Genomic DNA, 57,671 nt, shown 5'->3' with positions numbered 1-57,671 from the left:
AGATATTCAACAGTCTGTACCGAAGTTTGCGCCACTTCAAAATTCGCTAAAGTAGGAAACATGAATATGCCTTCAAATCCTGAGTACCGTCTCACTGACCAAGAACGTGCAGAGGCAATCGACGCTCTGGCAAAGCATGTTGCAGCTGGTCGTATTGATCTTGATGAATACGAAATTCGCGTAGACATCATTACCAGCGCTGTCACTCACGGCGATCTTGAACAAGTATTTTACGATCTGCCGCCTGCCGAAGACACCATGCAGGAAGCAGAACTTGCGGCAATGTACACGCGAGCAGAAATTTATCAGGCTTATAAAGATGGCAAACGCATTCGCCTTGGCATCCTCTTACTTTCCACTTTTGCCGTACTCAGCATTGAGCAGGCATTTCACTCACAACCATCATTGTTCTTTATAGTCGGCGTAACGCTCTACATTTTGCTCTATCTGATCAAAATTGGCCCATCATCGTGGTACACACCATCGCCTCGCGAACTTGCGCGCCAGCGTCAACGCGACTTGGAAATGGCCTACCAAGAGCATCAGCAACGCATTAGGATGCTCAGTGCCAAGCAACGTGCTGAGCTCACAGCATTTCGAGCACAAAAGCGCGCCGAAATCGCCAATCATGCACTTGAAATGACTGAAAACATGATGCGAAAACTCAATAAGCCAAAAGGTTCGTAACATGTAACAGGATCAACTCGTAAAGGGTTGGTCCTGTTGTTATTTTTCTCGCATAGCGCACACTTGTTGGTCTCCTCCCAAAAGTGGCACAATTGACGACGTGAATACAAACGAGGAAGCTCAGTCACGACCAACGGTACGTCGCCCACGACGTATTTTTGATCAGTCGGAAAAAATGAAAAATGTGCTCTACGAAATTCGTGGTCCGGTTGCTGAAGAAGCAGAACGCCTCGAACTCGATGGCCACCGCATTTTAAAGCTCAACACAGGCAATCCGGCGATCTTCGGTTTTGACGCTCCCGATGTCATCTTGCGTGACATGATCAAGGCCCTACCAACTTCCCAAGGCTACTCCACTTCCAAGGGCATTATCCCAGCTCGTCGCGCAATTGTGACTCGCTACGAAGTGATCCCAGATTTCCCTTCCTTCGACATTGAAGATATTTATCTCGGCAATGGTGTCTCTGAGCTGATCACCATGACCACCCAAGCGCTGCTCAACGACGGCGATGAAGTGCTTATTCCGGCACCGGACTATCCTCTCTGGACAGCTGCAACCTCACTAGCGGGCGGCAAACCAGTGCATTATCTCTGCGATGAAGATGACGATTGGAATCCATCAATCGAGGATATTCGCGCGAAAGTTTCCGAAAAAACCAAAGCCATTGTGGTGATTAATCCGAATAACCCAACTGGCGCGGTGTATTCTCGCGAGGTGTTGCAGCGAATCGTCGACGTTGCTCGCGAGTACGACTTGCTTGTGCTTGCCGACGAAATCTACGACCGCATTCTTTACGACGATGCAACGCATATTTCTCTCGCTACCTTGTGCCCAGATTTGTTGTGTATTACGTTCAACGGATTGTCCAAGGCTTATCGTGTAGCTGGATATCGTGCTGGGTGGATGATTGTCACTGGTCCGAAACATCGAGCACGTGGATTTATTGAAGGCCTCGACTTGCTTGCGGGCACTCGTTTGTGCCCAAATGTGCCAGCGCAGCATGGCATTCAGGTCGCCCTTGGTGGCCGGCAATCGATTTATGAGCTCACCGGTAGTGGTGGACGCCTGCTTGAGCAGCGCAATGTTGCGTGGGAAAAGCTCAATTCCATTCCAGGTGTCAGCTGTGTCAAGCCGATGGGTGCACTGTATGCCTTCCCGAAGCTTGATCTGAATCATTATGATATTCATGATGATGCCCAGCTCATGCTGGATTTATTGCGTCAAGAAAAGATCTTGCTTGTACACGGCACTGGTTTTAACTGGCCAAAGCCGGATCACTTCCGTGTGGTCACGCTTCCGTGGAAAGATGAACTCGCGGTTGCTATCGAGCGGCTTGGTAACTTCTTGTCCAGCTATAAGCAATAGCAGCACTGGTAACGTCAACGCATACTGAGCGCATACTGAGCGCGACGCATACTCAGCGTGATGAAGACTCACCGCAGCTGTACACATACCAGACACAAACTGCCACCACGAGCCTTGGAATCTCCCCGATATGAGATTCCAAGGCTCGTGGTAGTTTTCGGCAGATTCTATGGATATTGCACATAACTAGCTGGGTGTGAATCATAACTTGTAGACTATGAGGTTACGGCTAGTAGCACTTGAACAAAGGAGTTCGTCATGGGCAAACATGCACAGCTGGATCACCCGTCTCACCAGCACACATGGACGCTTTGGCGCGTCGTTTTGTTCGTCTTTTTAATCCTCTGGGGAGCTGCCAGCATCATCGGCACAGCCATGCTCTGGCCAGGTGATAAGCAACCCAATATTGCGCCAGAGTTTTATTCCGCCTTTAGCCTTGGGCACAAGCAAGTCGCTGGCACTGTGGTCAGTGAAGACCAAGGTGCATGTAATGCCCCAGAATCAGGCCAGGTGTTTGACACCTCACCACGAATCGCACCAGGCAGTACAGAAAATTGCAATTGGTTTATTGTAGAACTTACCGAAGGCGAACATGCTGGTAAACGCACATTATTGGTCAATACTGGCCAAGTTGGCGATCCTGAACTTGCCGTCGGCGCGCATATTAAGTTGCTCGAGTCCTCCTCTGATACAGGAGAGAAAAGTTACGCGTTTGGCGATATTGATCGCACAATCCCACTTGCCATCTGGGCATGTATCTTCGCAGCGTCGATCATAGCCCTTGCACTCATGCGCGGTGTCCGCGCGCTGGTTGGCTTGATTATCACCATGGCAATCGTGGGCTATTTTACGTTGCCAGCACTCTTGCTTGGCGAAAACCCAATGGCAATTGCAGTCTTTTCAGGTGCGTTAATCCTGCTCACCGTGGTAATTTTCGTGCACGGTTTCAACTGGAAATCCGCCTCGGCACTCGGTGGCACACTTACAGCACTTGCAATTTCAGCTTGGCTGGCAACAATTGCGATTGATCATAATCAGCTACGTGGACTTGGCGAAGATGGCAATCTCTACATTTTGCTCTATCTGCCGGATGTGAATGTCATTGGCCTCATGCTCTGTGGTTTTACTATCGGTTCGCTTGGCGTGCTCAACGACGTTGCCATTGCACAGTCTTCAACTGTCAATGAGCTGGCGGAATTAAATCCAGACGCAACCCCGTGGCAGCTATTCGTTTCTGCCATGCGAGTTGGCCGCGATCATATTTCTTCCATGGTGTACACCTTGGTCTTAACCTACACAGGTGCCAGCTTGCCAATGCTGCTATTACTCTCTGTCGTCGAGCGCCCGCTTGGACAATTTTTCACCAGCGATATCATGGCAACTGAACTCATGCGCTCTGGAGTTGGCGCCTTGGCATTAACCTTAGCCGTGCCAATCACCACGCTCTTTGCTGCCTATACTGTTTCAACTTCGGCACTACATGCAACTGGCGCAAAAGATATCGTCATGGGCGGCCACAGCCACTAACAAGACCAAAGGCCTGCCACTTTCCTTTGCGGCAGGCCTGCTTTGCAGCTTGTTTTTTCTTATCTGGGATTCTCCGAGCACGCGTTCGCAATTGCAAATGCGCTTCCAAACGCTCCGGGCTCATCGCCCACATCCGGCGATCTTTGGAGGCTTGTTTTCCCACATCGCTCTCCTTTCAATCAGAGCTATACAGCGAGATTCACTTTAGACACTCACATGCCCTCGCGCAATACCCCGATACTCCCAACCCGCAGCTTGCCACTGACGTAGATCAAGGCAATTACGTAAATCCAACACCTTCTTCTTAGCCACAACCTGTTGCAACCAAATAGGATCAAGCTTCACAAACTCGTCCCATTCGGTTGCAATAATCACCAGTTGCGCGTCTTCCACGCACGCAACCAGTGTCTCCTGCACAGTTACTTCTGGCACACTGGCACGAACGTGTGCACCAGCTTTCGGGTCATACACATGCACATCCACCGCGTGCTGGGACAATCCACGCGCCAATGCCAATGCCGGCGAATGCCGAATATCATCAGAGTTTGGCTTAAACGCGCACCCCAACACCGCAATTTTTGCCCCTGCCGGTGTTGGTACAAGGCGCAAAGCGTCGTCAAGCGCGTTGGTAATACGCGTTTCGTTAATAGCGGTTACAGCATTGAACAAGGCAGGCACGCTTTCGATCTGCGCGTCTCGTGCGGCAGCGATGAAACCTTGCACATCTTTTGGCAAGCAACCGCCACCATAGCCAAGCCCGGCGCGTAAATACTGCGAGCCGATGCGCGAGTCCAACCCGAGGATTTGCGCGACGTCGCCAATATCGGCATCATGCTGCCCGCACATATCAGACACCGCGTTAATAAAGGACAATTTCAGCGCCAAAAACGCATTCGCTGCCACCTTCGACAACTCCGCTGTCGCCCAATCGGTGACAATTAGCGGCACACCCTCGGCCAACATTGGAGCGTAGAGCTGCTCAAAGAATGCTTGCAGCGACGATCCCTGCTGCAAACCAACAACAATGCGTTCAGGATGTAAGGTATCGGCAATCGCGTTGCCTTCGCGTAAAAATTCCGGGTTCCAGACCAGCTCAATTTGTGCATCGGCATGCTGCAAACTCCTAATCAGCTGCTGCAATTGTGCGCACGTTCCTGCAGGTACAGTCGATTTTCCAACAATGACATGCGATCCGCGCAAAAGTGGCACCAGTTGCGTCAAGGCCTGTTGAATCGCGATTAGATCAGTGCGGCCATTTTCATCTGCCGGAGTCCCTACCGCAAGAAAATGCAGGTGAGCAGTGGTGGCCGCATCGTGATAATTATTGCTGATGCGCAATTTTCCATTGCTCATCTGCTTTTCGACGAGGTCGTGCAAGCCCGGTTCATACAACCATTGCTGGCCACTGGCAATGGCTCCAATGCGTGTGAGATCGTGATCCAGACCAATCACGGTGTGCCCAAGTGAAGCCATACAGGCAGCGTGGGTGAGTCCTAAATAGCCCAAACCGATCACTGTCATTTCCATCATGACTCCTTTCGTGCTCAGCAGGGACTTATTAAGAAAACGACCTATTACGAGCAGTTCAGAACAAAGACCTCCGGTGTGGATCTGGTATTTCCCACCGGAGGTTGATCGTTTGTGACGCGCTACACCGTGCTGCGACTTGGACGTTGATCGCAGCAGACGTAAGCGTCGATAAGCACAGGCCTTGGCAGAGCCGGCCTAAACACGCAGAGCTCAGCGGTGGCCGACGCGAGCCGAGCACCACGCGAGCTGAGACCGGTCTTAATCGCGGAAGTTGAGATACGCCTTGGAAGGAGTCGGACCGCGCTGACCTTGATATTTAGATCCAAGTAAGCTCGAACCATACGGCACTTCAGCAGCACTGGTCATCTTAAACAGTGCCAGCTGGCCAACTTTCATGCCAGGCCACAAGGTGATTGGCAGATTGGCAACGTTGGAAAGCTCAAGGGTGATGTAACCAGAAAAACCTGGATCGATAAAACCTGCGGTTGAGTGGGTCAGCAGTCCAAGGCGACCAAGCGATGATTTGCCTTCCAAACGCCCTGCCATATGCGCTGGCAAACTGAATTTTTCCAGCGTCGAACCAAGCACAAACTCACCTGGATGCAACACAAATGGCTCATCAGGGGCGACTTCCACCAAACTAGTCAGCTCATCTTGCTGCTGCTTTGGATCAATATGTGTGTACTTCGAGTTGTTAAACACTCGGAAGAACCGATCCATGCGCACATCGATACTCGATGGCTGAATCAACTCTGGTTCAAATGGTTCGATGACCAGCTCGCCGGCATCAATCGCGGCACGAATATCATGATCTGAATAAAGCACGTGTTCTAGTGTAGTGACTTGTGGTCGTTGATACTGGAGTACACACCCTGCGGCTGCTACATCTTATATTTCCCTATTAAGGAAATATCATCTCATTTTTGAAGATTCAGGACACGCGTACTGTTAATTTTAGAAAAATATTCTTTCGACAATTTTCTTCATACCACGAAGTCAGAGGCATAAAGTGGGATACTTGTCAGAGAGAATCAACGGGAACTTTACAATCATTGGTTTACACCAAGCAATAATTCGTGTACGGTTGTAACAACATCATCATAAGTAACGTGAATATCCTTCTCTTTGAACCACTTGCTCGTATTGCAAGACCGATCAGAGCAGTACTTTCGTTTCCTATGGTGCGTTTGTATTCATCCCCCCGACGAAAGGAGCATAAGAATTATGGGTTTCTTAAAGAAGCAACCTCACAAGCTCTCTCATCGATGGGGTCAGTTATTCAGCACTTTTCTCGTTGAAGAAGAAAAGCCTGCTTCGGCAGATGTAGCAGCCCCAATCGATTCCGACAGCACCGATGATTTGCTTGATTTCATGCAGCAAACCATCAAGGCGCATCACTCAGATCACGCCGCAGCAGCTGGTCCTGCTTGCCGCATCCTCTTCGTTTCAGAAGACAATGCAGCACGTACCCAGATCGCTTCTGCTTATACTCGCTACCTTGGCGGCGAACAAGCATTTGTTCGTTCCGTTGGTTTAAGCCCAGCGTATTGCGTTGATCCGGTTGTGATTGAGGTATTAAAAGAACGTGGCGTGCCAACCGAAGATCTCAAACCAAAGACCTTCAACCCGCATTCACTGCACAATATCGACGAAGTGATCAGCTTTGGTGCAAATACCAAGATTGGCAATAATGCTCAAACTTGGACCATTCCAAAAAACACCGATGATAAAGCACTCGTCCACCGCATGTGCGACGAAGTAGAAGCACACGTTCGCCAATTGCTCACCAAGCTTGGCATTGAACCGCGCCCGCATAGTGATCTCATTCCAGAGTTCATGGCTGCGTAATCTTTTTTGCACACCGGCTGATTGTTTTCACGACAACCAGCCGGTGTTTTGCATATACGCACCTATCTCTTGCGGCAGCTTTCTACAATCTTTCACTTGGCATTTTGCAGCGCCAGCACGAATGTAACACACACGGCCGCGTCGTAAAGCCTCTCAAAAAGCTTGCCGACGCGGCCGTGTGGATGTATTTCAGCTGGGCTTAACCACAGCGCACAATTGGCGAAGGATCGTAGACCGTTGTTTGCGTTTCACGGAACAGTTCCTTGCCTTGGAGATCGCGCACAATTCGGGTGTCGCTGGTGGTAAAACCTGGTGCGCCACCGGAAGGCGAGCATTCGTCTGCAGGAACAGTCACGGTATGCGGTTGGGTTGGTGCCCACCTGCCGCCATTGCGCGATTCAACATTGACAGTTTTCATACCCATCAGTTTGACGGTCACACTGCCACCACCAACTGATGAGATAATCCGAACTGGATATTTGCTGGTGTTTTTGAACTTCAGATCAATCGCACCCTCGTACACCGTAGCTTCGCGGCCCGCTGGGTAGCGCGAAATATAGTACGAATGCGGCGTGTGACTGACATCTTCCATGCCTGCAAAATATGCGGCATTGTAGAGCGTTGTCGCGAATTGCGAAATACCGCCGCCAACTGCGGTATCGGCACGACCGTTGAGAATCACACCAGATTCCACAAACCCTTGGGCGACACCGCGTGGGCCGGTATAACCATTCAGACTAAAGACCTCGCCTGGAGCAACAATCGCACCATTCACGATCTCTGCCACACGCGCAATATTGACACCAGATGCTGCCGAATATCCTTGGGTGGTAAATTCACCGGCAACTTCATCGAATGTGGCGACCTTGGCCATTTCAGTAGTAAAGGTTGCTGGATCATCAATATAGATAGCATCGAAGGTGCGCGGATCATTGCCGATCACGCGAGCATCGAAGCCTTCAAAGGTTGCATCCCAATCAATTCGCACACCATCTTGATGCGGTGTAATTGAGCGACCGTTGCTTGTCAAAGAAATATCGGCGTTTTTGCGCGGAATGATGGTTGATTGCAGCTGTTCCAATAAAATATTTTGTGCAACATCGTGATCAATCTCAATCTTAAACTCACCTTGATCTGGGACAAAGTGCACAACTTCTCCCATGCGTTGTGGCGGAATTACACCATCAACACCATCACGCCCGTGCACGGTAATAGGTGCCGAAACCGCTAACGCGGCTTCGCCATCAACCACGCGTTGCACCTTTTCAGCCGTATATTCCGGCACGAGAATCGACGCATCAACACTCACGCCTTCAGGATCAAGCCATTCAGTTGGCACGCTCGTTGCCAACCACGCACGTTCGATGCGAATACCGTTGGCCGGCTCAGGTCGAACCACAACCTTGCCGTCTTCTAGTACCACGCCACCATCGACTGGGTCTTTGGTCAGTTCCGCGGTGAGACGATCAAGTTCTGGATCTAGTTTTGCTTGGTCCACTTGGGAGACAATTGGAATCTCATAGGTGGTAAAGAAACTGCGCACGCGCACAAATGGATTCAACGGTTGCTCACCAGCACCGGCGAGCGTTTGGGCAACGTCAATGCCTAAACCTGCAACTTTGGGATCAAGCTGTGCCTGATAATCACCGGCATGCACAATCACCGGCTTTTCAAGGATCGATTGCAGTTGTTCTTCGAGCTTTGATGCCGCTTCTTCGCTGGTTAATCCGCCAATCAAAACACCACCCACAGTTGTGCCACGCGGGATCTTGCCTTGATTCAGCGCCAAATCGGCACCATACGCAATTCCACCGAGTAGCAACACACCGAGCAATGACCCAAGCACCGCCTGCTTCACGCGGCGAGCGACTGTTGATTGTTGCGTTGCTTTTTTACTCACATTGACTAATTTACATGGGTTTTCGCGAAAAGTACTGATTTATTGTTGCGTATTTGCTATACGACGCACTTTTGCATCAATTTCTTCAACTGTCATCTCATCGCGATGCACCATTGCCACAACGGTGTCGATTGCCGCATCAAGGTCAGCTGTCGATAACCATAATGCTTGATCCGCTCCTGCCTCCAAAGCTCTGGCAACTGCCTCTGGAACACTAAAGTGTTCGGTAATTGCCTTCATTCCTGATAAATCATCAGTGTAGATAACACCTTGAAAACCAGATTGGGCAGGTATGCGTCGTAAAGCAGCATAGGCGCGAGGATTAACGGTTGCAGGCACATTTACGCCTTGCGCATCTTCCCAACCTGGGACCACCAAGTGTCCGACCATGACGGCAACGTCAGGTAGCTGGAGGACCTGCATATATGGCAGCATATCGTGGCGCTGGAGTTCAGCCAGCGGCAAGGTTGTGACACCGCCGAGATGGGAATCGCCAGACGCACGGCCATGGCCAGGGAAGTGTTTGAATACGGGAGTCACGCCGGCGTCTTGCATGCCTTGTGCGAATGCTGTGGCGTAGGCAATGGTGATCGTAGGGTCGGTAGAAAACGCGCGATCGCCTACGACTTCTAGGTCACCACCGTCGAGATCAACTACTGGCGCGAAGTTCACGGTGATGCCCCGGCGCGCCAGATTTTCGCCCATCTGGCGCGCGAGATCGCGCACTTGTGCAACGGTATGCTGTGCTGCCATCAGGCGCGGCGCAGGAAACTCCCCAAAGATTTCGGGGAAGCGCAAGACACGACCACCTTCAAAATCGATGCTGACGGCAAATGGTCGTTGGATCTGTGCCCGAAGCGCGGCAATGTCGCGTCCTGGGGTGGTCAAAAGTGCAGGGTCGGTGTCAGATCCGATGAAAATACCACCGGCACCGCGCTCGAGGGCGTAGACCGCGTCATCATAATTGCGCACGCCGACCATCATGGTGGTGGCGATGCGTTGGCGCAGCTCGTGTTCAGCAGGCTGTAAAGCTTGGGCTGTTGATGGCGAGGCACTGGTGGTCGTTACCAAAGTGCTGATTGTTGTGGGTGGAATCGGTACAGACGAAGTTTCAACAGGTGCTTCGATGTGTGCACAGCCGACCAACGCGATGCTGCATGCACCTAGCGCTGCGATACGCGCCAGGTGCCGAATGTAGCGTGTACGTAACTGCTGGTAGGAATGATAGAACTGGGCAGTACAGCGTTGTGAGTGTGGTTGTTGTTGAAAATCTGTCACGATATTCAGGCTACTGGAACATGTAGCAGTGCCACGAAATTGCAGGTGCCGACGGCAGTTGAGTGGCGCGAAGTGGAGAAATTGCAGGTACGAGCGCACTGAATGCGTCACGTAATTTAAGGCGTTTAGCTGTGCAATTCCTGTAATTGCTGCTATCTTGGCAGTATGGCTTTTGAAAGCGATTCTTTGAACCGACGCACACTTGGCCCTGTGATCGCCAGTGCTGTTGTTGGCCTGAGCTTAGGCATCGCTGCTGTCATTGGCGCATCTGTCTTCACTGAGAATCCAGCCTTTGGTGAATCTACCTCATCGGCTGACCAATCTGTATTAGGCGATCCGGAATACGGGACGCGTCGATAAGCATAACTGTGGCAAAGCACCGACTTCGCGCGTTCTATAACAGCGCATACGCAGGTGTTTTGCTTTGTCTTACAATAATTTTGGCGCAGCCGTGGGGCCTGATCGCAGCCGATACCAAGCACGATCTGACTGCCAATCCGCTGCAATTTCTATGGCGCGCAAGCTTCGCGTATAACGATGTATTCACGTTTGGCCAGGTGCAAAACCAGGCCTACGGCTATATGTTTCCGCACGGCGCCTTCTTTGCGCTCGGTTCGGTGCTCGGCTCGCCAAGTTGGGTAACCCAGCGCCTCTGGTGGTCGCTCGTGACCATCGTTGGGTTCGTAGGCATGCGAATGCTACTTTCCCGCATTGGTGTGCGCAGTTCGTGGCTGCTGACACTCGCGAGTCTGCTGTACGTTTTTTCGCCGCATACGCTGAGCACGCTGACCACAATTTCCTCGGAAACTTGGCCGATGATGCTCACTCCGTGGATCCTGATTTCCTTAATAGGGGTTGTGGGGCAAACCCGCAGCTGGCAGCACATCTGGCGCTCCGTCATCCCCATCGGTCTGTTGGGGGCCATTAACGCCACTGCAACACTTGCCGCGATCATTCCAGCCGGCTTGTATTTCCTCTATAGCCTGCTTACCGCCTCATCTGTTGCCCAACTACGCCGCGGCCTGGCGGAACTGTGTGTGTGGATGGTTGCCAGCATCACGATCAGTTTGTGGTGGATTGTGCCGTTGTTGCAATTTCGCACCGTCAGCCCACCGTTTACCGACTTCATCGAAAACGGCACCACTACCACCACCTGGTTTCACCTGGCCGAAATCCTGCGCGGAACCACCCACTGGGTGCCATTTGTTGATACCGAACGGATTGCAGGGCACGAACTTCTCACCAATCCGTGGCTGATTATCGCCACGTTCGGCATCGCCACAATCAGCCTGTACGGACTCGGGACGCTGCGCACCAAAGCGCTTATCGACGCTCATTTCTGGATCTTCCTTTTCGGTTTGGGCATCTGTTGTCTTGCGGCAGCACATCAATTCCCTACCTGGCTTGATAGTGGCATTGGCGTGGCGTTTCGCAATCTGCACAAACTCGATGCCTGGATTCGCTTGCCGTTAATGATTGGGCTTGCCAGCCTTGGCGGCATGCGGGTTGATGCGGGTGCGGAGCGGGTAGGTGCCGGTACGGAGCTGGGCGCGGGCAGCGCGCAGGCAGGCGCTGCTCCCGCTGTTCCCGGCGCTGCTTCCAACCCACCTCGCACGCCTCAATACCACCAGTGGGCCTGGCATTGGGAACACGAAAGTGGACCTGCACGGCAGCGTCGACAAGCAGCGATTGGCATGCTACTTGTGCTCGGAATGGCCGCTATGGCGCCGGCGTGGTCATTCCGCTTATTGCCGCAAGGCGCATATCAAGCGGTTTCCCAGGACTGGCAACGCGTGGCCGACTATGTGAACACTCACGCCCGTGGCACGCGCACGCTCATCTTGCCAGCGGCGCGATTTGCACGACAAGACTGGGGCTGGACGCGCGATGAACCAGCGCAAGCCTTATTTGACGTGCCATGGGCGGTTCGGGATGCGATTCCGCTGGTTGATCCCGAGACCATTCGGGGGCTTGATGGTCTGAGCCAATTTCCAACCGAGGCGAATCTGCTGCGCCACGGGATCGGTGCTGTGGTGATTCGTCATGATCTGGTGCAACAAGAATTGCCTTTGCAGGACGTCGAGCTGCATCCAATTGCACACACGCGTTTTGGAGAACTGGAAGTTTTGCTGCTTGACCCCACTTATGAGCTGTCGATTGTGGATGCCTCAGCGGTGACATCCGTTGCTGGCGGCGGCGAAGTTTTAAGTTTTTTACCCTCCGGTGAATACCAATTTGTGCAGGAAAACGCCACGATTGTCACGGATACGCCACTAGCCCAAGCACGCAATTATGGATCACTGACCGGTGGATCAGGTGTTGTGCCGGCAGATGCAGTGCAAGCTCATACACAAGATGTGCATAACCGCGTGCCGGATTATCCAACCACGAGTCCAATTGTTGGGATTCGTGAATATGGTGTGCGGTTAAAGGTTTCATCTTCTGGTGCCGATGCCACGAACTTCCCACGTCCTGATCCAAACCACGGTGCCCACGGCATGATCGATGACAATCCCACCACTGCCTGGTATCCAGCGTTTGGTGCTCAAGATGGCGCAACGGCCACCTTTGAATTTCCGACACAGTTGCACACCCCTCGCCTACGACTGAAGATCGTTGCTGCAAACTACCAGCCAGATAGTGCCACCACGCTATATATTGATACAGGTCATGGACATATGAGTCAGCTGGTTCGCGCTGGAGAAGATTACGAGTTTGTGCTGCCAGGGTCCAATATTCAAACGCTTTCCCTGAGCCTTGGGGCATCCGCAACACCTATCGGTATTGATAACGTGACCATCGAGCATCACCCCATGCGCGCCACTGTGCATGTCACCAGTAGTGCTCACACGCGGGCCTTTATCTTCCAGCGGCACAGCGTTGCCACAACGTTATTACAACGCGAATTTGAACTACACCGCCCAATGCAGCTAGACATTGAGGCCAGCCGATGCACGAACGCGGTTGTGATCAACCAGGTTTCGTATCGCTGTGGTGCAACGGTGTCCTTAGAGGCTGGGGTGCATCGGTTGGAAAGTTATGCGCCGCGCGTTGAGCTGCGAGAACACGATTTTTCCTTAATAGGGAAATCGACCCCAATCCCAGCTATCCATGAACCCGCATCCTCGTTCTTTGACACGCCATCAATCACCCAAGCACAGATCACTGCCGCCGACCACCTGCGCTATCTCAACGTGCATCGCAGCGCATCGCCTGGCTTGAGTGGCACACTCAACGATATTCCACTGGAACCTGTCACACTCAACGCCGGCATGCAAGCGTTTGCAATCCCAGCCGGCACGCAGGGACAATTCCGCCTGGAGTTTCGCCACGCAGATGCCTACCGATATTCCTTAGGATTCGGCCTGTTACTTGCCGTCGCACAGCTTGCGCTTATGTGCGCTGTTGTGTTGCGTTCTCGCACGAAGCTTTTCGACGCAACCACTTCCCCATCTTCATCACAACCAACCAATGCCTTGGCAATCGGGATCAGCCTGCTGCCATTCATACTTGCCAGTGTGCTGACGGTGCAATGGTGGATCCTGCCAATTCTGCTCGTGGTTGTGCTCACACGCGCGGTGACAGTATTTTCGCGTGCATTTTTTGTCGGCGCTGCTGGATTCCTCATTGCGCTGTGGTGTGCGCGTGCGCCTTGGCCAACACCACATTATGCGGCAGCAAGCATGCTGGTAGAAGTGTGGTGTATAGCGCTATGTTGGTGGGCGTTTATGCCTGCGCGGTATGAGATGCGTCGCGCCGCACGCGAATATCTGCCGCCGCCGCAGTCGTCAGCATCAGCTCAGTTTCCTGAATAGAAAACAGCAGCATTCCTGCGCGTGGCTGTGCCTGAAATACAATCTCAACTCCTGGCCACACGCCATGTTCATGCAGGTAGTGCAGGAATTTCGGGTCGGCGTCGTTGATTTGTTCCACCACTACGGTTTCGCCGACGCAAAGATCACTTAAGGCGATTGTCGATAAGGTGGCAACATTGCCGTCAGGATCTGGGATCGGGTCGCCGTGCGGGTCGCGGATTGGGTAATCCAACATTTTTTCAATCCGCGCGAGGAAAGTATCTGAAACCGCGTGTTCGAGCAGATCAGCCTCCTCGTGAACCTCGAACCACTGGTAGCCCATCACTTCAACGAGAAATAGTTCGATGAGGCGATGCCTGCGCACCATTGCCAAAGCGATGCGCTGGCCGGCTGGGGTTAAGGTCACGCCAGTGTATTTCTGGTGATCAACCAGGCCTTGGGCGTGCAGCCGCTTCATTGCTTCTGAGGTAGTTGAGGCCTTTTGACCGAGCGCACTTGCGATTGCTCCTAAGGAGGCTGGTTGGTGGGTGCGCTCGTGAATATCCCAGATAATTTTTAGATAGTCTTGCGTTCTCTCGGGGAAATCCATGACATGCATTGCAACCATCCTAGTAGCCTTGAGCCAAGGTAGAACAAACCTGCAACAACTGCAATGGTGCCACCAGCAGATAAACTCCACTGCACAGCGATTGCAAGTCCGATTGCACCGATAACAACACCGGCAATTGCCGAGCTTATCACCATTGACCTAAATGTATGTGCATGATATTGCATTGCCGCAGCTGGAGCCACTAATAATGCAATGGACAAAATGGAGCCCACAGCCGGAATTGCCACCACCATTGCAGCGCAGAGCAAAGACAGCGTGAGCGTTTCGGCAATAAACGGTGCCCAGTTGCGTCGTAAAGCTTCTGGGGAGCTACCTTTGCCGTGGGAAACCCGGAAGGACACCGGATCGAAGTAGTAGTACGCCAGTTTGCGGCCAAAAAAGACAAAGACCATGATTGCAAGGCTTGCGACGATAACCGCGCTCAGCACGTCCATATGGTTAACCGACAGCAGCGAGCCGGTAAGGAATCCTTCAACTTTCAGCGGCAGCGGCTGGAACCAACGCAGCAAAAACACACCCATGGAATAGCCCAAGGTGAGCACAATGCCGGCTGCAGCGGTTGCTGAAATGCCTTCCACACCTGCCAGATACCGCATTAAAAGTGCAAGTGGAATACAACATAATGCGGCGCCGATGAACAGCGAGAGGCTTAAGTTGGTCCCGAATATTTGGCCGACGACGACACCAAGCACCGCGCCTGGGAACGTACCGTGCGATAAGGACTCGGAAAAGAATACGCGCTTGCCCAATACTGCCATCGAACCGATTGCGCCCATTAAGGAACCAACGATGACAACTTCTAAAATCGGGAGCATCAAAATACTAAGAAGCATCGACCAAGCTGCCTTTCTTGTGGGCGCGGTAGGTTTCATTCGGGCGAATCCGGGTCCGAATATTGTTATATACCGCAGCGATGGTAAACACCGCTACCAGCGACAATGATACTGCCGCCTGTGGGGAAACTTGGCGTGGCAAATCGAGCGTCATCACGACTACGCCGATAATTGCCGCAAGAATGCCAGAGAGCATCGCAATAACAACCATGCCGTGGGCAGTTTTCGACAGCAGGCGGGCAGCTGAGCCTGGAATCACCAAATAGCCGATGACAAGCAGCACGCCCACAGCAGAAGATGCAGCCACCACCACAGCGGCGATTGCGGCATTTAAGGTGGCATCTACAACGGCGGTGTTTTGTTTTTGGGATTCAGCGAAAATACGATCAAAGGCTACCGATAATTGGCGGCGCCACATCACGCGAACGATCACTAAGGCGATGACACCACAAATGAGCGCTTGGTAGAGGCGCTTATCGCTAATATCCAGCAGGCGGCCGAACATCAGGGCGTCGAGCTGGCCGGAATAGTCGCCAACTGACAACGAAAGCACCACACCGATACCGTAGAAGCTGGTGAGTACAACTGCTGTGCCAGCTTCAGAACCATGAGATTTCGTCACGAACGTTAATGCAAAGGCTGCGACTGCCGCCACCAGCGCGGCTCCTGGGATAATGCCGTCGATTCCAGCAAGTGCCAGGCCAACCACCATGCCAGGAAATACTGAGTGTACGAGCGCTTCCACACTAAATTCCATGGTGCGTAAGTTCACAAGTACGCCCACGCCACCACCAATGACGCCGAGGATAATCAGCACTAACAGCGCGCGGTAGAGATATGGAATGGTGAGAATATCGATAAATTGCTGATAGCTCATTTAAGAAACCTCATTCGATGCTTTAATCACCTGTGCAGTTTCAAAAATGGCGACCTTGCCGTTGCCAACCTTGGCGCTGTGCTCACAGACTTGATCTGCGAGATCATAATCGTGGGTTGAAATAATAACTGCGGTACCTTGGGCCTTTAACGTGCGAATAGTATCGACCAGCACTTGGCGGCTGGCAACGTCGAGGCCGTTAAACGGCTCATCGAGCAGTACCAGGTTCGGATCGGTGACTAAGGCCCTCGCAATTAAGATACGTTGGCGTTGTCCACCAGAAAGATCTCCGAAACGATCGCCTGCTTTATGGGAAAGTTCAACCAGTGCGATTGCGTCATTGACTTTCTTGGCGTCGACTTTCTTCCACCATGGAGTTTGTGGGTATAAGCCCATCTCGACGACCTGGCGTGCGGTAACCGGGAAGGAAAGATCTACGTCTTGGTGCTGTGGCACATAGCCGATGCCACCAGCGTGGGTAACTTCGCCGCTGGTACGGCACAGGCCGATAATGCCCTTGAGTAAGGTAGATTTACCAGAACCATTTGCACCGATGAGGCCTAAGCCAGCACCGTGTGCCACCGTGAAATTAACATCAGTCAAAATTGGTTCAGCACCATACCCGCATTCGAAGTTTTTGACGGTAATCACAGGTTGAGAACTGAAGGAGGACGTCTGAATATTCTGACCGTGGTCCGACGAGATATGCATGGTAGGGAAGCCTTCATGTGGGAGGAAAATTGCGGAAACCCTCGCACCGCACATCATGTTCAATAACAGCTGAAGTGCAGGTTATCCTAAACACGATGCATAGTGCGAGGGGTTAAGCGAGGAAACATTATTGCCAAGCTACAAGCCAGAAACTTCTAGCCTGACAAAATATTTGAAACGTTTACTTCTTCAAAGAAGCAGGAAGTGGAGCTACCGTACCGCCCCAAGCCTCAACCAAGGTGGTGACGTTGTGCACGATAGAACCGATGTAGGTTTCACCTTCGGAACCAACTGGGCCGAGGGAGTCGCCGTAGAGAGCATCTTCCTGGGTGATTGCCTTTACACCTGCAGCACGAGCAATTGCCTCGATGGACTTATCGTTGTTGGAGTTCTCAGCGAACAGTGCCTTTGCACCAGATTCCTTCACCTTTTGCGCCTCAGCGTTGATGTGCTCAGCAGTTGCATCCTGCTGGTGGTTGAAGTCAGACAGTGCAGCACCAATGAACTTAATGCCATAAGACTCAGAGAAGTAGCCGAATGCATCATGAGAGGTGAACAGCGTGCGGTGTTCTGCTGGTACAGACTCGATGGACTCGCGAACCCACTCATCAAGATCCTTCAACTGTGCAGAGTAGGTATCAACAGCCTTCTTGAAGACATCTGCAGACTCTGGAGCAGCCTTGGACAAGAAGTAACCAATGTTTTGAACCTGAACGGCAGCACGCTTTGGATCGGTCCAGACGTGTGGATCATGGCTGAATTCGGCTTCTTCGCCTTCTTCAGCAAATGGCCATGGGCGAATATCAACCTTCTTTTCGCCAAGATCAACGGTGTAACCTTCAGCTTCGGTGCTTGCAACACCAGTGGTCACGGCCATGGTGCCCTTGAAGCCGGAAGCCTTGACAGCGTCGTCAAGGAAGTGCTCCAAATCAACGCCGTTGACGAAGAACAAATCAGCCTGGCCAAGTGCCTTCATCTGCTGTGGGGTCATCTCGTGCTCATGAGCTGACGCGTTTGGTGCCAACAGGCAGGTCAGATCGAGGGTAGCTTCGCCGTCACCAATGGTGGTGTGCTGACCCTGGGAGTCGGTCTTTTCCAGTTTCAGACCAGCTGCACCAATATTGGTCAGGTAGTCACAAATCTGAGTGGTGGTTGCAACTGCACGTACAACGTTTCCTTCAGCAGCTGCTGGGGTTTCAGCTTCGGTCATTGCTGCTTGTTCGCTTGGTGCACTACAACCTGCGATTGCCAGTGCAGCAGCAGTCAAGACCATACCAAAACGTGCGAATGGGTTAATACGTTTCATGAACTCTCTTCAATCAAAACTTCACACGCTCTCAACACAAACCAGCGTGTATTTTTAGTGAAATACTGACAAGAAACTGGCTCTCAAGTTCGCACTGAATCAGTATTATGGCTGCTTCAATAGCGTTTCCCAACCTCAGCCGAACAACTATCCTCAAACGCACGATCAATGTATAACTACTGCTCGTGCACGTCGGCTAGTCGAGGAGCACCCGAACATGACAACCGTTTCCTACCCAAGTAGTTAAGCACACCTAAGTCGAAGTTTTCAACCACTTGAACTTTTGGTTCCAATCTACCCAAACTTCCAATCTGGCCATATAAAACTTATATTCCCACACATACTGCAGGTCGTCTTTCTTACGATCCTTTCTTTTGCCGATATAGAGAGCTGCACAAACGTTCCCACAGCGATCCCCACTGCGAAAGTATCACCACAGCTTGACACATACTTCAACGAGCAGAAAATGTGCCTGCAGACACGGAATCTCACAAATGGGAGATGCACCACATAGACCATGAACTGCGAAGATACATAATTTCCCTTAATAAGGAAATTGCGCTGGTTTAGTACCCCCGCAGCGCTTGTCGACACGGCTGTTCAATCCAGACAAAGCTCGCCCATGCCACGATGATTGCAGCGGCGGCGGTCAGCAACCAGATGGTAAAAAAATGACCATGAAATGGCGAAATACCGGTGACCGCAAATACCGCGCTTAAGATCGGAAGATGCCATAGGAATAAGGAATAGCTAATTTTGCCAAGGTGCTGGGCGATCGGATGCGCTAGGAGACTACGAGATGTTGGCAGTAAATATGATGTGAGGATTAGGGTGGCGAACGCAGTGCCAGCCAGGAGTCGCAGGACGAACTGGAGGGGACTTGGATGGGTTAAACCTAAGGGACCGAAAAATTCTTGGCCAGCGAGCCAGGCGATGCCGATCGCGAGTGTCCAATTGACCCAACGGCTTCGATGTAATATGGCCGTGATCTGCCTCAATGCAGATGAATGGGAATAATGTTGCACCAGCTCAGCTGCGATCATGCCGATTGCGAACCACATGCTAAATGCCACGGGATAGATTTGCCGATTCGGCAATGCTGTTCCATCACCAGCGATCACCCACGGAAGAAAAGCCCAGGCCAAGCTCAGCAAGCTCAATATGAGAATGCAGACCATTCGAAGCAGCGGTCGAAGTCTTGCGAGTACCAGCGCAAATATGGGTAGCAGGAGGTAAAAAACCACTTCGACGTTTAACGACCATAAATGCGTTAAGCCGCCAATGAGTCCTTGGGGAATGTAAAGCTGGGTGAAAGTCAAAGTGGTCAGGATCGCTGCTGGACGAGCGTGAAATGCCTCTGGTACGAGTGCTAGGCTGACGCATACGCATACTATATAAGCAGGGAGGATACGTATGGCTCTGCGCTGATAGTAGGCCAGTAGGTTGCCTGTGTGTAGTCGCGTGGGTGACCACAGTAAATAAGCGGAGAGTGCGAAAAATACTGCCACGAAGAAGTCGAAACGGCTCAAAATTGCACCGGCGATGCTGTGGGGGTCGAGGCCAGTTTGAAATGCTACATGTGTACTGAGCACGCCTAATGCTGCGATGCCGCGAAGTCCTTCCAGATGAGGGTTAAAGGAGCTGCGTGCAGCTGGCGAAGTTGAGTACGATACATACATAGCCCTTTAAGGGTAGCAAGGTTGATTCGGGCGGGGTTGGTTCGGACGAGCCTGGTTTGAAAACCGAGCCAAGTTGGCTCGGGCAGAGTTGGCTCGCAGGGCCATCTTGTTCGTCGCACCAAACGGTACTCATCGGGCAAACAACAATCAGCCGGCAGTCAACCGAGCAGCAAGCGGTCGCGAACAATGAGTCGGCATACGGCAGATAGCAGCGTCGTCAAGCATTAAGTCAGGGTTCAAGTAAGGGAGTCACAATGACAGCTTCACACATGCGGCAGTATTGGCGCGCATGGCTAAGTTTCGGCATTGCTGGACTGTGCTTGATCAGCGCAATCATAATTTCTGCGGTGGTCTTGCCAACACTGAAACCTCTGGCAACCACAACGACGCACACGCTGCGCTCAGAACCGACGCTGGCGACTGTCTATAATCCGGATACCGTTTGTGCTGCTGGTATGTCGAATGATTGTCATATTCAGCTCACGCAACTGATTTCCACGACGACGGTCACGACTACTGCTGGCGAGCATTCAGATCCAAAGAAAGCCGACTTGCAGGTTGGGCTGCATGCACACACCAAGTTTGACACCATCGCACCACAGCAAACACTGATCAATATTGACGACTCCGTGCAGCTGCTCAAGAACTCCACCTTGCCGGCTACGGATCCACAGTCACAGATCACCGTCAGCGCACCGGCGTTGCATTTACGATTCAGCACCGATAGTTTTGCGCGCGATGGGGTGCAGTATTTCTTCCCCTTCCAAGCGGAGCGTCGCAGTTATTTATATTTCGATGCGTTGGCCCAAGATAGCTACCCCATTGATTACGCTGGCACAGTGGCAATCGATGATATTCCTGCTGCACCGCCGATTCGGAGCGATGAACCTGTCACGACCACTCGTCACGGGGAAACGGCGTGGGTGTTTCAGCAGTATATCGCGCCGATTAATCTTTCCGATTCGGTATTTCGTGCCTTCACACAGCCGCAAGTTATCACCGATGACCCCACCGCGCAGCCATCTGCCACAGCGATTGATAGGTCCAAGCAGTTTTCCATCGACGCGCTTCGGCTGCAAGGCGCTGCAGATAAGTTCTACCCCGACGGCACTACCGATACCGTTCAGTTGCATCCGTATTACACAGTGCAGCGGCGAGTGTGGGTCGAGCCGACTTCTGGCGTGATCTTACACCAGGTAGAGGATATGTATCTGTTTGCAGCCCGTGATGACGCGGATGCCGCTGTCACGGCCGCACAAGCCGGTTTCCGTCACGACTTTGACCGCATGATTACCAAAGGCGATCCGTATCGCACGTTACTGCAGGCCAGGTTCGCCTGGGACGAGGCCACTCGCACCCAACAGCGCATGCATGCTGCTGAAATTACCACATCATTGTTCCGTATTCGCCTCTACCCATATTTATTAAAGCTGGTCGCCGCCATCTTTGTGATTCTTACTCTCCTGCAGATCCGCAACCAGCGCCGTCGTCGTCACGCCTCATGATTCCTGCTTTTCGACGCTGCTTCGGCCCGCATGCCCAGATGCAATCAGAATCGTCTTCGCTGTGGGTCACGATGCTGCTGTGGTTGTGGGCGAGTTTCTTAATAGGAAGTATGCTCGGGCCGCTGTTCGGACCTGGGGAATTATTCCTGCGCGATATGGTGGTGCTGGATCATCCGAGGTTGATTCCTTCTGCTGTGGGATTCGGAATGCTGCCGGCGAGAAATGTTCCACAAGATGGGGTGCTGGCGTTGGTTGGCATGCTGGTGCCTGCCAGCTGGTTCGTGCGGGTGGTGCTGCTTGCGGCAGGTGCGTTCGGCGCCTGGTGTGCAATGTGCTGTGCACGTACCACACCTGCAAAGTTCGCAGCCGTTGCCATGACGCTGGCAAATCCGTTTGTGATCGAGCGGCTGTTGCAGGGGCATTGGGGGTTGGTAATAACCGCGTGGGTATTGCCTGGTATTTATGTGTGGCGAAAGCATCCCAAGCGGGTTGTGCTGCTGCTTTGGGTATGCTCGCTGACTCCCACAGGTGCGGTGATTGCGCTGGTCTTTGCGCTATGCGTGGTGCGGTCGCGCCTTGTGATCGTGATTGCTGGGCTGCTCAGTAGTTTGCCATGGCTGGTACCATCGCTGATTACGCCAAGTAGCGCGGGCATTACAACCGTCTTTTTAGGTCGCGCCGAAGCAGGTGTTGGCACCCTTGGAACATTCTTCACCCTCGGCGGACTCTGGAATACCAGCGCAGTCCCCGACTCGCGCAATGCTGGCTTTGCGACGATTGGCCTGTTGGTATGGTTTGCGCTGGTGCCATTTATTCCACGCCGATTATGGTTGCCCAGCCTGATCGGTATCGGTGGGTTTGTTCTACTCTGGCTTGGGCCATCGACATTGATTTTTGCCACAATTCCAGGAGCTCAACTGTTTCGAGATTCTTCAAAACTCGCATTGCTGCTCATTCCAGGACTGGTCGTCGCCACAGGACGCTTCCAACTTCCTCGTCTTCGGCTAGCACCATTGTTCTTAAGTATCATGATTGTGGCACAAACCCCAGATGCGCTCGTAGCGTTGCAGATGTTGCAGCCGGTGCAGTTCGATGTCGAGGATGGGGTTGGAGCCGAGCGCGGTGGCGGGTCTGGGGTTGAAGCCGAGCGCGGTGGCGAGGCCGCGGGCGTTGGTGCGGCTGATGGCCAGGCCGATGCGGCGAGTGCGACCTCCTCCAGCGAAAGCGGAGATCAGGCGAGTGCCAACGATGCTGCAGCCCGCGCAGCTACCTACAACTTCGCACCGAGTAACCATGTTCTCCTTCAGCTCGATCATGGCGGCTTAGTGCGCATTGGTGACCGAATTGGGGTGGATCCCGCCACCAAAATGCAAGAGATCCTGCATAGTGGCAGTCTTGTCGTGCACACAGATACCGGTAGCGTGGTGGCAGATCCAATTAATCCGGTGTTCCTGCAGGCAAAAGCTGCTTGGTTCCGTCACGATACGAAGCTGCTCGATGAACTGGGCATCTGCTACGTTCAGCATCAAAACGTAGTGCATACGCGCACGTGTCCAGCACCATATACCACCAACTGGCGGTATCAGCTAGGGGTTGGGCTGCTGGGATTATGGTGCCTGGTGCCGGTTGGGGTGGCATTGTGGCGTCGTAAAGCAACGGTTAAGAGCTGAGCGATCTGCTGGCCAGTGTCTTCCCACCGGTACCGCTTGCTTTGGATATACGCGGTCTGCCCGAGGCGGGTAAGCTCGTTGGGATTGTGTAGCAGGCGCAACAGGGCCTGCTTCAAGCTGGTACGCCCGGCCACCAGCAAGCCTGTACGGTTGTGCTGAATAGAATCCTGCAGTCCGCCTGAGCTGGTATATCCGATAGTTGGAACGTGGTGTTGAGCGGCCTCGATCACCGCTAATCCCCAGCCTTCTTTGCGCGAAGGCATCAGGTGCAAGGCGGCGCGGTCAAGCAAGGCGTGCTTGACCTCCTCGGCGACATGTCCGTGGAACACCACATTTTTGGCTTGCAGATTTGCGGCATAAATTTTCAGCTTTTCGGCCCACCAGCCATCACCGATGACATCGAGCACGAGATCCGGTTGATCGTGGACGGCCCAAATGGCGTCTTCAATCTGCTTGTGCGGCACCAGACGTGCCAAGGTGACGATGTGCGTGCGCGGATCCGGCATCAGTTTGGAGTAGTGCTCAGGAACCGGATCAATACCATTGCGCACAATTGAAATGTTCTCGGGCAAGAAGCCAAGATCAATTAATTCCTGCTGGCTTGGTCGCGAAACTGTGACGACCAAGCTGTGACGATGCACCCAAGGTGAGACTTTCGACTCGAGCCACCATCCTAATTTTGCCACCAGTGCTGTTGCCACCGACCACTGTTCCTTGTGGCAATGGTGCGTGAGCAGCACCGTTGGGCGACCAGAAAAGCACTTGGCGAAAAATGGAATACCATTTTGGGTATCGACCACCACATCGGTCTTGGCAAGTGGACCAATGCCAAGTCTTCCCAGCAGCATGAACACCGCCGCGTGGATGTACACCCCATATTTGCCGCCAGATCGAAGGATACGGAACCCGTTGCGGTGGGTGCGTCGAGAAGCATGCGGAAAACGGGCGGTGAAATAGGTGACCGTATGGCCACTGGCTGCTAGATGCTCAGCGACTCGTTCAAGGTAGCGTTCACTGCCACCTCCTTGCGGATGATCCAAATCGCGCCAGCATAACAGCAAAATATTCATAACCATTGCTATCTTAGCCGTTGCAACAAGATCGGTTAAAGTAAGTATATGGTCAGTCTGCCGCAATTCATCCGTTCTCGTATGCTTGGTGCTCGGTTTCGTATGGCTGGAGGGCGGTTTCGAGGGCAGGGTTCGCGGCTGCCTCGGTGTGCCCAGCTGCTGACGGTTGGTGCGCGGCTGCGCGGGTGCGTGCGGCTGCCTCGAAGCACGCGGCTGCCTCGGTGTGCCAAGCATGCCACCTTGCAAAGATCCTGGCAATTGCTGCAGGCAGTCAGGGTGGAACAAACCACGCCGGCAATGTTTTATTCCCTCCTTGCCCGCGACACCGCCCAACTACTTGCCGACCTGCGCCACGATCTCTCCCACACCAGCTTGGCCAACGCGCGCGTGCTCGACGTCGGCGGCGGACCAGGCTATTTCGCCGATGCCTTCGCCAGCCACGACGCCCACTATATTGCGCTCGAGCCAGACGTAGGCGAGATGGCAGCAGCCGGCATCACGATTCCCAACGCGGTGCGCGGCGATGGCATGGCGCTTCCGTTCGCCGATAATTCCATGGACATCGTGTATTCCTCGAATGTCGCCGAGCACGTGCCGCATCCTTGGCGCATGGCAGATGAGATGTTGCGCGTCTGCAAGCCGGGCGGGCTGATGGTGCTCAGTTATACCGTCTGGCTTGGGCCTTTTGGAGGCCATGAAACCGGCTTTTGGGCACACTACCTCGGCGGCACCTATGCTTTACGACGCTACCAGCAACGCCACCATCGCCTTCCGAAAAACATCTTCGGCACTTCTTTGTTTGCCGTTAGCGCAAAAGCCGGGTTGAAATGGGGAAACCAACAACGTGATGAGCACGCTGTGACGTTTTTCCCAAGGTATCATCCGTGGTGGGCGTGGTGGATTATCCACATTCCCCTATTAAGGGAATTTTTCACGTCCAATCTTGTGATTGTCGTTCAGAAAAAGGATCGCTGAGCCTGGAATTGAAGGATAAAGCGCTGGGTGTGGCCAGGTTATAGGGGGCGATGTGTGCGCGGTGCCTGGGCGGTGCCTACGCTACGACGTGCGGGAGGCTGCGGACGGCGGCGCGTCGTCAAGCAACTGCCGTAAGCTGTATAAACCTGCGCAACACTACTTCTCATGCAAGCTCCAAGTAGCTGACTGCCGATCGTATCGTCGGATTCAGTGCTTGCGCATCACGGCTGTGTGCACATCTTCGGGGCAAATAAAAACCCGCACCCAAAAAGGGTGCGGGTTTTTATGCAAACTTATTATGCTTAAGCGGTTGCGTCTGCGATGCGCTTCTTCAGAGCTTCGAACTCTTCGAAGACCTCAGCTGGAACCTTATCGCCGAGGAACTTGAGGTATGCCTCATTGTCCTCGAGGTCCTTTGCCCACATCTCTGCAGGAGCGGTGAGTGCCTCAGCAACATCTTCGGTGCTGTAGCCCTCAAGACCGGAGAGGTCGAGGTCCTCAACGCGCGCGGTGTTACCAACAACGGTAGGCTGAGCTTCAACCTTGCCCTCGATGCGGTCAACGATCCACTTGAGAACACGGGAGTTGTCGCCGAAGCCTGGCCACAGGAAGCGACCGTCTTCGCCACGGCGGAACCAGTTGACGAGGAAGATCTTTGGCATCTTGTCGCCGCCCTTCTTGCCCATGTCAATCCAGTGCTGGAGGTACTCACCAGCGTTGTAGCCGATGAATGGCAGCATAGCCATTGGGTCGTGACGCAGTGCGCCAACAACGCCTTCAGCAGCAGCGGTCTGACCGGAGGAGAGCAGGGAGCCAACCATGGTGCCGTGATTCCAAGAGAAGGTCTCGGTTACCAATGGAACGGTGTCTGGACGACGGCCGCCGAACAGGATTGCGTCGATACGCACGCCCTTTGGATCGTCGTATTCTGGTGCAATGATTGGGCACTGATCCAATGGAACAGCGTAACGAGAGTTTGGATGAGAAGAATCTACGCCAGACTCTGGGGTCCAGTCGTTGCCATGCCAGTCGATGAGGTGTGCAGGTGGCTCATCGGTCATGCCTTCCCACCAGACGTCGCCGTCATCGGTGAGTGCAACGTTGGTGAACAGGGTGTTACCTGGCTCCATGGTCTGCATTGCAATTGGGTTGGACTTGTAGTTGGTACCTGGTGCAACGCCGAAGAAGCCGTTCTCTGGGTTGAATGCGTACAGGTGGCCGTCTTCACCGAAGTGGATCCAAGCGATATCGTCGCCAACAACCTGAGCCTTCCAACCTGGGATGGTTGGGGTAATCATAGCAAGGTTGGTCTTGCCGCAAGCTGATGGGAATGCAGCTGCGACGTTGTAGTTCTTGCCTTCTGGGTTGGTGAGCTTCAGGATGAGCATGTGCTCAGCCATCCAGCCTTCTTCCTTTGCCATGACAGAAGCGATACGCAGCGCGAAGCACTTCTTAGCAAGGATTGCGTTTCCGCCGTAGCCGGAACCAAAGGACCAGATTTCCTTGGTCTCTGGGAAGTGGGTGATGTACTTCTCGTCGTTGCATGGCCATGCAACATCTGCTTCACCCTCAGCAAGTGGGTGACCAACGGAGTGCAAGCAACGAACGAAGTCATTGTCACCGAGACGATCGAGAGCAGCCTGGCCCATGCGGGTCATGGTGCGCATGGAAAGTACAACGTATGCGGAGTCGGTGAGCTGAACACCGATCTTTGGCTCATCTGCGCTCAGTGGACCCATTGCGAAAGGCACAACATACATGGTGCGGCCACGCATGGAGCCGGTGAAACGGCCGGTGAGTTCTTCCTTCATCTTGGCTGGGTCATACCAGTTGTTGGTTGGGCCAGCACCATCCTCATTCTCAGAGCAGATGAAGGTACGGGATTCGACGCGAGCAACGTCAGAAGGGTTCGAACGTGCCAAGAAGGAATTTGGACGCTTCTCTGGGTTCAAACGGATCAAGGTACCAGCTTCAACCAGCTCACTGGTCATGCGGTCCCATTCTTCTTTGGAGCCGTCTGCGAAGACAACGCGATCTGGCTGGAACATTTCAACGTTCTCAGCGATCCACTGCAGCAGCTTCTCATTCTTGGTTGGAGCCTCGCCTACAAGGCCTTTAATTACCACGTTAGACATCATTTCTCCTGACGTATGCGACGTGTATCGAGTAGTGTTTCCACCAACCAAGATTACTCAGTTTCAAGCGGTTGAAAACTCAAAACCAGACAGTAACAAACATCACAACGCGCCCCTAGATGTGGCATATTCGGTCGTGTCCTGCACAAATGTCATTACCACTGCCCTGTTATACCGGCCTCCACCCCGAGTGTGACAATTCTCAACCTACGTTTTTTACCCGACAATAGGGGTAAAAATGACGCCTCGCGCATCTACTATCCGCAACTTCGGTCATAAACCAACGTCAAAACCTCCAACACACGGTCATGAACTCACATAAATCAACACGAATCGCACATCAATCAACATCAACGCTGCATAATCACCAACAAACAGCAATATTTCCCACATCCATCGCACATCCATCACACTTCCACCACCCTGCTCACCGTGCCCACCGTGTTCACCAGCATCAAAACGGAATTTCCTTAATAGGAATATTGTGCTTAATACCGCAACAAGGCAGAATAATAAGGATGTCTATTTCCGATAATTCTGATACCCAAATTGGCGAGCTCCCAACCGGACGCCCGCTTCAAACCGATTTCAACGCCGAGTTCAACAACGACCTCGATTACCCACGCCTCGGCACGGTCAGTTTCCGCCGCGGCACCCTCACCGACAACCAAACCGCCATGTGGGCTGAGCACTGGCCACGTCTTGGCAAAGTCTTAAGCAATGAGCGTATCGACGTCGCCAGCTGGTTTAATCGTGAAGGTGCTCGCACAATCCTTGAGATTGGTTCCGGCACCGGCACCTCAACTGCGGCAATGGCTCCTTTAGAAGCCGATACCAATATTATTGCGTGCGAATTATATAAGCCTGGTTTGGCCAAGCTCATGGGCGCTGTTGTGCGTGGTGAGATTGAAAATATTCGCATGATCCGTGGTGACGGTGTCGAGGTTTTGACCCGCATGTTCGCCCCTGAGTCCCTCGATGGTGTGCGTATTTTCTTCCCGGATCCATGGCCAAAAGCACGTCACCACAAGCGCCGCATTTTGCAGTCTGGTGTGTTGAACCTCATTGCTTCTCGACTCAAGCCAGGCGGCATTTTGCACGTCGCAACTGACCACGCTGACTACGCCGAGTGGATCACCGACCTTACCCACGTCGAAAAGCAATTAGAGTTCCACCCTTGGCCATGGCCAGAGTGCCCACAGCTGACGGATCGCCAGGTTATTACCAAATTTGAAGGCAAGGGCTTGAAGAAAGACCATGTCATTACTGAATTTCTCTGGAGTAAACGCTCATGACAACCACTGACTCCAGCAGCTTGCACTACGACCTCGACACCAGCTTCACCCCAGGTGGTCCCGGCATTCCCGCCGAAAACACCTTGTTGCTGGTTTGGGACGCCCCAAATATCGACATGGGACTCGGCTCCATTTTAGGCGGCCGCCCACAAGCCTCTCATCGCCCGCGTTTCGACGCCGTGGGTCGCTGGCTGCTGGCAAAAGCCGGCGAGTTGAGCCACCACACCAAAGTTCGGGTTGAGGCCGAGGCGACAGTGTTTACCAACGTCACCAACGATGGTGCCGACGCGATTCGCCCTTGGGTCGAAGCTTTGCGAAATATCGGTTTCGCCGTGTTCGCCAAGCCAAAAGTCAATGACGATACCGATGTTGATCCCGATATGCTGGACCACATTCGGCGTCGTCACGCAGAAGGCGTGCTGCAAGGTGTGGTGGTTGCATCTGCCGACGGCCAAAACTTCCGCGACACCCTCGAACAGCTTGCCGACGCAGGCGTGCGAGTCACAGTTTTGGGATTCCACGAACACGCCTCTTGGGCCGTGACCAGCGAAAACCTCAACTTTGTGGATCTCGAAGAAATCCCTGGAGTTTTCCGCGATCCACTGCCACGCATCAGCCTTGACTCACTGCCAAGCACCGGCGCCTGGCTGCAACCATTCAGGCCACTGTCCGCGTTGCTCAACAGCCGTAGCTAAACCCAAGGAAAAACATGTTCCACAAATGGGGCGCATTCGCCTACCGCCACCGCCGCATAGTGCCGCTGGTGATCATCACCACGATCATGGCGCTTTATGTCAGCTTCGGCATGCAGCTCGGAGATCGACTCAGCCAAGAAGGCTGGGACGACCCCGGCTCGTCCTCGACCGCGGCAGCAATAATTGAAGCCGAGACCTTTGGGCGGGATAGTCGGGGCGACGTGATTTTGTTGTTCCGGGATGAACAAGGCATCGAGAAGTCTGCCCAATTTTCCTCTATTAAGGAATTTTTGGAAAAACTCAAGGTCAGCCACCCTGAGCAAATCAAGTCAATCACGAGCTATTTCGAGAAGCGCACCCCTGCGTTGCGCTCCGAGGACGGGACCACGGCTTTTGCCGCTATTTCCTTAATAGGAGATGGTGAGCAAACCCTCAAAGACTTCCGCACCATCCTCCCCTCCCTCTCCCCCACCTTCCCCGGCGTAACCGTCGAGCTCGCGGGTGCCACCGCAGTCGCTGACGCCCTCGATGCCGGCATGTCTGGCGACATCCACCGCGCCGAGCTGTACGCCTTGCCTGCGGTTGGTTTGTTGCTGCTGTTCGTCTTTGGTTCGGTGATTGCGGCGTTCATGCCGTTGATTGTGGGCGGCTTGTCGATTTTAGGTTCGCTTGGCGTGTTGTCGGTGTTGGCTGGTTTTGCGCAGGTCAATGTGTTCGCCCAGTCTGTCGTGACGCTGTTGGGGCTGGGCCTGGCGATCGATTATGGATTATTCATGGTGTCGCGTTTCCGCGAGGAGCTGGACCAGGGCGCTTCGGTCGAGCAGGCCGTGCGCACGACAACCGCAACTGCCGGCAAGACCGTGGTATTTTCCGCCGCGATGGTTGCTGTTGCCCTTTCTGGCCTCCTCATTTTCCCGCAGGCCTTTCTAAAGTCGGTCGCGTATGGAGCAATGAGCGCGGTTGGCTTGGCCGCTTTGCTATCGGTCACGGTGTTACCGGCAATTTTCGGACTCGTCGGCACCCGCATCAACGCCTTTGCGTTACGACGCACTCACGTCTCCACCACCAACCTTGCCAGCTCCTTGTGGTATCGCATCCCAGCGCGCGCCATGAACAAGGCCAGCTTGTATACCGTGGCCATCGTGGTTGGCTTGATCATTTTCACCACCCCACTTGCGGGCATTAAATTCGGCGGTATTAACGAAACCTATCTGCCACCTGCCCATACGGTTCGTAGCGCCCAGACGCACTTTAATGAGACCTTCCCGAATTTCCGCACCGAGCCTATTAAGCTCGTGGTGACCAACGCGACCAATGAACAATTGGTCAGTATCGTGCAGCAGGCCAATGCGATACCGGGCTTAACCGGCCGGTTTGCACCAACTGCCCCAACAAAGGACGGCACCACGATCCTGGCGGCTGGTATTACAGACCGCAAGTACCATGAATTCGTCGTCAAGCAATTGCGCGATATTGCACCACCTGATGGCGTTCAGCTGTACATCGGAGGCACGCCAGCGCTGGAGGTCGAGTCGGTCGAGGCGCTGTTTGACAAGCTGCCGTGGATGGCGCTGTATGTGATTGTTGCGACGTTTATTTTGATGTCGCTGGTTTTTGGGTCGATGATTCTGCCGGCGAAGGCCATCATCATGACGATCCTTGGCATGGGCGCCACCCTCGGCATCCTGACCGCCATGTTTGTCGACGGCATCGGCGGGCAGCTGCTCGGCTACAGCGCCGGCCCGCTCATGAGCCCCGTGCTCGTGCTGATCATGGCCATCGTTTACGGGCTGAGCACCGACTACGAGGTATTCTTGCTCTCGCGGATGGTGGAAGCGCGCGAGCAGGGCAAATCCACCGATTCCTCTATTAAGGAAGGCACCGCCCATACTGGCGGTATTATCACCGCCGCCGCCTTAATTATGATCGTGGTTTGCGGCGCCTTTGGCTTCTCCGACATCGTGATGATGAAATACATCGCGTTCGGCATGATCTTCGCCCTGCTTTTCGACGCCACCTTCATCCGTATGCTCTTAGTGCCTGCCGTCATGCACTTGCTGCGTGAGGACAACTGGTGGGCGCCAACCTTTATTAAGAAAACATCGCGATATTTGGGCCATGCTGCACAACCGCAATCAGCCGGAATACCGCTGCAAGCCGAATCTGCGGAATCCACCACTCAGCCAGATTCCAACGAGGAAGCAACTACTGAAGTCACCGATGAATCCGAACAAGATTCCTTAATAGATGAGAAGGAATCGCCCGACTATCTCGTCGTCGCTCTCCCTCACGGCGCCGCACCTGCACCAGCTCTGCGCGGCGACCAGTTGCACGTCGAAAATGGCGCTGTTCGCATTCCACAGTCAGCATTTGTGAAGCCAAAAACGAATGACGATACCGCTGTAATTCCAAAACCTGCGGATGATATTCCGGAGCCGTTGAAGGCAAGCAAACCGGTTACTGCGGAGGCTGCTGCGCCTGCGGAATCACCTTCGGAGGCCACTGCGACTGAAAAAGAAACTCCTATTAAGAAAGCTAAGGTCATTGACCGTACAATCGCCGGTCGTAGCGGTCGTCTGGTCACGGAAGATGAAGAGCTCGTTCCTTTCAGTGAGCTGCTCAAACGACTCAAAGAAGAAGGCTAACCTGTTACTTAATAAGTGGGTTCGGTTTTTAGGACCGCTGGCGATCATCTGCGCAGCGGTCTTCTTACTGCGCAATAAACTGCCGTTCTTTGCTGACGCTTACCAACAAATGCTGCAAGCCGATCCTTTCAGCCTGCTTGGCGCGTTCGCTCTGATCCTGCTCTCTTTATGGGCAATGGCAGAAGTCATGCGCCTGCTGCTGAGCGTCGGCGGCGATCGACTCCGCGTCACACAAACTCTCGCGCTAACGTTCATCGCAAATTCATGGTCCTCGAGCTTCCCCGGCGGCGCCGCCATCTCGACGATGTACCAATTCCGCACGATCCGCAGGTGGGGAGTCAGCTCAGTCATCTCATCCTGGTTCATCATCGTCTCGGGCGCCTTATCGACGACATGGTTGATCGGCCTCGGCATCCTTGCAATTGTCTTTTTCGGCGCCACTTTTTCAATCGGACCACTGATCAGTTCATCCCTGTTAATGGCCAGCTTGGCTGCCCTTGTCTGGTGGATTGCGAAACACCCACAGCCAGCCTCCCGATTCTTTATTAAGGTAATTGAAGCCATCGGCAACGCTCTCAACCGCGATGTTCACCCGATGATCACTGTCGTCGAGGAAAGTTTCAAACAACTTTCAGCGGTGTCCTTAAGTCTTCGAAAATTCTTATGGATTTCTCTCTTAAGCCTCATGAACTGGCTGTTTGAAATCTTTGCTGTATGGATTTGCGTCTGGAGTGTCACTGGTGTGTTGCCTGGCACCGAACCGGTCCTTAATAACACAACATTCATGGGTGTTGTGTTAGCTTTCGTCACAGCAAAGATCGTCGGCACTGCCCAAGTCACGCCTGCCGGCATTGGACCAGTTGAAGCCGCCATGACCGCGAGCTTCGTTGCAGTCGGTATGACTGCTGCTGGAGCTTTTAGTGTAGTGGTCGTCTACCGAATTTTGTCGTTTGCTCTCATCACTGCGATCGGTTGGCTGGTATATTTCTTTTCAGTTGCTCATGGTGGTATGAAAGCGCAGGATTTCATTACGAGCGATTCAAAGTTACAGTAGCGCCGACCAGAAACGAGTTTTACATGAAAACCCTTGCAATTGATTTAGTCATAATCCTATTTTTTGCCCTGCTTGCTCGCCTTGCACACGGCGGCCTTGAACCACTCGCTGTCCTTCATACGTGGTGGCCATTTGCACTGGGTGTACTCGTCGGCAACGCAAAGTTTCTCTTTCAAAAAATTGAAGGCACAAAGATTACCGACGGTATTTTCGTCTGGGCTGTAACCGCACTGTTCGGCTTAATCATTTGGGGTATTCGCCACTCCGCCATCCCACACTGGTCATTCGTGATTGTCGCGAGCCTAATGTCTTGCTTACTGCTCGTTGGTTGGCGCGTCTTCGCGTACTTTTTCCTTAATAAGAAATCACAAGAGTTGCGGCCTTATTAAAGGCCACCCGCCTACTCCAACATTCTCCTGCTACTCGCCATCGCGTTGAACTCCTGCGCCGCATGCCGATTTCGCCTGGTTCTACCTTTGTAGTCGTAGAACCAGGTTAATCCGGTTTTCGGGTCCTTAATAACGCGCCCATGTTTTGGCCGCTCAGGATCATCATCATTTTCCAAATTATGCCTTCGACACAGCGGACACAAATTCTCTAACGAAGTCTCCCCACCGCGCGAAAATGCCTGTATGTGATGCATTTCGCACCGCACCGCCGGCGTATCACAGTCTGCGTGCTGACACACCAGGTGATTAATAATCGTCAAGAATCGATCGCTGTGATCCGCCAGCCGCTGTATATCAAACACCTGCTGCGCCCGCGGCACCCCGTTGCGATCATTAAAACACGTCACCGCAAATCCAAATTCATGCACTTTCGCATCCACAAGTTCCTTAATATCCAGCACAACGCCATCACTATTCACGACCTGCCCCGTCTCCAGCATGTGCGCGTCCTTAATAGGCAACAAGAAGCACGGCCGATGCCGCAAATCCAGCGGATTCCTCGGATTTTCCTGCTTCTCGACGCTCTCCAGCGCCTCCCCAGCCCCTAATACCCGGCTCATCAACGCCTTTGCATATCCTTCAGCTTCACTGACTGCCTGATGTTGCGCCGCCATCGCCCGAGCTTGCGGAGTCAGCGTGTGCCGCAGCCGATCCACATATTCCGCCGGCATCTTGGCAATCAAATACTTCATGCCATCATGATCCTCATTTGCCGAATACCGCAAATACCACGCCCGCGTCGGCACGTGCCCCTCGTTCAGCTTCTTCGCCAGTTCCCGAATATGCTTCCGCAGCTCCCGGTGCGTCAACCCCGCGCATTCCTTAATAAGCTCACTGCGCAACTTCGCAATGTCTACTTCCGGATTTTTCACCCGACGATGCACACTTGCAATCTCATGCAGCCTATCGACGCTGTATCGGTACCTTTCAGCCGCCTTCAAGTCCCGCACCTTCAACGCCTTAATAGTGCTCAGCATTGCCGATGCCCTGGTAGTTGAAATATCCATCGCGTCGGCTAGCTCAGTAACCGTGTACCCGGCCTCTTTGATCGCGCGCAGCAATCCCACTCCTTGTGGAGCCAGCGCTGCGTACTGTTCGATCAAATTCATAGCACCATCAAACCAGCCTCCGATTCGCGCTTCAACTGAACTCGACGTGAGATATATCGCGGAACCAAATGAGTCTTTTCCTCGTCTAATTGATGTCGACCCTAATTCTGCCCTTTTCAGCCAGCACCCCATCGTAGAGAACACCGCTTCAAGAAATACGCCTAGTTTCCCGACGTTCATCAGCGGCACTCAAAAACCTTCCAACGCCACCACCTGCAGTTTCCCACTTAATTCCTTAATACAGTATGTTAATGACTATGACATCCGCCAATCTCACCTTCTCCGACGCCTCGTTCCGCTCCGCTTCTTTATCCCTCGATACCTATCACCTCAACCTCGATCTCCGCGAAGTCCTTAATAGGGACGTGTTCCCGGTCGAGGTCACCTTGACCCTGACTTCCTCCTCCCCAACGCTGTTTCTCGATTACCTCGGCGCTGAGGTGACAGAGGTCCGCGTCGATAAGCAGCCTGTCGACTTTCAGTTTTCGGGTTCTCGCATCGAGTTCGCGGTGCCAACGAATCAGCCGTGTGAAATTTTTGTCGCTGGTCTGAGCAATTATTCTCGCTCTGGCCAGGGCTTGCACCGGTTTGTGGACCCTTCGGATAATCAGACCTATTTGTATTCGCATCTTGAGCCTTCGGATGCGCGCCGGATTTATCCTTGCGTGGATCAGCCGGATTTGAAGGCGCATTTTGTGGTGTCGATGCAGGTGCCGGATGGCTGGGTGGCGCTGTCGAACCAGCCGGAGGTGACCTGCGAAAATGGCCGTCATTTCTTTAATAAGACTCCGCTGCTGTCAACGTACATCACCGCCTTCGCCGCCGGCCCGTACGTCGTCAAGCGCGACCAGTGGGTGTCGCCTTCCGGCGCTGTGGTGGATTTGGGCGTGTGGTCACGCGCGTCGATGGCCGAGTTCGTCGATGATGAGATTCTAACTGTCACCAAGCAGGGCATGGACTTTTTTGATCAGGCCTACGGATTCCCGTACCCGTGGGGCAAGTACGATTCCATTTTCGTGCCGGAATACAATTTGGGCGCGATGGAAAACCCTGGCTTGGTGACATTCACCGAGCACTACATTTTCCGCTCCCCGGTCACCGACGCGATGCACGCCACCCGCGCGAACACCATTTTGCACGAGATGAGCCACATGTGGTTCGGCGACCTGGTCACCCCGAAATGGTGGGACGATCTGTGGCTCAAAGAGTCCTTCGCCGAGTTCATGGGCGCCGACGCCTCCGTGGCCGCAACGCGGTTTAGCTCTGCCTGGGCAAGTTTCGCCGGCTCACGCAAGTTGTGGGCCTTAATGCAGGACCAATTGCCAACCACGCACCCTATTAAGGCCGACATCCCTGACGTCGACGCCGCTCGCCAAAATTTCGACGGCATCACCTACGCCAAGGGCGCGTCCGTGCTCAAGCAGCTGGTCCACTACGTCGGCCGCGAGGAGTTCTACGCCGCCGCGCGCGAGTACTTCCAAACCTTCGCCTTCCGGTCGGCAAGTTTCGACGATCTGCTCACCGTCCTGCAGCGCCACACCACCAAAGACCTATCCGACTGGTCCCAGCGCTGGCTCAAAACCACCGGCCCGGACGTCCTCACCGCCGAACTCACCCACGCCGACGGCACCATCACCACCCTTGGCATCACCCAAACTTCGGCCACGAGCACTCGCCCGCACCGCCTCGACGTCGCCTTATACCGCATCGATCCTGCCACCGACGCCCTCTCCGAGTACGCGCTTTTCGACGCCACCCTCTCCGGCGAAGGCACAATCATCACCGAAGCCAGCGGCCTGCCAACCCCAGACCTGATTGTCATCAACAGTAGCGACCACACCTACGCAAAAGTCGTGCTGGATCCGGTGTCGTTGCGCACGCTCGATAGTCATTTATCCACGTTGTCTGATCCTTTGGTGCGGGCAGTCGTGTGGTCCTCGCTTTGGAATATGACCCGCGATGCCGCGCTTCCAGTCGACGATTTCCTTAATAAGGTTTTGGCGCATATCGCCAAGGAAACCCAACCCGCCCTCTGCACCCAAATGCTCGCCAACACCGCCTTCGCGATCACCCATTTCTTGCCAGAGCACAAGCGCAAAGTCACCTTCCAGCGCTTGACTGCCGGACTGTGGGAGTTGTTGCTGCAGCAGCCGGCCGGTTCGGACCACCAGTTGCTGTTTGCGCAGGCCTTCATTTCTGCAGCAAGTTCAACTGATCCTACATGGCAAACGCAGTTGCGCCAGATTCTCGCTGGTGAGTTGGATGGTTTGGTGCTTTCCCCTTCGATCCGCTGGGCAGTGCTGACCAGCTTGTCAACACTGGGTGCTACTACTGTGTCGGAGTTGGATGAGCAGCTTGCGGCGGATCATACGCTGACCGGCGCTGTTGCCCATATGCGCGCAAAGTTTGCCGCCCCTGTGCCTGCGCATAAGGACGAGATCTTTGACCTGCTCCAAACCCCTGGCGCGTATTCCAATGATGAGGTCGATGGTCTGTTGGCTGCCTACAAGGCACCGTTGCTCCACCAGCACGTGGATCATACCGATCGCTTCTTCGCCGCCTTGTCGTCCCTGTGGGCTGATCACCCGATCGAGATCGCAAACCGCCTGATCCGCGGCCTGTTCCCGCATTCTCCTGAGACGCTCGATCGCACCACCGAGTTCTTGAGCGGCGATGTCCCAGGAGCGTTACGACGCATTTTGCTCGAGGAACACGATCACCTTCGTCGCGCACTTCACGCGCAAACCTTTAACCAGTAATAAAGGCGGGTGGGTGCCGGATTTCCCGGCACCCACCTTCATTACAACTGCACGACTGGATTACGCAGTGTCCCAATCCCATCCAGCGTGATGGTCACAATATCACCATCACGCACTGGGATTGGCCCTGGTGGGCAGCCCATGGACACCACGTCGCCAGGCTCAAGCGTGATGTATTCGCTGGCATAGGCAATGGATTGCGCAACTGACCAAATCTGTTTTGCGGTGGTGGAATCTACCAACTTAAGCTCTTCGCCGTCGCGAGTAAGGGTGGCAACGATGCGGGTGTCTTCTGGATTCTGAAGCTCAGTTTCCACGACCGGCCCGATTGGGCAGAAGGTATCGAACCCTTTGCCGCGCGACCATTGCCCATCGCCTGTCATCACAACTGGCGCCGACATGTCATTGCAGATGGTGTAGCCGGCAACATAGTCCAAGGCTTCTTCAGCACTGACAGCCTTGCAACGCTTGCCGACGATCACCGCCAATTCTGATTCAAACACCGCACCTGCTGCAATTGCTGGCACTTCAATGGCATCGTCGTGGGAAATGATCGCCGATGGTGGCTTCAGGAAGAAGAATGGGTCGCGGTCGACGCCTGGTTGGAAGGTGGCATTTGGGTCTTGGAGATACGCCATTGCCATACCAATGATTTTGCTTGGGGCAACCACTGGCAGCAATTGCACCTCTGCGGCAGCGACTGTTTCACCGCTAAGTGTGGTACCTGCATGGATTTCTTCCCAGGTAGTAGCGGTGAGGAGGTGGGCAGTTCCTTCGTCATCAAGGGTTGCAAACCGTGGTGTACCAGTGGCGTCTTGAATGCGGACGACCTTCATCGAAAACACTCCTTCATAGGCAGTTTTCTTTTTGAGTTTACACTCACAGCCCAGCATTTTTGACGACTATCCCACAAAACACATGCCGCTATCACCAAGCTCACACGGGCGCAGGTCGGCGCAGCGCAAAAGGTGTGGCGCAGGTGGGCGCAGCGGCAGCGGCAAGCAGTCGGAGGCCGGCCCAGGCCGCGCAGGCGGGCGCAGCAAGCCATCAACCACGCCAACGCGACGCTCGCCTACATCGGCGCGATCGTATGCTTCTTCGGCAAATCGTATTCGCGCTTGGTTTCCAGCTGACGCAATGCTTGGCGCAGCGCCAGGCGCGACTGGCTTGGCTCAATCATGGCATCGAGGAAGCCGCGCTCAGCGGCAACATAAGGGCTGGTCATGTTCTCGTCGTAGAAGTCCATAAAGATCTTCTTCAGATACTCACGCTGCTCTGGTGGGGCGGCGTCGAGTTGCTTGCCCTGGATCATCACCACGGCAGCAGCAGCACCCATCACAGCAATCTGAGCAGTTGGCCATGCCAAGTTAATATCGCCGGTGAGGTTTTTCGAACCCATAACTGCATATGCGCCGCCATAGGCTTTACGCACTATTAAGGAAATCTTTGGCACAGTGGCTTCTACCAGTGCGAATGCTAATTTTGCGCCGCGGTGAATCAAACCTTGCTGCTCTTGCTGCACACCTGGCAAATAGCCTGGGGTATCAACAACGAAGATGATCGGAATGTTATAGGCGTCGCAAATTCGAATGAATCGGGCGGCTTTGTCTGCCGAATCGGCATCAATGCATCCAGCAAATTCCAGTGGCTGGTTGGCGACGACACCCACTGATCGGCCATCGACGCGAGCAAAGGCGGTGATCATATTGGGTGCAAAACCTGCCTGAATTTCTTGGATGTTGTCGTCGTCGAAAAGCTGCGCGAGCAGGTCGTGCATGTCGTAGGCAGCGTTGGTGTCGTCAGGCATGAAAGTGTCGAGGCTGGCGGTGTGCGCGACTTCCTCGTCACTTGGGCTGTAGAACACCGGGCCTGGATCGTTGCAGGTCAGCGGCAGGCGCTCGAGGAGGTCATGGACGTAATTAAAGGCGTCTTCCTCATCGATTGCCACGTAGGAAACGTTGCCGTTACGCTCCTGCTGACGCGCGCCGCCGAGCTCTGCGGAGGTAATTTCTTCGCCGGTAACTTCCTTAATAACGGCAGGGCCCGTGACGTACATTTCAGCTTCGCCATCCACCGCGATCACAAAGTCGGTTGTGACCGGCGCATACACCGCGCCACCTGCAGATTTGCCCATAATAATGGAAATCTGTGGGCTGCGTCCCGACAGCGGCAATTGTCGACGCGCAATCTCTGAGTACATCGCCAGCGAGGTCACGGCATCTTGAATGCGGGCACCGCCGGAATCTTGAATACCAATAACCGGGCAACCGATCTTGATCGCCATATCCATGACTTCGCAGACCTTTTTACCAAACGTCACGCCGACAGAACCGCCGTATACCGTTTTATCGTGTGCATAAATGGCCACCGGACGACCATCGATACGCCCATAGCCGGTCACCACACCATCGGAGTATGGCGCATCTGGTTCATCTGGGGTGCGTCCCAACGCACCAATTTCAACGAATGAGCCTGGGTCCAACAAGCGCGCAATGCGTTGGCGCGGGGTGGAACGACCAGCTTCATCACGCTTGGCGCGCGCACGCTCGCTGCCCGGATCTTGTGCCTTTTCAAGACGGGCACGCAAATCCGCGAGTTTTTCAGCTGTGGAACCTAGGCTCATGACGTTTCTTTTCCTTGATGCTTTTAGTTGTTGCTCTGAATTTCTGCAATTCGCTGGGTGAGCGCTTTCCCAACTTTACCAATTTCTGGTTCGTCGACAACCGCCAAGTGATCGCCTTTGAGCTGATAAATCTCAAGATCACTGACAATCGCAGCCCAGCCGCCATCATAGGCGATATTGGCATACGCTGGCTCAAGCTCAATTGCGCCATCGTGCATGCGCTCCGCACGGAACAGCATGACCGGCACGTCGACATCTGCCCACCTACGCATATCAATGGTATCCAGAATGCGATTATCCACAAACGACGCCCGCTGATGCTCCAGCACGCCTGCCGATAAGCCATGCTCAGAGGCATCGGTGGTGGACAAGAACTCTGCCATCATCGCCAATAACGCATCTTCACCAGCGGTTTCGAGCAGCTCGTATGGTACCGGGAAGTCCAAATTATAGGTCTTCTTGGCAAAGGCCGAGTAGCGCTGCCAGCGGGCCTTGGTTTCTTCCAAGGTATCTGGTGCCGGATGCTCCGGCTGCACGGTGTCGAGCAACGCGATGGTTTCCACCTTCACGCCGGAATTGCGCAGCTGATAGGCAACTTCGTAGGCCAGCACACCGCCGAAGCTCCAGCCGCCCAGGATCACTGGGAAGCCTGCCGCATAGTGCTGAATCTCATCCAGATAGTTAGCCGCGCGGTCTTCCAAGCTGCCTTCACGACGCTCAACGCCATACACCGGCACGTCTGCTGGAAGCCTGCGCATCAATGGTTGGTACACCACCGATGAGCCGCCCGCCGGGTGGAACATAAAGACTGCCGGTGCAACTGAGCCTTCCGGACGCGGACGCAAGACTCGAATATTGCCTTCAACTTCTCGTTCCAGACCTTCACGAACCAAATTACTTAATGGCTCTAAGCTCGTCGCGGCAAGCACATCTGCAGTAGTGATCGTGGCACCAGAGCGTTCCGTTAAGCGCTCGGCAATCTGAGCGGCAATCTCTTCGCTAATACTTGGCAGCTCACTGGTGACACCATTTGCGGCAGCGCCGGTAATTCCAGCCCAGGTGGCAAATACTAGACGCTCGGAGGCATCACGTGGGGCCACACCAACACCTTGCGCAGCAGGCTTGGCGACGGTGGCGTCCTCGGTGGCGTCCCCGCCGGCAAGCTCAGCGTCCTCCGTGGCAGCAGGCTCCACGGCCTCCGCGACAGCACCAGCATCCGCAACCTCCGCAGCGTCGTCAAGCAATGTGCCATCCGACGTACGCTGCTGCACCAATTCTTCGACCATCGCAACCGCATCGGCAACCGACGCGTCGCGCAATGCTTGAACCTGGAGGCTTGGCAGATCGAAGTCGTGCTCAATGCGGTTCTTAATACGCATGCCCATTAGGGAATCCAGGCCGAGATCAATCAGCGGCAGTTCGCGCGGTAAATCTTCGATATCGTATCCCATTGCCTCCGACACGATTGCGCGCATGCGGGCCTCAACGGTTTCCCCACTGGTTGGATCCCACTTCAAAGATGCGTCGGTGAATGCATCGTCAAATGGGCCTGACGCATCAGCCGAGGTCACAGCCTTTTCATTCTCCGATTTCCTTAATAGAGGTTCGGCCAACGCCGTCCCCTCCCCCAACGTCGACGCAAACGCCTCAATCACCAACGTGGTACCCGCCGCACCCACTTCATAAATGGACAGCGCAATTCCACCAAGGGTTCGCGTGGTGACCACCGTCAGTTCCCCACTTGGCGGCAAGATGCGTCGTTCTTCCATTGCGACCAGAGTCGCCTGCGGATCCAATTCCGCAATCACGCCTTCGAGCAGCTGGTATGGGGATGCCACTTGGTCGGCTTGCGCGGTAAACACCACTGCCCCGTCCGGCATCGTGACTTTGGCAGACAGCAGTTGATTGCGCGCACCGGTGGCTGGACGCGCGGTGGTCCAATAGTGTTGTTTCTTCCACGGCACACCCGGCGCGTCCACACGCGGACCAGCACCGTACAAAGCCGCAAAATCAATTGGCGCACCTGCAACATAGAGTTTCGCCAGTAGTTCTACCAGTGATTGCGTCGCTGGTACTTTTCGTTTCAGGGCGAATAGCAGCTGCGCATCTGGCTTGCCGACGCTAAAGGCGGTGTTCATCAGTGGGATCATCGATACCGGGTTCGGTGAGATTTCCACAATCATGGAGTGCCCTGCGGCAAATGCTTGTTCCGTGGCGTCTTGCAGCCATACTGGTTGACGCGTGCAACGAATCCAATAATCCTCGCTGTGGACCACCGCTCCTGGCTGGTACACCACGCCACGATCCACCGAGCTAAATAGTGGTACGCGCAATGGAAGTGGTTGGATACCTGCAATTTCGCCAGCAAGTTCCCCAAGTAACGGCTCCACGGCACTGGTATGGCCGGCACCTTTCACGTTGAGTAAACGCGCAAATTTTTCTTGTGCTTCTAGATGCTCAACCAAGGCAATAACAGCTGGGCGTGGACCACCAACGGTCGTCATACCAGGTCCGGCATACACCGCTGGCTCAATGCCGGCGAACTCGTCATGTTCTGCAATAAACGCATCATGTTCTGCCACAGAGAACTCTACAACTGCCATCGCGCCGAGCTGATCTTCTGGCAAGGAACGCTCGCCTTCACCCATCAGGCGGGAACGATGTGCGGCAATCAGCATGGCATCAGCAGCACTTAAGCCACCTGCCGCGTATGCTGCTGCGATTTCACCCATCGACATACCAATCACACCGGCAGGTTTTGCCCCCAGACTTGCCAAATAATCAGTCAACGCAATCTGGATCGCGGTAATTGCCACCTGTGCGGTTTCGGTATCATAGGTTTGTTCGTCATCAGCAACAATGTCCAAAATGGACCAGCCGGATTCAAACTTCACAATCTCGTCAAGTTCTTCCAACCGAGCCTTAAAACTTGGTGCGGCAGCCACTAAATCCTTCACCATCTTGCGATGCTGCGAACCGAATCCCGAATACAAGAAAATCGGGCCAGAACTTGCCGGGCTATCCGCCACCGCAATACCCTGGCTGACCTTCCCATCGGCCACCAACTGCAGGCGCTTGACTGCCTCGGCATGGTCAGCGGCCATGACCACCGCGCGGGAGCGGCCGTGGTTGCGGCGGGAGAGGGAGCGGGCAAGGGCGATGAGATCAACCTGAGAATCCCTATTAAGGAAATCAACCATTGATGCAGCTACTTGGCGTCGTCGTGATGGCAGCAGTCCACTCATCGGCAAGGCCAGCGCTGCATCCTTCAGCGCTGGTGTGCGCTCAGGTTGTGGCGCGTAGTCTGCAGCGTCAAATGCGCTGAGCACAATATGAGCGTTCGTGCCGCCAAAACCAAAACCAGAAACGCCAGCGAGTTTCTTGCCAGAATATTCTGGCCATTCACGTGGGTCTTCCACCACTTCAATGCGCTCAGCATCAAAATCAACGTAGCGATTCGGCGCCTGGAAATTCAATGATGGCGGCAATGCGTTATGCATCATAGCAAGCACGACTTTAATCAAACCGGCAGCACCTGCGGCCGATTCCGTGTGACCAAAGTTAGTTTTCGCAGAACCTAGCAGTGCTGGTTCGCTCACGCTGCGACCTCTACCTAAGACGGTACCGATAGCGGTGGCTTCAATCGGGTCACCAAGAATGGTGCCGGTGCCGTGCGCTTCGACGTAGTCAACCAGTTGCGGATTCACTCCCGCGTCACGATACGCCCGACGCAATACGTCCACTTGTGCGTCTGGGTTTGGCGCGGTTAAGCCATTGGAATGACCATCGGAATTAACGGCAGATCCCTTAATAACGGAATAGATGGTATCGCCATCTCGCAAAGCATCCCCAACCCGCTTCAGCACCAGCACGCCCGCTCCGTCGGAACGCACGAAGCCGTCAGCGTCGTCAGAGAATGCATGCACTTTCCCGGTTGGGCTAAATACGCCCAGTTCGCCAAAGGCCGTGGACACAAATGGTGCAGCAAGAATATTGACGCCACCGGCGATGGCCACATCGGCGGCACCTTCGCGCAGGTCGCGCACTGCTTGGTGCACAGAGACTAACGAGGAGGAGCAGGCGGTGTCTACGGCAATGGATGGCCCGCGGAAGTCAAAGGCGTAGGAAACACGGTTGGCAACGATTGAGCTTGCGGTTCCGGTCAGCGCGTATGGGTGGGCTTCGGCAGGATCAGAGCTAATCAGCATGCCGTAGTCGTTGTTCGAGGAACCCATGTACACGCCAACGGCAGCGCCTTTCAGCGATGATGCCGGGATGTGGGCGTGCTCGAGGGCTTCCCAGGTCAATTCAAGGATCACGCGCTGTTGTGGATCCACATTCACAGCTTCGAGTGGTGAGAGCCCAAAGAATTCGGCGTCGAAGGAGGCAATGTCATCGAGGTAGCCGCCGGCCAGGTTCAGATTCTTCATCTTTTCGCTGGTGACGGGATCATCAGCGTATTCCGACCAGCGTCCAACTGGCAGTGGACCTACACCATCACGCCCCTCGATGAGCATGCTCCACATTTGGTCGATATTATTCGCACCCGGATAGCGTGCCGCCAGGCCCACAACTGCAATATCGTGCTGCTCTGGCGCGCGCTGATCCGTGATGGTGAGATCTTCGGTGCTCAACACGGTGGTTTTCGGCGCAGCTCCATGCACGAGGCGATTCGCCAGGGCCGCAATGGTTGGGTATTCGTAGGCGATGGTGGCGTCGAGATGCACGCCAAGGAGGTTTTCGAGCTCACCCGACAGGATCACGACATCGCGTGAAGAAAGCCCGAATGATTGCATTGGCTGCTCATCGGTAATTTCTTCGCGTGGTAGGCCCGTGGTGGCGATCACCCAATCTCGTAGCCAACCGCGCAGTTGGTCAACGCTCATGCGTGTGTTCGTCTCGTTCACGTGTTCTTCCATGAATTCGGCTACCTTTATTTCATCGTTGCCCAGTCGCGTGTGACGTATTCTCACTGGTCCTGCGCAGATTCGGCATGCAGTGCCCTCTGACCGTCGAGACAGACGACAGCGAACCTACAATACTTTCTTTGACTTTCCTATTCTATATCGCCACAGGCGTCACAAACGTAACACTCACGTGAGAATTAACACTTATCGCATAATCTCCGGCCTTCGCTTGCTTGACGACGCCAACCGTCCACCCAATTCACGTCGTAAAACCTGGGCCTCCAACACCAACGTGCACAGAAAGTCTCCCTCCTGTGCACGTTGGTGTTTGTGGAAATTACTGCTCCAAGTAGCGCTTCTTATTTACTCGGCGCGCAATCTTGCCGGCCGAGGAACGCGCGATTTCATCTGGCGCCAGAATTTGAATATCTGCTGGTACCACACCATGTTCGGCAACCACTGCAGCACGAATCTGCTCAATTGCCTGCGCATCGCCTGCCGGGGTGGCTTCTAGGTCACGCTCTGCAAGGATAATGAGCTTTTCGACGTCGTCGCCTGGAATCGCAAATGCGGCGACAGCAGCCGGGCGCACATGTTCAGAAGCTAGATCGACAGTGAACTCAATATCCTGCGGATAGTGGTTTCTACCCGCGATAATGATGAGATCCTTCAGGCGTCCTGTGATATATGTTTCACCATCAAGAATCACCGCAAGGTCACCGGTTGCCATCCACTTATCATCATCTGGCGCACCTACTACGCGGGAGCCTTCTGCAAGACGCTCACCCAAAGTGTTGCGGAAGGTTTCTTGAGTATCGGCTGGTCGATCCAGGTAGCCGGCTGCCATATTATCGCCGTGGCACCACAGTTCACCAACGACACCGTCTGGTAGCTCTGCGCGAGTTTCTGGATCCACAATGGTGGCAAATTGTGGTCGCACTACTTGCCCGCAGGACGCAAAGGCCACTGAGTGTTGGCCTTTTTCTACGACAACGGCTTTGCCTTCTGCCAACGCATCGCGATCAAAATGAGTAATCAGTGGGCGACGATCCGTTTGTGGGGTGGTCACCAGTAAGGATGCTTCTGCCAGACCATAGGATGGTCGAATCACGCTTGGATCAAAATTGTACTCACCAAAGGCACCCAAGAAGGCTTCAAGAGCTTTTTCGGTCACCGGTTCAGAACCTATGATCAATCCGTCGAGATTGCTCAAATCAATGCCGCGATCATCATTTGGTTTACCGTAACGTGCTGCCAGTTCGAGCGCGAAGTTTGGCACAACGGTATACACATTAACGTCGCTTTCGCTGCGACGACGGATTTGTTGAATCCAGCGAGATGGTTGCTGAATGAAATCACGAGGCGCCATAAACTCCATGTCTAGTCCCAAGATGATCATAAACATCGCCAAGATAATGCCCATATCGTGGTGGAGTGGCAACCATGACACCAATCGCAAAGGATTCTTCAGCTTTGTGGCAACAAAAATTTGCAAGACATTGGTCAGAATCGAGCGGTTGGTGAGTACCACACCAGCTGGGGTGCGGGTGGAACCGGAGGTATACTGCAAAAATGCGGTCATCTCGACTGGGGAGATCTTGCTGGTTGCCAGTAATTGCTGTGCTGCTTCGGTTTGCAGTGGATTGACAAAACTGGTTGCCAGGGAATCTGGCAATGCGTCCACCGCTAAAATGCGTGGGCGCTGGGAGCCTGGCAGATGCGCGAAAAATGCGCGAACTGCTGCAGCCGAGGTGCTATTGGTCAGCACAACTTTTGGCTCGGAGTCACCAATCACCGCTTTGAGGTGATCAGCGTGTCCTGGTTCGTTTGGATCATAAAGCGGAATTGGGACCATGCCTGCATACAAGGCGCCGAGCATGGAGAAAATATATTCTGGTGAGTTATTGGCAAGAATGACAACGCGGTCACCAATGGTGCCAATCTGTTGGAGACGCGCTGCAACGGCCTTAATACGGGTATTGATTTCTTTGCGGGTGAAGCTGCGCACTTCACCTTCGCGGGCTGCTGCATAGTCCCAGAACTTCAAGCAGGTGCGATCAGTGGTTCCTGCTGCTGCTTCGGCCTGGTAGAGCACTTCGCACATACCAGCCAATGTGAGTTCAGGGCGTAAAACAATTTCACCCTTTTCGTTGAAAAATTGGCCGATGACGGCATGTAGATCCATAGGTGTTCCTCCAGAATGGTTAAAAGTCAGGCAGCAATAGTCACCGGCGCCAATGGTATATATTTTAACCAGTACAACTGCTTGCTACGTTTAAGTGCGTTATCTACTACATCGTTAGTAAGACGGTGAAGTATTACGTTTTTCGCAAAAATAGTTTTGTATAAGAATATATTTTCTTTAAGCTCTTGGCAAAGACATAAAAACCGCAGTTCAAATGCTATCTCTTAAGAATCTGCGGTTTGAACGCATTCGTTAGCCTGCAGCGGTCAGATCAGTTGCCCATTGCAAAACCCACGCCGTAGCCGTCGTCCCTGGAATAACATCCGGATTGGTTGCATACTGAGCATGCACGCCATTGGCGGTAATAAGCGCTTCAGCACGACCCAGCGCATTGCTAACATTATTTGGTGCATCGCAAATTGAATCATTTGGTGCGCAAATATCCATGACTCGATCGTGTAGGGTTCCAAATCCGCCCTCACGCGGTCCGCGCATCGACGCACCCGGCACAACTGCTTGGATCACGAAACTCAGTGGCGCCAAGGCAATTTCAGCGCCAACGCCACCAATTGGGGTACCGATAGCCTGGCCCACACCAGGCTCCCGGCGACCATCTGCAATCAGAGCGACACCTCTGATCCGTTCCTCCGGAATATCCAACTTTCCAGTACCGATCTCATTGGCAAGATCACCCACAATCACAGCGCCTTGTGAAAATCCGACAAGTATGAAGTCAGTCAGCGGACATTCGGCATGCACCTCGCGCAATTCTTGCTCCAGGCGTTGTGCGCCCTCGTTTCTCGAATCGTCATAGCTGAGCTGTTCCAAAGCATTGACATTTTTAAACTGCGCACTATAGGGCAAGGTCCATACTTTGAGATCATGCTCATTAAAACGCTCTCGAATCGGCTGGGTGACTTGCAAGAGCAAGGCATTATCCCTGGTATGCGGGGCAAATGGATCATCATCAATCGAAGATTCCCACGTCCCAGGAGCCGCAATCAGTTCAACATTTGGACAATGTGCTGGCTGCACAATTTCTGGTTCCGGCGCCGGCAACAAGCCTTCGCCAGACATATTTCCCTGTTGAACCCATTGCAAGACGCCTTGTCCAATCACAAGAACAACAACCAATGCGGCAATGGCGGTGAGTGCTTTTTTCATAAATCCTTAGCAGTAGTGATTCCGCGCGGCTTGTTCCAGTAGCTGTGCTACTTGTTCCACCGGCAACGTAGTTCGTTGCTGCTCAATAAGTTGACCAGCAACTGCTTGAACTGCTGCCGGGAAGGTATCGCCACAGACAACCTGTGCAGAACCAATCATTTGATTTTCGATACCTTCGGTGTCAATTCCGGCTTTTGTTAATTCCTCTAGATAACGGCGGTCCTTCTCAGAAAGTTCCGCAGGTAGTAGTGAAGGAATTGATTCCACTCGTTTCGCAGGCTGATCGACGCCGGGCGCAACCGATTCGCTGGCCTGCGACGTTGGAGCAGCAGCACTACTTGTTGGCTCCGTTGTGGTGCTTTTCGGAGCCGCCGCGCGAGTAATCGGCGCAATGGTTTTATGTACCTGCTCATCAGTCACAGTAGAACTGCCGCAGGAAACCAACGCAGTTGCTGCGGTTGTGATGATCAACGCCGTTGCAACTCGTTTCACGAGTTCTTCTCCTCACGAACAGCACCATCAACCATACTGATCTTGCCATGTTGGAAGGTTACATATTCCCCACTGTTTGGCACGATTGTTTGGTCACTGGTTGGATACCCATACGCACCGCGCTCATAGGAGGCTTGGCCCCAGGCGTCGAAAATCAAGCCCTTATAGATCACATGTGCACCGGTTGCTGGCGACCAGTAAATCGAACCATTATCGAACTTCTGGAACGCGCCACCTGGCAGCAGTATTTCATCAGAGGTTGGGAAGCCAAGTGGTGAAGCGGCAGTATTCAGCTCGGTGTATTTTGCTGCAATTGCGCCGCGTACCCAGTGATTCTTATTATCTGGGCGACGCACCACATAACCGTGCTCGAACTTTTGCACATAACCTTCACCGATCTTCGCCGCGGTTTCTACCGGATAGCCGAGGTCACCGTTTTCCCACTTCAGTTCGCCCCACTTTTCCACCAAATCCCGTGGTACCGCATATGCGCCAAGTTTTGGATGCCAGTAAATATTGCCATTCTGGAAGGCCACATAACGACCACCATTGACAATCGGACGCTCAGTCCCAAGTGGGAAGCCCAACCAAGAACCTGGACCGCCAACCTCAGCATAGTGCGCATTAATTGCACCACCGAGTGCAAAAGCACCGGTTTCAGGCGACCAGAATGCGCGACCATTGCTGAAATCTTCAGCCTTACCGCCTGGAACGTCATACTCATTATTCAGGCAGGTACCAATCGAACCGCTCGCAGTTGCCTGTGCAATTGCCCCAATTGGCGTACAATCAGCGCCGCGATCAGCTGGATCAAGCTTCAAAGCCGTTGCAATATGCGGCCATGCTTGCCCCAATTCGAACTGCCAATATGGCCAGTCATGCACACCAGATGGACGGAACACAGCAATAACATCAACGCCGCCACGCTTTGCATGATCAAGGAAGGTCTGAGTGGTCATACGCGAAATAACTTCCAAACCAATACCAGCGGTATTTGCAGGGTTCTTCGCAACTGAACCAGGCTGGCCGAAATCATCGCGGCCTGAGCCTGCCGAAACATAAACGGTCTTGCCGCGCAGGGCTTCCACGCCAAGCTTTGGATCATGATCAATCCACTCTTGCGAGCCCACTGGACCCCACATCGCTTCGGTATCATAACCGCCAGCATCCTTTTGCGCAACGCGAATGGAATCAGGCATGCCAACACTGGTGGTATCTAAGTAACCAGAGAAGGAACCAGCGAACGCGAAACGATCTGGGAAGCGCTCTGCCAGGTTGATTGCGGCGGTGCCGCCCATGGAAAGGCCGAGGACTGCGCGGTTGCCGTTGGAACGATATCCCTTATTAAGGATTGGGATCAGTTCCTTCATTAAGAAGGATTCCCACATGTAGTGCTTACCATTATTTTCTTGCAACCAGTCCGAATAGAACGAGGACTGGCCGCCAATCGGCAGCACCACATTGACGTTCTTATCAGCAAACAGCTGCTCAATATTGGTTTCACTGGTCCAGCCGGACTCTACATCAGTAGCGCGCAAACCATCGAGCGCCCATACTTCTGGGAAGGTACGACCTGGCTGTGAATGCCAATCGCGAGCCAGCAAAATCTGCACCTTCACCAATTCACGAGGCATAACTACGGAGTGGATTTGCAGTTCAATACGACGCTCCGTAATCCAACGCACGCGCTGCACAGAAACGCCTTCTGGCAGGCCTTGAATATTTGGAGTTTCGTCCACGCGCAGTGGCGTGCGCTCTGCACCATTGGTGTCGAGGTAGTCGGTCAGACCCAAAAAGGAAGATCCTGATGATTGAGCAAAGGTCGTCGCTGGAATAATCGTCGCAAAGCCTAGGCCCAGTGCTACCGGGATAGCTGCGAGCCAGTGGGAACGACGCTTGGAGCGTGATGCGGTGTCGCGCATAGAAATTAAGTTCCTTATTTCGAGAGAGATAACAATCAGGCACAGCGAACAAAGCCTTTCCCGAAAGTTCCCCTCTTCCGGCAAACAGCTGCAGGCCTTATCGCTTGCACATCAGTATGTGGGTACAAATGTGCAATTAAAAATAGACACCTCTAGCTTAAGTTCAACTTGAGAGTTTTTGCTCAAGACACACCACACGTGGCAACTTTTCTCACTTAAAATTTCAAATACCACAAAAACCACAGTGATACCTTCCAATAACTCTGATATTGCAGAGTCATCGCCCGCCACTTTGCTCACAGCATGGCACAAAGTCGCACCCATGCTTCTCGACGCGATGGTGGTGCGCACATTCGCCATCACCCACCAAGGCCTTGGCTGTCTGTGCTCTCAGCCCCACATACGCTTTATCTCCAAGCTGCTAGCCTCGGTGCATCATGTTCAAAAAAATAACCTTAACCAGCATGAGGCTCGTTAAGGTTATTCAATATTTCGCACCCACATTCCTGCGCTACAGGTCTGAAAGGCATTGCTGCAGCGCGACAGGTGTAAGGCTACTGCCGAAAGATGAGTCTCTCATCGCCGCGTGACGGCCAATCAACGCACCGCCACGAACTGTGCATTCACCCTAATTTCCTTAATAGGGTTACCACGCATTCATCCGCGTGAGCACCCGCCCTTTCGTCTTCTCTAACTGCTGCCGCCATTCTTCCCAGTTATGAATACCAAAGAGTGGATAATCCACTGTGACATTCACACCTTGGGCGCGTGCTTTGATCTCCCACACGGTGGTGGTGTACATGCTGATCGATTCCAAAATGGAGCCGTTGATGCGGTGGCCCAGCGCTTGGGTTTGAATGTCATAATCGGACCAGAATCCTGATGACGCTGAAACGTAGACATCAGTATTGCGCAGCCCTGACATATTCCATAGTGGATCGTTTTGGAAGCGGTATGCACTGAAAATTGTGCCGTACATGGAGTTGATATTAAAGCCTGCAACGTCGAGCATTGCCAGACGTAGCATGGTATGCATGCCTGGCAGAGTCATGGCTGGATAACCGGACCAGCTGAGCACTTGGTGGAATTGCTCAGGGTGACGAGCTGCGAGGTTCAGTGCGGCGGTACCGCCCATCGACAGACCAGCAATTGAGTTATTCGAGCGGGAAACTCCGAAGTGTCGCTCTAAATATACTGGCAGTTCTTGTGTAAGGAAGGTTTCCCACTTAAACACAGGACCCGTGCCGTTATATGGCGCTGGTGCAACCCAGTCCATATAGAAGGAACCTTTACCACCAACTGGCATCACCAGAGTGAGGTTGTGGTCTACATATAATGCCGGTGCGTTTGCATCGTGTGTCCACGCACTGTGGGTGTCTAAGGCGCGTGCACCGTCGAGAAGGTAAAAACCGGCGTTACCGCCGCGCGCAGCTGGCTGGATTTGCACTGTCATCGTGCGCCCATTTGATGGCGAATACACGTCACAACGTTGCACCCAGTAAGCCGCAGCGTCCCATTCACAGCTACCAGTTGCATCAGGGCGCAACCAGTCACGATTACCCGCGTGCGCAATGCCTTGACCTGCGATGGCCAATGCTCCTGCGGTGGCCACGGCAACGACTGATGCCGTCACTTTCTTCATAACAGTAGAAAAAATACCCAAGAGTGTTGTCCTTTTCGCATTCGATGGATCATCGCGGCCTCACGACTTCAGCGTGTGCGTCGCAACGCCTGGCTACACGAGCCTCACATGGATGCTGTATCCATAACCGCCCATTATATTACAAATTGATATCAAAGACGGAATTTTTTCAGAATTTTTCCGCTTATCGACGATCCGGACTTACCGAAATCTCCTGCGGCCAAAAGATTCGTTGCTCCTGAGCTTTCGGCAGGTTCTCATAATCGCGTGGATTGGCATGCAATTCCAACGTCCTGCCAGAAGTCAGACTAAAAACAATATTGTCAAAGAAGCGCTGCATGGTCAGTGGACTGCGATAGCTGGCGAACAGTGCTTGCAATTCCTCGCTATACAGCGCAGCTCGTGCCTGCTTGGTCACAACTGGATCCACCCAGTCTGGCAAATCTTCAATAGCCATCGCAGAATCTGCAAACTGCCACTCAAGAGGCAAGAATTTGTCATGTCCAACGCGGGCATTCTCCAGTCGTGGGGAACGTGCCGCGAGCGGATTCGCCAGGCCAATGGTGTCGAGCACACGCACATCCAGTGGCGCATTCATGCTGGTCATACCAAGATTAATCATGGTCAAGCTCAGTGGCATCTGCGCTAAATCAGTTGCTTCGTGGGTGCGCGGTACCGGCCGCCAGGAAAATACAATTGGATCTTCGCTGACTAAGAACTGCACCACCTGCGCATCGTGCTGGGCATGGCCTGCGGCAACCGCTGGCAAGAACTCACGCAAGCTCCGAGCCGTGTGGAAATCTTCGGCCCAATAGGTTGGTTGATCGCGGTAGGTGGCAAGTTGCCAGAACATGCGCTCATCAACAATATCGAGTTCTTCACCTTCGGCAGGCAATTGATATGGGTGCCCTCCATGCACCACAAATCCGGCCCACACCATGCCGGCGGCGAACACGAATGTGGTAATGATTGAGCTTTGCACGAGGCGTCGTAAAGCAATTACGCTTACCGGCAATAAAGCGGTATACAGCGGCAGCAAGAGCATGCGTGCGTGCATGAAATCGCCGCCAACGCGAATCACATAGGTGGCATGCAAAAGTGCGCAGGTCAAAATCAGGAAGATCACCCACACAGTTTTGCGCTGCACCAGCATATCCGCGTCACTGCCGCGATGGCCGAATGTGATCGCCAGTGCTGCTGCCAGCAATGCGATGACCAGCGCGATCCATAAATTATAGGCCTGGTTAAACTCGGCTAGATAGTGCCAACCTTGTGCCCACTGCGCACCGGTCGCACTTTTTGCCACTGCAGTATGCGGCACCAGCAGGCCATAATAGCCCATTCGGAAAATCTGGTACGCCGCTGGAATCGGCAAGGCCACGGCCAGAATTTTCCACCACTGTTGGCGATGCACGATCAGCAACAGGATTCCGCTGAGGCCGCCATAAAGGGCAAGTTCGGGGCGGACCAGCCAACTCAAACCGCTATTAAGGGCGAGTAAGTATAACGCCCAGCTTCCGCGGGTTCGTTCATTGCGCGCCCAGGTGGTCAGCAATAGCCATTGCGTTGAAATCCATAGCAGGCTCAAACCCCATTCCAGACCACTGGTTGCAAAATCGCGGGCTGGTGGTAGGGCTAAATAGAGCAGTCCGCCAAATGGCAAAAGCACAACTTTTTGGCCGCCGTATAAGCGCGCGGTACCCAAGGCGGCAAGGAAAACCGCCAGGGTGGTAAATGTTAAAGCCGCATAGGTCGCAATGGTTTCGAGCCGAGCGTCATTGACTAGCGCTCCTAAATAAATAATGTATTGCCATAATGCCGAGGTATTTGCCTCAACGCGCTCGCCGGCATTAAAGACCGGCCCGTTGCCAGCAAGTAAGTTGCGCACAGTGCGCAACACAATAAGCCCGTCATCACTCATCCATCGACGCTGCCAGCCGCCATATGCGGCAACGAGTGCGACCGTGCAGGCTGCGAGCAGTCCAGATGAAAATGGTAATGAACGGGCGTATTTCATAGAGCACAGGTTAGCACGCTCGTGTAACCTGCAAGGCGATACAGGCCGCTTAGAGTGCCGGAACTACGTATACGGCAACAAACACACAGCCGAGCCATGCAAGAGCTAAGACCTGCAGGGTACGGTCGGTGAGGGCAAGTTCGTCAGGAGCGCCACCGTCGCCACGATCGACATCTGCGGCATAGCGCAAAATTGCAACGGCAAATGGCACCATCGAAATTTGGTACCACACTGCGGCTGCACCACCTGCAGCACGTGCAACCTCAAATCCCCACAGGGCATAAGACATCACAACGGCGGTAGCAGAAAGGGTCCACACAAAGCGAAGATAGGTTGGGGTATAGCCTTCTAATGCTTTGCGAATTTTTGCTCCAGAGCTTTGTGCCAGCAGAATCTCGGCATAACGTTTACCAGAGGCCATAAACAGCGAACCAAAGGCGGCCACTAACAGGAACCACTGCGAGAGGTTAATGCCAGCCGCGACGCCACCTGCCATCGCGCGAAGCATAAATCCAGACGATACCAGCGCAATATCAATCACTGGTTGGTGTTTCCATCCGAAGCAATACCCTAATTGCAATGCAATATACACCGCCATCACAATGGCCAGGGCATGGCCTGACGACGCCATGTAGCTGATGGCGATCGCCGCTACGATTAAGACTATTGCCATTGCGTAGGCTACTTTAACCGGCAACACACCTGCTGCAATTGGGCGGAATCGCTTGGTCGGGTGAGCACGGTCAGCTTCAACGTCGTTGGCATCGTTAATCAAATAAATTGACGACGCTGCCAAACAAAACGCAATAAACGCAATGGCAATATCAGCTAAGATACGCACTTCAAACAGTGCATCTGCCCCAGCAGCCATCGGCGCTGCCAACACGAGGACATTTTTCACCCACTGTTTCGGCCGCAGCGCTTTGATCATGCCGTCGAGCAAATTCTTTGGTGGTTGATGCTTGCTCTTTGGCTCAATGCCTTCTGTATGGGGTTCGGAACCAATGACACCACTGGTATCGCTCACTTATTTTCCTTCCCTACTCGATCAATCGCTTCAGCAGTGACTGCACCTAATAATGCACCGGCACACACATCCGTTGGATAATGCACCCCCAGGATCATACGCGAGCACATCATCACTGGAATCCCCAGCAACGGCAGTGGATTTTTTGTAATCTTGGCCAGCGTCACCAATGCAGCTGTGGTAGAGGTGGCGTGCGAACTTGGAAAGCTTAGTTTCGAAGGCGTGCCAACACCAATGGCAATACGCGAATCATGCGGACGCTTGCGACGCACAATGCGCTTGAGAACAACGGAAGCAGCATGACTGATAAAGGCCGCAAGGATTACTTTGGCCCATTGCCGGCGTCGAGAAGCATCGATGAGCATCCCGAGGGCGCCAAGAGCCATCCAACCCAAGGCATGTTCGCCGAAATGGCTTAATCCACGGGCGAATGCAAGCGTGCGTGGGGTGGCTGCAACGGCCTGCAACCTGACTAATGCGTCAGCTTCAGTCATTGTCAAACACCTTCTTCCAAGATTCACGGCTGGTCAGCGTTGGATGTGCGGCGCGGTACTGTTCACGCAGCTGATCGAAATTTGCTTCCAGTTGTTTATGTAGCTCGCGGGTCTGCTGGAACAACTGCTTTGCCTTGGCCAAGTCGCGCTTGCGGTACACCACGCCGCGACCATCGGCGGTAGCTACTGTAGCACCATCGACACGCGAGAGGGAGAACCAGCGAGCTTCGATCGGCGCGAAATTCGCCTGTGGCACCTCGTGGTGGGCAGGATTCGCTGGCCGTAAGGAGTGGCGCAGGCCTTTAGCCAACCACACTGCCTTTTTCACCGGTGCTAGGCGTCCGCCGATGTCCTTAATAGGAACACCTGGGGCGCCACTTGGTCGCGGCAGCTCAGCGGCACTTGGCAGTACAACGGCATCGGGATATTCCTTGCGGATTGCCGCAATGCGTGGCAGGGAGGTTTCTAAGATGTCAAAGAGGTGCTCTGGTCCGGCGAGGAAGTCGCGAATTGCTTCGATTTGAATTGCCACGGTGGAATATTCCAGGCACAGCAGGTGCTTGAAGGTGGCTTTGAGCATGCTGCGGATAATGCCATCAATTGGGCCGTCGTGCTGCATTGCTGCCACAATTAAGCGATTGCGCAGATGGAAGTAGGCTTGCCAGTCAATAGCGTCGTCTTTATCGCTCCAGGCCATATGCCAAATTGCGATACCTGGCCAGGTTGCGGTTGGGAAGCCATGTTGGCCTGCACGTAGACCGTATTCGGCATCATCCCACTTAATAAACAGTGGCAGCGGCTGGCCGATCTGTTGAGCGACGACTCGTGGGATCATGCACATCCACCAGCCGTTGTAGTCAACGTCGATGCGGCGGTGTAGGTCGCGAGAGTTTGGTGCGTCTGGCTTATCGTCGAACTTTCCGCGATCGGACAGTGGATGCACGGAAAAATCGTGGTCATAGTGCACATGTGGTGCCGCGGTCCACATGAAGTCACCACGATTGACAACTTCACCCATTGAGTGCAGGTGGCTGCGCTCTTGGAGGTTCAGCATTTGTCCACCAATAAGGATTGGGGAACGCGCATAGCGGGCAGCTGCTAATGCGCGCAGCACTGAATCTGGTTCAATGGCGATATCGTCATCCATGTACAAAATATATGGTGACTGTGCTGCACCTGCCTCACCATCGCCCAAGGCTTCATACATAATGCGCGAATAGCCGCCCGAACCACCGAGATTGCCCTGGCGGAATTCATGGAAGCGGGTACCGAAATGCTCAACTGCGGCAGCATAGCCTGGTTCATCAGCTGGGTGCTTCGTGCCTTGATCAGGCATAATCACAGCATCGATCACGCTATCAACTGCTGGATCTGCGGCAAGTGCTTGCAAGGCAGCCACGGCATCTGCTGGGCGGTTAAAGGTTGGAATACCAACTGTTACTCGTGGCTCAAACGGTCCAACTTCACTGCCATCTGGCATGATTTGTGGCTTTGGCGCATGTGGCGCATACCAGCCGGCTTCTTCAATCACGACGTCGCTATCAGCGGTGATATCCCACCACAGCCAACCGCCCATCTCAAATGGGGCCAGGTCGAGGTGGAATTCCACCTCGCCGTCGGCCACAACCTTGCCTTCAATGCCGATACGAGCACCATCGAGCTTGGAACGGTAGACGTCGATACGCGCAGTTCCGCTGACGGTTACCTTCAAAATAACACTGTCGAGTTGCGACCAGCGACGCCAGTAGGAGGCAGGGAAGGCATTGAAATAGGTTAAAAAGCTCAGTTCGCTACCTGCTGGAATGCGCATTGAGGTGCGAGAATCCCATGTTGCGCGCTGTTTGTTACGCTCTGATTCAATCACGTACAA

41 protein-coding genes (1 of these 41 only partly in view) are annotated in these 57,671 nt (G+C 53.7%); 15 read left to right on the top strand and 26 right to left on the bottom strand.

Annotated elements, in window-relative coordinates; all coding sequences use genetic code 11:
- The first annotated feature begins 60 nt into the window (after window positions 1–60).
- From NXS99_RS06535 to NXS99_RS06525, 3 genes are all read left to right on the top strand, one after another.
- Window positions 61–687 carry a DUF1707 domain-containing protein gene (locus NXS99_RS06535; RefSeq protein ID WP_259287856.1) on the top strand — a complete coding sequence of 209 codons (627 nt, stop codon included), beginning with the start codon at window positions 61–63 and terminating at the stop codon, window positions 685–687.
- A 100-nt stretch (window positions 688–787) separates the two neighbouring features.
- Window positions 788–2,053: a pyridoxal phosphate-dependent aminotransferase gene (locus NXS99_RS06530; RefSeq protein ID WP_310593308.1), complete on the top strand. Its 1,266-nt coding sequence runs from the start codon at window positions 788–790 to the stop codon at window positions 2,051–2,053.
- A 258-nt stretch (window positions 2,054–2,311) separates the two neighbouring features.
- Window positions 2,312–3,580, top strand: coding sequence for a YibE/F family protein (locus NXS99_RS06525; protein WP_259287855.1), 1,269 nt, complete (start codon window positions 2,312–2,314; stop codon window positions 3,578–3,580).
- Here the strand turns inward: NXS99_RS06525 and NXS99_RS06520 are convergent.
- The 3 genes from NXS99_RS06520 to dcd all read right to left on the bottom strand — a co-directional run bounded on the left by NXS99_RS06520 (window position 3,558) and on the right by dcd (window position 5,935).
- Window positions 3,558–3,743, bottom strand: a complete 186-nt coding sequence (locus NXS99_RS06520) for a hypothetical protein (RefSeq protein WP_259287900.1) — start codon at window positions 3,741–3,743, stop codon at window positions 3,558–3,560. The two genes, NXS99_RS06525 and NXS99_RS06520, sit on opposite strands and share 23 nt — an antisense overlap.
- Before the next feature lie 41 nt (window positions 3,744–3,784).
- The gene (locus tag NXS99_RS06515) at window positions 3,785–5,110 is read right to left on the bottom strand and encodes a UDP-glucose/GDP-mannose dehydrogenase family protein (RefSeq protein WP_259287854.1); all 1,326 of its coding nucleotides are present in this window, start codon (window positions 5,108–5,110) and stop codon (window positions 3,785–3,787) included.
- Window positions 5,111–5,368: 258 nt separating this feature from the next.
- Complete coding sequence (dcd, locus tag NXS99_RS06510; RefSeq protein ID WP_259287853.1) at window positions 5,369–5,935, bottom strand: dCTP deaminase; 567 nt, start codon at window positions 5,933–5,935, stop codon at window positions 5,369–5,371.
- Between the two features lie 399 nt (window positions 5,936–6,334).
- Between dcd and NXS99_RS06505 the strand changes: the two genes are divergently transcribed.
- Entirely contained in the window at window positions 6,335–6,958 is a 624-nt protein-coding gene (locus tag NXS99_RS06505) for a phosphotyrosine protein phosphatase (RefSeq protein ID WP_259287852.1), read from the top strand.
- 199 nt (window positions 6,959–7,157) lie between these two features.
- On the opposite strand, the gene NXS99_RS06500 is transcribed toward NXS99_RS06505, so the two are convergent.
- Window positions 7,158–8,858: a VanW family protein gene (locus NXS99_RS06500; protein WP_259287851.1), complete on the bottom strand. Its 1,701-nt coding sequence runs from the start codon at window positions 8,856–8,858 to the stop codon at window positions 7,158–7,160.
- A 39-nt stretch (window positions 8,859–8,897) separates the two neighbouring features.
- Entirely contained in the window at window positions 8,898–10,034 is a 1,137-nt protein-coding gene (locus NXS99_RS06495; protein WP_396124831.1) for a glycoside hydrolase family 3 N-terminal domain-containing protein, read from the bottom strand.
- A 267-nt stretch (window positions 10,035–10,301) separates the two neighbouring features.
- Here NXS99_RS06495 and NXS99_RS06490 point away from each other — a divergent pair, with 267 nt between their 5' ends.
- Window positions 10,302–10,496, top strand: coding sequence for a DUF2613 domain-containing protein (locus NXS99_RS06490; RefSeq protein WP_259287849.1), 195 nt, complete (start codon window positions 10,302–10,304; stop codon window positions 10,494–10,496).
- An 8-nt stretch (window positions 10,497–10,504) separates the two neighbouring features.
- Window positions 10,505–13,951: a DUF3367 domain-containing protein gene (locus NXS99_RS06485; RefSeq protein WP_259287848.1), complete on the top strand. Its 3,447-nt coding sequence runs from the start codon at window positions 10,505–10,507 to the stop codon at window positions 13,949–13,951.
- On the opposite strand, the gene NXS99_RS06480 is transcribed toward NXS99_RS06485, so the two are convergent.
- The 6 genes from NXS99_RS06480 to NXS99_RS06455 form a co-directional block, all read right to left on the bottom strand.
- On the bottom strand, window positions 13,863–14,540 hold the full coding sequence (locus NXS99_RS06480; protein WP_259287847.1) for a metal-dependent transcriptional regulator: 678 nt from the start codon (window positions 14,538–14,540) through the stop codon (window positions 13,863–13,865). The genes NXS99_RS06485 and NXS99_RS06480 overlap by 89 nt on opposite strands.
- On the bottom strand, window positions 14,507–15,394 hold the full coding sequence (locus tag NXS99_RS06475) for a metal ABC transporter permease (RefSeq protein WP_259287846.1): 888 nt from the start codon (window positions 15,392–15,394) through the stop codon (window positions 14,507–14,509). The genes NXS99_RS06480 and NXS99_RS06475 overlap by 34 nt, the downstream gene beginning before the upstream one ends.
- On the bottom strand, window positions 15,384–16,271 hold the full coding sequence (locus NXS99_RS06470; RefSeq protein ID WP_259287845.1) for a metal ABC transporter permease: 888 nt from the start codon (window positions 16,269–16,271) through the stop codon (window positions 15,384–15,386). The genes NXS99_RS06475 and NXS99_RS06470 overlap by 11 nt, the downstream gene beginning before the upstream one ends.
- Complete coding sequence (locus NXS99_RS06465) at window positions 16,272–16,982, bottom strand: metal ABC transporter ATP-binding protein (protein WP_259287844.1); 711 nt, start codon at window positions 16,980–16,982, stop codon at window positions 16,272–16,274.
- Between the two features lie 181 nt (window positions 16,983–17,163).
- The gene (locus tag NXS99_RS06460) at window positions 17,164–18,288 is read right to left on the bottom strand and encodes a metal ABC transporter substrate-binding protein (protein ID WP_259287843.1); all 1,125 of its coding nucleotides are present in this window, start codon (window positions 18,286–18,288) and stop codon (window positions 17,164–17,166) included.
- A 566-nt stretch (window positions 18,289–18,854) separates the two neighbouring features.
- Window positions 18,855–19,967, bottom strand: coding sequence for an acyltransferase (locus tag NXS99_RS06455; protein WP_259287842.1), 1,113 nt, complete (start codon window positions 19,965–19,967; stop codon window positions 18,855–18,857).
- A 254-nt stretch (window positions 19,968–20,221) separates the two neighbouring features.
- On the opposite strand from NXS99_RS06455, the gene NXS99_RS06450 reads away from it, so the two are divergent.
- Both NXS99_RS06450 and NXS99_RS06445 read left to right on the top strand, forming a co-directional pair.
- On the top strand, window positions 20,222–21,472 hold the full coding sequence (locus NXS99_RS06450) for a DUF3068 domain-containing protein (protein ID WP_259287841.1): 1,251 nt from the start codon (window positions 20,222–20,224) through the stop codon (window positions 21,470–21,472).
- On the top strand, window positions 21,469–23,142 hold the full coding sequence (locus NXS99_RS06445; RefSeq protein ID WP_259287840.1) for a hypothetical protein: 1,674 nt from the start codon (window positions 21,469–21,471) through the stop codon (window positions 23,140–23,142). The genes NXS99_RS06450 and NXS99_RS06445 overlap by 4 nt, the downstream gene beginning before the upstream one ends.
- Here NXS99_RS06445 and NXS99_RS06440 read toward each other — a convergent pair.
- Window positions 23,055–24,212, bottom strand: a complete 1,158-nt coding sequence (locus NXS99_RS06440) for a glycosyltransferase family 4 protein (protein WP_259287839.1) — start codon at window positions 24,210–24,212, stop codon at window positions 23,055–23,057. The two genes, NXS99_RS06445 and NXS99_RS06440, sit on opposite strands and share 88 nt — an antisense overlap.
- Window positions 24,213–24,488: 276 nt before the next feature.
- On the opposite strand from NXS99_RS06440, the gene NXS99_RS06435 reads away from it, so the two are divergent.
- Window positions 24,489–25,187, top strand: a complete 699-nt coding sequence (locus NXS99_RS06435) for a class I SAM-dependent methyltransferase (RefSeq protein ID WP_259287838.1) — start codon at window positions 24,489–24,491, stop codon at window positions 25,185–25,187.
- 302 nt (window positions 25,188–25,489) lie between these two features.
- Here the strand turns inward: NXS99_RS06435 and NXS99_RS06430 are convergent, their stop codons facing one another.
- On the bottom strand, window positions 25,490–27,322 hold the full coding sequence (locus NXS99_RS06430; protein WP_259287837.1) for a phosphoenolpyruvate carboxykinase (GTP): 1,833 nt from the start codon (window positions 27,320–27,322) through the stop codon (window positions 25,490–25,492).
- Between the two features lie 518 nt (window positions 27,323–27,840).
- Here NXS99_RS06430 and trmB point away from each other — a divergent pair.
- The 5 genes from trmB to NXS99_RS06405 are packed head-to-tail and all read left to right on the top strand — an operon-like array spanning window position 27,841 to window position 33,400.
- Window positions 27,841–28,617 (top strand): tRNA (guanosine(46)-N7)-methyltransferase TrmB, encoded by a 777-nt coding sequence (gene trmB, locus NXS99_RS06425; RefSeq protein ID WP_259287836.1) that lies wholly within the window; start codon window positions 27,841–27,843, stop codon window positions 28,615–28,617.
- Window positions 28,614–29,312, top strand: coding sequence for an NYN domain-containing protein (locus tag NXS99_RS06420; protein ID WP_259287835.1), 699 nt, complete (start codon window positions 28,614–28,616; stop codon window positions 29,310–29,312). Before trmB ends, NXS99_RS06420 begins: the two co-directional genes overlap by 4 nt.
- 14 nt (window positions 29,313–29,326) lie before the next feature.
- Entirely contained in the window at window positions 29,327–31,957 is a 2,631-nt protein-coding gene (locus NXS99_RS06415; protein ID WP_259287834.1) for an MMPL family transporter, read from the top strand.
- A complete protein-coding gene (locus NXS99_RS06410; protein WP_396124830.1) occupies window positions 31,902–33,011 on the top strand; it encodes a YbhN family protein in 1,110 nt (369 codons plus the stop codon). Before NXS99_RS06415 ends, NXS99_RS06410 begins: the two co-directional genes overlap by 56 nt.
- Window positions 33,012–33,034: 23 nt before the next feature.
- Window positions 33,035–33,400: a DUF3054 domain-containing protein gene (locus NXS99_RS06405; protein ID WP_259287832.1), complete on the top strand. Its 366-nt coding sequence runs from the start codon at window positions 33,035–33,037 to the stop codon at window positions 33,398–33,400.
- A gap of 11 nt (window positions 33,401–33,411) precedes the next feature.
- Here NXS99_RS06405 and NXS99_RS06400 read toward each other — a convergent pair whose 3' ends face one another.
- A complete protein-coding gene (locus tag NXS99_RS06400) occupies window positions 33,412–34,569 on the bottom strand; it encodes an HNH endonuclease (protein ID WP_259287831.1) in 1,158 nt (385 codons plus the stop codon).
- A gap of 245 nt (window positions 34,570–34,814) precedes the next feature.
- On the opposite strand from NXS99_RS06400, the gene pepN reads away from it, so the two are divergent.
- Window positions 34,815–37,328: an aminopeptidase N gene (gene pepN, locus NXS99_RS06395; protein ID WP_310593307.1), complete on the top strand. Its 2,514-nt coding sequence runs from the start codon at window positions 34,815–34,817 to the stop codon at window positions 37,326–37,328.
- A gap of 41 nt (window positions 37,329–37,369) precedes the next feature.
- Here pepN and NXS99_RS06390 read toward each other — a convergent pair whose 3' ends face one another.
- From NXS99_RS06390 to NXS99_RS06335, 12 genes are all read right to left on the bottom strand, one after another.
- Window positions 37,370–38,164: a fumarylacetoacetate hydrolase family protein gene (locus tag NXS99_RS06390; RefSeq protein ID WP_259287830.1), complete on the bottom strand. Its 795-nt coding sequence runs from the start codon at window positions 38,162–38,164 to the stop codon at window positions 37,370–37,372.
- A 236-nt stretch (window positions 38,165–38,400) separates the two neighbouring features.
- Entirely contained in the window at window positions 38,401–39,951 is a 1,551-nt protein-coding gene (locus NXS99_RS06385; protein WP_259287829.1) for an acyl-CoA carboxylase subunit beta, read from the bottom strand.
- Window positions 39,952–39,974: 23 nt separating this feature from the next.
- Window positions 39,975–44,870, bottom strand: a complete 4,896-nt coding sequence (pks13, locus tag NXS99_RS06380) for a polyketide synthase Pks13 (protein ID WP_259287828.1) — start codon at window positions 44,868–44,870, stop codon at window positions 39,975–39,977.
- A gap of 325 nt (window positions 44,871–45,195) precedes the next feature.
- A complete protein-coding gene (locus tag NXS99_RS06375; protein ID WP_259287827.1) occupies window positions 45,196–47,043 on the bottom strand; it encodes a FadD32-like long-chain-fatty-acid--AMP ligase in 1,848 nt (615 codons plus the stop codon).
- A 252-nt stretch (window positions 47,044–47,295) separates the two neighbouring features.
- Window positions 47,296–48,207, bottom strand: coding sequence for a cutinase family protein (locus tag NXS99_RS06370; protein ID WP_259287826.1), 912 nt, complete (start codon window positions 48,205–48,207; stop codon window positions 47,296–47,298).
- 6 nt (window positions 48,208–48,213) lie between these two features.
- The gene (locus NXS99_RS06365; RefSeq protein WP_259287825.1) at window positions 48,214–48,699 is read right to left on the bottom strand and encodes a DUF732 domain-containing protein; all 486 of its coding nucleotides are present in this window, start codon (window positions 48,697–48,699) and stop codon (window positions 48,214–48,216) included.
- Entirely contained in the window at window positions 48,696–50,621 is a 1,926-nt protein-coding gene (locus NXS99_RS06360; protein WP_259287824.1) for an alpha/beta hydrolase-fold protein, read from the bottom strand. Before NXS99_RS06360 ends, NXS99_RS06365 begins: the two co-directional genes overlap by 4 nt.
- 646 nt (window positions 50,622–51,267) lie before the next feature.
- The gene (locus NXS99_RS06355; protein ID WP_259287897.1) at window positions 51,268–52,263 is read right to left on the bottom strand and encodes an alpha/beta hydrolase family protein; all 996 of its coding nucleotides are present in this window, start codon (window positions 52,261–52,263) and stop codon (window positions 51,268–51,270) included.
- A 184-nt stretch (window positions 52,264–52,447) separates the two neighbouring features.
- Window positions 52,448–54,280, bottom strand: coding sequence for a flagellar motor control protein ZomB (zomB, locus tag NXS99_RS06350; protein WP_259287823.1), 1,833 nt, complete (start codon window positions 54,278–54,280; stop codon window positions 52,448–52,450).
- A 49-nt stretch (window positions 54,281–54,329) separates the two neighbouring features.
- A complete protein-coding gene (locus NXS99_RS06345) occupies window positions 54,330–55,307 on the bottom strand; it encodes a decaprenyl-phosphate phosphoribosyltransferase (protein WP_259287822.1) in 978 nt (325 codons plus the stop codon).
- On the bottom strand, window positions 55,304–55,801 hold the full coding sequence (locus tag NXS99_RS06340; RefSeq protein WP_259287821.1) for a phosphatase PAP2 family protein: 498 nt from the start codon (window positions 55,799–55,801) through the stop codon (window positions 55,304–55,306). The genes NXS99_RS06345 and NXS99_RS06340 overlap by 4 nt, the downstream gene beginning before the upstream one ends.
- Window positions 55,794–57,671 carry the 3' portion of a glycosyltransferase gene (locus NXS99_RS06335; RefSeq protein WP_259287820.1) on the bottom strand. Its footprint extends 66 nt past the window's final position, so only the last 1,878 of its 1,944 coding nucleotides appear in the window; its start codon lies off the right edge, out of view — the gene reads right to left on this strand; the stop codon is at window positions 55,794–55,796. The genes NXS99_RS06340 and NXS99_RS06335 overlap by 8 nt, the downstream gene beginning before the upstream one ends.

The sequence above is a fragment of the Corynebacterium sp. HS2168-gen11 genome, from assembly GCF_024834075.1.
In the GTDB taxonomy this organism is placed as follows: Bacteria; Actinomycetota; Actinomycetes; order Mycobacteriales; family Mycobacteriaceae; genus Corynebacterium.
This window is presented reverse-complemented; position numbering and strand designations above follow the sequence as displayed.

Coding starts and splice junctions, on each gene's coding strand:
- NXS99_RS06535 (WP_259287856.1), top strand. CDS start 61: ATGAATATGCCTTCAAATCCTGAGTACCGTCTCACTGACCAAGAACGT.
- NXS99_RS06525 (WP_259287855.1), top strand. CDS start 2,312: ATGGGCAAACATGCACAGCTGGATCACCCGTCTCACCAGCACACATGG.
- NXS99_RS06515 (WP_259287854.1), bottom strand. CDS start 5,110: ATGATGGAAATGACAGTGATCGGTTTGGGCTATTTAGGACTCACCCAC.
- NXS99_RS06505 (WP_259287852.1), top strand. CDS start 6,335: ATGGGTTTCTTAAAGAAGCAACCTCACAAGCTCTCTCATCGATGGGGT.
- NXS99_RS06490 (WP_259287849.1), top strand. CDS start 10,302: ATGGCTTTTGAAAGCGATTCTTTGAACCGACGCACACTTGGCCCTGTG.
- NXS99_RS06480 (WP_259287847.1), bottom strand. CDS start 14,540: ATGGATTTCCCCGAGAGAACGCAAGACTATCTAAAAATTATCTGGGAT.
- NXS99_RS06475 (WP_259287846.1), bottom strand. CDS start 15,394: ATGCTTCTTAGTATTTTGATGCTCCCGATTTTAGAAGTTGTCATCGTT.
- NXS99_RS06470 (WP_259287845.1), bottom strand. CDS start 16,271: ATGAGCTATCAGCAATTTATCGATATTCTCACCATTCCATATCTCTAC.
- NXS99_RS06465 (WP_259287844.1), bottom strand. CDS start 16,982: ATGCATATCTCGTCGGACCACGGTCAGAATATTCAGACGTCCTCCTTC.
- NXS99_RS06460 (WP_259287843.1), bottom strand. CDS start 18,288: ATGAAACGTATTAACCCATTCGCACGTTTTGGTATGGTCTTGACTGCT.
- NXS99_RS06455 (WP_259287842.1), bottom strand. CDS start 19,967: ATGTATGTATCGTACTCAACTTCGCCAGCTGCACGCAGCTCCTTTAAC.
- NXS99_RS06450 (WP_259287841.1), top strand. CDS start 20,222: ATGACAGCTTCACACATGCGGCAGTATTGGCGCGCATGGCTAAGTTTC.
- NXS99_RS06445 (WP_259287840.1), top strand. CDS start 21,469: ATGATTCCTGCTTTTCGACGCTGCTTCGGCCCGCATGCCCAGATGCAA.
- NXS99_RS06440 (WP_259287839.1), bottom strand. CDS start 24,212: ATGAATATTTTGCTGTTATGCTGGCGCGATTTGGATCATCCGCAAGGA.
- NXS99_RS06430 (WP_259287837.1), bottom strand. CDS start 27,322: ATGTCTAACGTGGTAATTAAAGGCCTTGTAGGCGAGGCTCCAACCAAG.
- trmB (WP_259287836.1), top strand. CDS start 27,841: ATGTCTATTTCCGATAATTCTGATACCCAAATTGGCGAGCTCCCAACC.
- NXS99_RS06420 (WP_259287835.1), top strand. CDS start 28,614: ATGACAACCACTGACTCCAGCAGCTTGCACTACGACCTCGACACCAGC.
- NXS99_RS06415 (WP_259287834.1), top strand. CDS start 29,327: ATGTTCCACAAATGGGGCGCATTCGCCTACCGCCACCGCCGCATAGTG.
- NXS99_RS06410 (WP_396124830.1), top strand. CDS start 31,902: ATGAAGAGCTCGTTCCTTTCAGTGAGCTGCTCAAACGACTCAAAGAAG.
- NXS99_RS06405 (WP_259287832.1), top strand. CDS start 33,035: ATGAAAACCCTTGCAATTGATTTAGTCATAATCCTATTTTTTGCCCTG.
- NXS99_RS06400 (WP_259287831.1), bottom strand. CDS start 34,569: ATGAATTTGATCGAACAGTACGCAGCGCTGGCTCCACAAGGAGTGGGA.
- pepN (WP_310593307.1), top strand. CDS start 34,815: ATGTTAATGACTATGACATCCGCCAATCTCACCTTCTCCGACGCCTCG.
- NXS99_RS06390 (WP_259287830.1), bottom strand. CDS start 38,164: ATGAAGGTCGTCCGCATTCAAGACGCCACTGGTACACCACGGTTTGCA.
- NXS99_RS06385 (WP_259287829.1), bottom strand. CDS start 39,951: ATGAGCCTAGGTTCCACAGCTGAAAAACTCGCGGATTTGCGTGCCCGT.
- pks13 (WP_259287828.1), bottom strand. CDS start 44,870: ATGGAAGAACACGTGAACGAGACGAACACACGCATGAGCGTTGACCAA.
- NXS99_RS06375 (WP_259287827.1), bottom strand. CDS start 47,043: ATGGATCTACATGCCGTCATCGGCCAATTTTTCAACGAAAAGGGTGAA.
- NXS99_RS06370 (WP_259287826.1), bottom strand. CDS start 48,207: ATGAAAAAAGCACTCACCGCCATTGCCGCATTGGTTGTTGTTCTTGTG.
- NXS99_RS06360 (WP_259287824.1), bottom strand. CDS start 50,621: ATGCGCGACACCGCATCACGCTCCAAGCGTCGTTCCCACTGGCTCGCA.
- NXS99_RS06355 (WP_259287897.1), bottom strand. CDS start 52,263: ATGAAGAAAGTGACGGCATCAGTCGTTGCCGTGGCCACCGCAGGAGCA.
- zomB (WP_259287823.1), bottom strand. CDS start 54,280: ATGAAATACGCCCGTTCATTACCATTTTCATCTGGACTGCTCGCAGCC.
- NXS99_RS06340 (WP_259287821.1), bottom strand. CDS start 55,801: ATGACTGAAGCTGACGCATTAGTCAGGTTGCAGGCCGTTGCAGCCACC.